This window comes from Jiangella asiatica (assembly GCF_004349065.1).
Lineage (GTDB): Bacteria > Actinomycetota > Actinomycetes > Jiangellales > Jiangellaceae > Jiangella > Jiangella asiatica.
This window is the reverse complement of record NZ_SMKZ01000042.1, coordinates 1-57,671: the sequence shown is the minus strand read 5'-3', so window position 1 is coordinate 57,671 and position 57,671 is coordinate 1. Positions and strand designations below refer to the sequence as shown.

Genomic DNA, 57,671 nt, shown 5'->3' with positions numbered 1-57,671 from the left:
GTGGTGTCGATCTTCAGCTGGCCGCCCTCGACGCGGAACCGGTTGAGGTCCGGCCGCACGACCTGGTCCCAGCGGCAGCCGTCCAGCCGGTCGCCGTCGAACTCGTCGTCCGGCGGCGGGTCGCTGCCCGGGTCGGCGCACTCGATCGGCGGCGACGGCTCCGGGATCGCCTCGACCCGGACGAAGTCCTCCGCGGCCGCGCCGGACCCGTCGGTGACCGTGACCGTCGGCGTGTACACCCCGGACAGCTCGTAGGTGTGCGTGACCTGCGCGCCGGTAGCCGTGCTGCCGTCGCCGAGGTCCCAGGTGTAGGTGAGCTCCTGACCCTCCGGGTCGCTGGCCTCGGCGGTCAGCGTCACCTGCAGCGGCAGCTCGCCGGACTCCGGCGTCGCCGTCACCGACAGCATCTCCGGACGGGCGTCCAACGACACGCCCTTGCCCCGGAACTTCAGGTAGTTGAGGTTGAACAGCCCGGTGGCGCCCGGCTCGTGCCGGAACACGAAGAACAGCTCGTGGGTGCCGCCGGGGTCCTCGACCGGGACGGTGACGTCGGCCCATCGCTGCCAGCCGCCGGTGGGCTCGAGGAAGCCGCTCTCGGCGACGAGCGGCCCGTCGGGCGCGCCGGTGCGGATCTCGATGCGACCACCCTGGCCGCCACTGGCGTAGCGGAAGGTGATCGCGTCGATGTTCGCCAGGTTCATCGTCTCGTAGGAGATGTAGTCGCCGTCGTCGATGAACCCGATGTTCTGGCGGCCGCCCTTCGGGTCACTGGTGGCCTCCAGCTGGATGCCGCTCTGCGTCGAGAAGTGTTCGGCCTCTTTCAGCTTCGGGTGCAGGACGTGCACGTCGCGGCCGGTGAGTGCGCCGACGCCGTCGCCGCCCTGGTCGGTGTAGCGCCCTTCCAGCACCCAGAACAGGTCCTCGCCCGCCGGGTGGCCGTCGTCGGTCCTGGTCTGGACGACGCCCTCGCAGCCGGGCAGCACCTCGACGGGGTGCGCGTGGCCGGCGTGACCGAACAGCACGCCGAGCTCGACACCGTCGCAGGAGATCGACCCGGATCCGGCCGAGGCACTCTCCTCCGGTGAGGCCGCGGTCGACGTCGTGGTGCCGTCCTCGACGTCGGTGACGCCGATCTCGTACGCGACCTCGTCGCCGAAGTCGAAGAACCCGCCCTCGGCCGGTGGGTCGAGCCTCACCTCCGGCGCGGTGTTGCCGGCGGTGATCTGGACCGTCCGCGACCGGGTGCTGCCGTCCTCCGCGGTCACCGTCAGCCGTGCCGAGTACTGGCCGGCGACGGTGTACGTGTGCGCCGGGTTCGCCTCGGTCGACTCCACGCCGTCGCCGAACGCCCAGTGGAACGTGACCGGGAGCCCGGCGGGATGGCCGGAACCCTCGCTGCTGAACTGGACGGTGAGCGGCAGCGCACCGGATGTCGGGTCCGCGCCGGCCTCCGCGGTCGGCCGGCTGCCGCCGCCGGTGTACTCGATGCGGTACACGCCGGAGTCGGCGTTCTCGCCGCCGAAGCCGGTGCCCCACTCGATGAGGTACAGCGCACCGTCAGGCCCGAACGTCATGTCCATCGGGCGCAGGAAGTCCATCGTCGACAGCAGCGGGTTGATGTCGTGGACGGCGCCGTCGTCGAGCCGGAACTCCCACACGTCGTTGTCGAAGGGCCGGAGGTACCCGTCGTCGGTGTTGGTCCACTCGTAGAACAGGGCGGCGCCGTCGTAGTAGACCGGCCACTTGACGTCGGAGTCCAGCGTCTCGTCGTATCGGTAGACGGGACCGGCCATGGCGCCGCCGCCGGTGCCGAGCTCCGGCGCGTTCGTGCCGGTCTCGGAGCGGCCGTAGTAGATGTCCGGTGCTTGTACCGGCGGCAGCTCGGTGAGGCCGGTGTTGTTCGGCGAGTCGTTGACGGGGTGGGCGCAGTCGAAGGGTGGGCCAGACGTCTGGGTCGCGAAGTCCCAGTCGCGGAACGGGCCCGCGCCGTGGCAGTACGGCCAGCCGTAGTTGCCCGCCGAGGTGATGCGGTTCCACTCCACCTGGCCCTCGGTGCCCCGCTCCGGGTCGGCCTGCGGCGCGTCCGGGCCGTAGTCGCCGACCACCAGCGCGCCGGTCGCGGCGTCCACCTCGATCCGAAACGGGTTGCGGAACCCCATCGCGTAGATCTCCGGCAGGGTCTGGGCCGTGCCGGGCGCGAACAGGTTGCCGTCGGGCACGGTGTAGGAGCCGTCGGGCTCGGGGCGGATGCGCAGCACCTTGCCACGCAGGTCGTTCGTGTTGGACGAACTGCGCTGCGCGTCGAACGAGGTGCGGCCGGGCCGCTCGTCGATCGGGGCGTAGCCGTCGGACTCGAATGGGTTGGTGTCGTCGCCGGTGGCCAGGAACAGGTTGCCGGCCGCGTCGAACGCCAGCGACCCGCCCGCGTGCCCGGACTCCTCGCGGTCGACCGGGACCTCGAGCAGCTGCACCTCGGTGGCCGGGTCGAGGTTGGTGCCCTCGAGGGTGAACCTCGACAGTCGCTGCTCCGCCTCGGTTCCGTCCGGCGAGTAGTAGAGGTAGATCCAGCCGTTGGTGACGAAGTCCGGGTCCAGCGCGATGCCGAGCAGGCCGTCCTCGCGCTGCGTGTAGACATCCAGGGCGCCGACGACGGTGGTCTGGCTCGTCACCGGGTCGATCATCCGGACCTCTCCGGCCCGCTCGATGTAGAACACCCGGCCGTCGGCGGCCACGTCCAGCTCCATCGGGTTGGACGTGCCGGTGTCGAGCGGGACCTTGTCGAAGCTGTCCCACGACGTGCCGCCGCAGTCGGCCGGCGTCACGCCGGCCGCGGTCTCGATGCCGCCCAGCAGGTGCTGCAAGAACGCCGGCTCGGCGTAGCTTTCCACGGTGTGGCCGCCGGCGGTGTACCAGGAGCGGCCACCGTCGTACAGCTGGCACCACGCGATCGGGTGGTCCAGCCCCATCGGGTTCGCCTCGGGGTCGTACGTGCTCTCGTCCAGGCTGGCGAGCACATGGACATTGCCGCGCGGGTTGGTGCGGAAGCTGTACCACTCGTCGAACCGCGCCCACTCCGGGTCCAGATGCTGGGTTGACGCGTGAGTGCGGTCGGCGACGTGGATCGTGGCGTCCTGGTTGCGCGGGTGGCCCTGGAAGTAGGCGCCGACCAGCTCGCCGTACCACGGCCAGTCGTACTCGGTGTCCGACGCCGAGTGCACGCCGGCATAGCCGCCGCCGGCCTGGATGTAGCGCTCGAACGCCGCCTGCTGCTCGTCGTTCAGCACGTCGCCGGTGGTCATCAGCCAGATGACGACGTCGTACTGTGCCAGGTTCTCGTCGGTGAACGCGGCGGCGTCCTCGGTGACGTCGACGGTGAAGTCGTGCTCGGTGGCCAGCTGCTGGACGGCGGCTGTCGCGGCTGGGATGGAGTCGTGCCGGAAGGCGGCGGTCTTGGAGAAGACGAGGGCGCTGAACCGGCCCGGCTCCTGCTGAGCCTGTGCGGGTGCGGCGACGACGGCCGCCAGCAGGCCGGCGATCAGGCCGACGACGGCCAGCAGCACGGCCGCGGACCGGGGCCGCCCCGGCATGGGACGGTGCCAAGGCCGGTGCGTCCGATGTCGGCGCGATCCGGGATGAGCAGCCATGAGCGGTTCCTCTCCAGTGAGCCCCCGTCTGTTCCCCGTGATCGCGCTCTGCCGTACGTGATTTGTTGGGCCTCCAGCGAAATGTAACCGGTATCAGTAACCGGTTACGTAGAGGTTACGCACCAAATGTCCGCTGTCAAGAGGTCGCCCCGGCCGCCACGCGAGGCGCACCGAGCGCAAGACAGCTTCCGGGAAGGGTCAGCCGCCGGAGATGCCGATCTCGGCGTCGGCGAGGTCGTGGGGGGCGCCGTTGGCGTCGTCGAGCCAGCCGGCTGGTAGTGCCACCGCGCGCGGGCTGCCCTGGCGGCCCCGCGGCGTGCCCAGCTCGGCTACCGGGTAGGGCTGATCCGGGTCGAGCTCGGCGAGCAGCCGGTCCAGCTCGCTCAGCGTGGAGACCATGCCCAGCGACGCCCGTACCTGCTGCCCGGCGACGAAGCCCTTGAGGTACCACGCCATGTGCTTGCGCATGTCGCGCAGGCCGCGTTCCTCGCCCATGAGCTCGGCCAGCAACTCGGCGTGCCGGCGCATCATCGCTGTGACCTCGCCGAGGGTGGGCAGCGGCGGTGGTGTGCGCCCGGCGAAGACCGCCGCGAGGTCGCGGAAGAGCCACGGCCGGCCCAGGCAGCCGCGGCCGATGACGACGCCGTCGGCGCCGGTGTGCTCGAGCATGCGCGCGGCGTCGGCGGCCTCCCAGATGTCGCCGTTGCCGAGCACGGGGATGCCGACGTGTTCCTTGAGCCGGGCGATGGAACCCCAGTCGGCGGAGCCGGAGTAGTGCTGGGCGGCGGTGCGCCCGTGCAGGGCGATGGCCGCGCAGCCGGCGTCCTCGGCGATGCGCCCGGCATCGAGGTACGTGAGCACGTGGTCGTCGATGCCCTTGCGGGTCTTCATGGTGACCGGGATGCCGAACGGCTCGGCGGCGGTGACGGCCGAGCGCAGGATGCGCTCGAGCAGCCCTCGCTTGTACGGCAGTGCGGCCCCGCCGCCCTTGCGCGTCACCTTCGGGACCGGGCAGCCGAAGTTGAGGTCGACATGGGCGACGCCGTAGTCGCCGGCCAGGACCTTCACGGCCTCGCCGACGTAATAGGGGTCGACGCCGTAGAGCTGGACCGACCGGACCGCCTCGACGTCGGCAAAGACCAGCATGGCCAGCGTCTTCTCGTCGCGCTCGACCACACCGCGGGAGGTGATCATCTCGCAGACGTAGAGGCCGGCGCCCTGCTCGGCGCAGAGCTGGCGGAACGCCGCGTTGGTGACGCCGGCCATCGGGGCCAACACCACTGGCGGGTCGACCTGGAGCGGCCCGAGCCGCAGGGGGGTGACAGTGAGGGTCGCAGTCATGGCACGCCCATTGTCCCCCAACCGGTGAACGTCTACCGGACGGAGAGATCCCATCGCCCACCGAACCCGGTGTCGTGGCTGCCGATCAGGGTCACCAGCGCCGCGGCGACCCGCGGGTCGAACCAGTCCGCGAGGACGTGCAGGCCCTCGGTGTGACCACCGGTGCTGGTCCGGTAGTCCAGGACCGTGCGGTCGTCGATGCGCCAGCGGGTGCGCAGGGGCGCCCGGACCGGGCCGACGCCGTCGAGGCTGAGCAGCGAGACCAGGACGACGACGGGCTGAAACGGCAGCGTGAGGCACCACACCAGCCAGGACACCGGGTGACCCTTGACCCCCACGGCGGTCCCGCGCCCGGCCTGCTGGACGGTCCAGCGTGTCCGGCGTAGCAGGAGGAACCGGCCCGCCCGGCGGGTCACCGTCGCCAGCGTGGTGTCGTCCGGGCCGACGATCTCGTACTCGGCCGTTCCGCGGCGCCGCGCCGACACCGTGCGCACCCGGGCGTACACGTCACGCCGACCGCCGTCGGTCCACAGCACGAGGGCCCTGGTGCCGTCCTTGCTGGCGTCGCGGTAGTCGACTGGCGTGGCGCCGAGCGTGGGCTCGACCTCGACGCCGGCGACGGTGCCGGTGGCCCGCCGGTCGGCCGGCTTGACGGCGTCCGCGCCGCGTATCTGCCACCCGGCGACCTCGGCGGCCTCGGCATCGCCAGCGGCGCGGGACTCGTCGGCCACCGGTGCCGGAACGCGCTGCAGCCAAAGGAAGGTGAGCGGTCCACCGGCCTCCGGCGGGGCGGCGACGACCGGCGATCCCGAGGGTACGGCGGTCCGGCGGCGGAGCCCGCCGTACACGACGGCGGCGGCAGTACCCGCCAGCAGCGCGGCGGAGATGGCCACCTCGGCCGTCGCGTCGGAGTCGTCGGGCGCGTTCTCCAGCCGCGGCGGGAGGAACCCGAGCGGGTCCTCGAAGATCGACACCGCCTGACCCGCGTCGATGTGATCGAAGCAGTTCTGCCGCTGGTCCATCTCGTGCAGCCCGCCGTCCTCCTCGACGACGAAGCACAGCCGGCTCTCCCCCTCCGGCTCGTCGATCTCGAGCACCACCGCGGGGGACGGCTCTCCCAGGGCGCGCATGTACACCTCGTACAGGGCGGGCCCGGTGAACAGGATCGCGGCGAAGCCGAGGACGCAGGCCAGGGTGGCGGGCAGGGCACGCTTCCAGCCGAATCCCACGAGGATTCCCATGCCGGCGATGGTCGTCAGTCCGACGAGGACGCCCAGGATCAGGCCCCACGTCGCGATCTGGCTCAGCATCGCCGCGAGCAGGAGCGCCACGATGATCGCGAGCGTCCACAGCAAGGTGCCGGCCACTCGACCGGCGCGCCCCGCGCGCCGTTCCAGAGCCCCGTCGACCTCCGGCATCACCGCTCCCTCACCGCCCTGGCCGTCGCATGGTCAGACGGTTCGCGGCGCCGATTCGTTTCCGCCGCGGCGGGGTGGTACGCCGGCGGCACGGTCACCAGGGCAGGTGTTCGGCGAGGTACGCCTCGATGCGGTCCAGGCCGATGCGCTCCTGGTGCATGGTGTCGCGGTCGCGGACGGTGACCTCGTCGTCGTCGAGGGTGGCGAAGTCGACGGTGACGCAGTACGGCGTGCCGATCTCGTCCTGCCGGCGGTATCGGCGACCGATGGCGCCGGCGTCGTCGAAGTCCACGTTCCACCGTGCCCGCAGCCTGGTCGCCAGGTCGCGCGCCTTGGGCGACAGCTCGGCATTGCGCGACAGGGGCAGCACGGCGACCTTCACCGGAGCCAGCCGCGGGTCGAACCGCAGCACGGTGCGGGTGTCGACGCCGCCCTTGGTGTTGGGTGCCTCGTCGACGTCGTACGCGTCGAGCAGGAACGCCAGCACCGAGCGGGTGAGCCCGGCGGCCGGCTCGATAACGTACGGGGTCCAGCGCTCGCCCTTCTCCTGCTCGAAGTAGCTGAGGTCGACGCCGGAGTGCTTGGCGTGTGTGGTGAGGTCGAAGTCGGTGCGGTTGGCGACGCCCTCGAGCTCAGCGAAGTCCGAGCTGCCGAAGCCGAAACGGTACTCGATGTCGACGGTGCGCTTGGCGTAGTGGGAGAGCTTCTCCGTCGGGTGCTCGTAGAGCCGCAGGTTGTCCGGGGACAGACCCAGCTCGACATACCAGTCCCAGCGGGCCTGCAGCCAGTACTCGTGCCACTCCTCGTCGGTGCCGGGCTCGACGAAGAACTCCATCTCCATCTGCTCGAACTCGCGGGTGCGGAAGATGAAGTTGCCCGGCGTGATCTCGTTGCGGAACGACTTGCCCACCTGGGCGATGCCGAACGGCGGTTTCTTCCGCGACGAGTTCATGACGTTGAGGACGTTGGCGAAGATGCCCTGCGCGGTCTCCGGGCGCAGGTAGTGCAGGCCGTCCTCGGATTCGACCGGGCCGAGGTGGGTCTTGAGCAGGCCGTTGAACATCCGCGGCTCGGTCCAGGAGTCTTTCGCGCCGCAGGTGGGGCAGGGCACCTCGGCCAGTCCGCCGTCGGCCGGGCTGCCCTTGCGCGCGGCGAACTCCTCCTCGAGCTGGTCGGCGCGGAAGCGGTGGTGGCATGCCTGGCACTCGACCAGCGGGTCGACGAACTCGTCGACGTGGCCGGAGGCGACCCACACCTCGCGCGGCAGGATGACCGCGGAGTCCAGCCCGACGACGTCGTCGCGCTGCTGCACCATGGCCCGCCACCACTGCCGCCGGATGTTCTCCTTCAGCTCCACGCCGAGCGGACCGTAGTCCCACGCCGAGCGCGTACCGCCGTAGATCTCACCCGTCGGGTAGACGAACCCGCGGCGCTTGGCGAGGGACACGATGGCATCGACGGGCGCTGGCACGGGCGATCACTCCTTCGGCGTCTCGGCGGCAGGTCAAGGTTCGAGCCTAGACGACACCGGCGGCGCGCGCGGGCCGCGTGCGGGTCTCGCGTCAGGTCTTCCGGCGGCGACGGGGTCAGCGCGGCGAGGCCGCCCGGGCGGCGCGGCGGCCGGCCGGACGATGTGGACGACCGCGCACCGCGACCACCGCGAGAGCGGTCGTGACCGGCACCGCGGCGATGATCCCCAGCCCGCCGACCAGCGCCCGGACGATCTCCTGCGCGACCGCCTCGGTGGTGATGATGTCGGTGACGCCCTGCCCGGCGACGGAGAACAGCATCAGCAGCGGCAGCGACGCACCGACGTATGCGAGCACCAGCGTGTTCACGGTCGCGGCGACGTGCTCGCGGCCGATGCGCAGTCCAGCGGCCAGCAACGAGCGACGGGACGCCGCCGGGTCCGCGGCCGCCAGCTCCCACACGGCGGCGCTCTGCGTGACCGTGACGTCGTCGAGCACTCCGAGCGCGCCGATGACCAGTCCGGCCAGCAGCAGCCCGCGCACGTCGATCTCGGCGTTGACCGTGCCGAGGTACGCGGCGGCGTCGCCGGACAGCCCGGTGAAGTGCGCCAGCGACGTGAACAGCGCACCCAGCAGCCCGGTCAGCGCCAGGCTGACCAGGGTGCCGATGAGCGCGACCGACGTGCGGATGGACGCACCGTGCGCCAGGTACAGCGTCACGATCATGATCACCGAGGCGCCGACGATCGCCACCAGCAGCGGCGGCCCACCGGTCAGCAGCGCCGGCAGCACGAACACCAGCAGCACCAGCATCGACACGCCCAGCCCGGCGAGGGCGGCCAGACCCTTCCACCCGGACAGGACGACGACGGCGACCGCGAACACGGCGGTGAGCCAAATCAGCGGGAGGTCGCGCTGGAAGTCCAGGACCTCGTAGCGGCTGTCCAACGGCGCGTCCGGGATGGCGCCCAGGACGACCGCGTCGCCGGCCTCGAACTCCGGCGCGCCGACCCCGAACGGCAGCGGCACGACGGTCTCGACGCCCTCGTCGGGTCCGGAGTCGACCCGGACGTCGGCCTCGCGGCACTCGCCTGCGTCCTGCTCGCCGCCGGGCTCGCCCTCCGGTGGAGCCGGAGTCTCGACGACGTCGGCGCACGGGCGGGTCTCGACGATGGTGGCGTCGGTGCGCACGCCCGCCTCGATGCTCGGGGTCTCTCCGGACGGCCACAGCGCGATGAGCCCGACGATGGTCGCCAGCACCAGCGGGATGAGCACGCCGAGCACGAGGTTGCGCACGTGCGGCCCGACCGGCTGTGCTTCGGAGCTGTCGTGGAGGTGGAGGTGGGCGCCCGTCACGGCTCGGGGTTCCTGCCGGCCGAGGTACGTTTTTCCGCCAAGGACGCATCGGAACCGCCGGCCGGCGGGTGGTCGAAGTCGGTGGGGACGATCGGCCCGGCGGCCGAACCGAGCCCGACGGCGTCGGCGTCGGCGGCCCGAACCGCCCCGACGGCACCGCCAGCACCGCCGGCCGGGCCGGGGACCGTCGCGACCAGCTCGAAGGCGGTCGGCTCGTCGATGGCGAGCGACAGGAGCGGCACGGCCTCGAGCTTGGACTCGTACGAGGAGAGTGCGCGCCGGTAGGAGCCGACGTTCTCCCACTCGCTCGTGACCACCCACAGGCCGGGGTCGTCGGCCGCGCGGCCGACGTGGCCGCCGCGCCAGCCGGGCTTCTCGGCCAGCACCTCCAACGCGCGGCGGGCCCGGTCGCGGAACGGCGCCGCGTCCTCGGGCGGTACCCGGTACCGGGTGACGACCAGCATCATGATCCTTTCACGGCGTGCGCTCGGGCTCGACTCTGTGAGAGCCATGGAGCAGTATGTCGGCCATCCACCGTACGATGCTCGGTGACACAGCCCGCCTCGAAGGATCTCCAGTGCCGCAGAACCGCCAGCCGCGCCGCACCCCGAACCGCCGGCCCGCCGCGCCGGGTGCGGGCTCGCGCTCGCCGCGTCCCGGCGCCGGTCGCCGCCCCGGTCCGGCCGGCCCGCCGCAGAAGGCCACCCTGCGCGGGCGCATCGAGGCGGTCAGCTACCCGATTTTGGTGCGCCTCACCGCCGCGCCGAAGTGGGCGCTCGGTCTGGTCACCGGCGGCATCCTGCTGGGCGGCCTGCTGGCGCCGTCGCCCGTCGGCCCGCCGCTGCTGGGCCTGGTCGTGCTGTTCCTGGCGTGGTTGCTCATGCTGGCCTGGCCGCGGCTCACGCCGGGTTCGCGGCTGCTCCGGACGCTGGTGATCCTCGGGCTCGCAGCCCTGGTGGTGTCGCGGGCCACCGGCTGGCTGCCCTAGCGCTGCCGGCTGGCACCGGCTCAGCGCGAGCATGCCGTCACCCGTCGCCGGCCTCGGGCATGGCGACGGTGACCTGACCGGTGACGTCGAGCGTGATGGCGTCGGCGTCCGTCTGGCCGCGAGCTCCCACAGCTCCTACGCCTGCGCGCAGCGTGGACAGGTGCCGAAGATCTCCAGCGTGTGCGAGACGTCGACGAACCCGTGCTTCTCGGCGACCGACGACGCCCACCGCTCGACCGTCGGGCCGGCGATCTCGACCGTCGCGCCACACGAGCGGCACACCAGGTGATGGTGGTGCTCCTCGCGGACGCATCGGCGGTACACGGCCTCGCCGCCGTCGGAGCGCAGGACGTCGACCTTGCCGTCGTCGGCGAGCGTCTGCAGCGTCCGGTACACCGTGGCCAGACCGACGCCGGCGCCGCGGGCACGCAGCGCGGCGTGGAGGTCCTGGGCACTGATGAAGTCAGTGGTGTCGTCGAGCACCTCGTCGACCGCGGCGCGCTGGCGCGTGCGGCGGTGCTCCTTGACCGGCTGATCGCGTACCGACACGTGAGTGGCCCGCCTCCCTGATCGCTCGATGCTGCCAGCCTCCCCGCCCGCGCTCCAGCCTAGTGGAGGGCCCAGGAACCCGGCGGCCAGTCGATTCTCATTACCATCTCAGTGTAGCTGGCGCGACCACTCCGACCACCCTCCCGAACCCCGCCCCGTTGATCTTGGAGTTATGGGCGAATCAGGGCCCGGAATGCCCGATTGATTCCCTCATGGCTCCAAGATCAACGGGGCGGAGCGAGTGGCGCGACGACTCGGGTGTTTTGACAATGGTTGTCACTCTTGATGAGAATGTCTCCCATGAAGACCCGTCGTGCCGCAGTGTCCGCACTGACCACTATCGCCCTGGGCGGCCTGGCCCTCACCGGCTGCGGCTCCGACGACGCCAGCGCGGGCGCCGACGGCCCGACGGTGCTCGCCTCGTTCTACCCGTTGGCCTTCGTCGCCGAGCGCGTGGCCGGTGACGCCGCCAGCGTCGGCAACCTCACCCAGGCCGGCGGCGAGCCGCACGACCTCGAGCTGTCCGCCCGCCAGGTCGGCGAGGTGTCCGACGCCGACCTCATCGTCTACCTGGCCGGGTTCCAGCCCTCCGTCGACGAGGCCGTCGAGCAGAACGCCGACGACCGCGGGCTCGACACCGCCGAGCTCGTCCCGCTGTTGGAGGAAACCGGCGACGAGCACTCCGAGGACGAGCACTCCGGCGAGCACTCCGAGGACGAGCACTCCGACGAGCACTCCGACGAGCACGAGGGCCACGACCACGGCGACCTCGCCGGCGACCCCCACATCTGGCTCGACCCCACCAACCTGGAGCCCATCGCCGAGGCCGTCGCCGACCGGCTGGCCGACCTCGACCCGGACAACGCCGACGTCTTCCACGCCAATGCCGACGACCTCATCGCCGACCTCACAGCCCTCGATGAGGAGTTCGCCGCCGGGCTGGCCCAGTGCGAACGGGCGGTGTTCGTCGTCGCGCACGAGGCGTTCGGCTACCTGGCCGACCGCTACGGGCTCGAGCAGGTCGGCATCTCGGGCATCGACCCGGACGCCGAGCCGTCCCCGGAGCGGCTGGCCGAGGTCCACGACGCCGTCGAGGCCGAAGGCGTCACCACCATCTTCTACGAGCGGCTGGTCAGCCCAGACGTAGCCGAGACCCTCGCAGACGACCTCGGCGTCGAGGCCGCGGTGCTGGACCCGATCGAGGGCCTGACCGACGACACCGCCGACGAGGACTACCTCACCCTGATGCGGGCGAACCTGGCGGCACTGCGGACGGCCAACGGGTGTTCCTGAGTACGGTGGCGTCATGAGATCACCGGTCGTCGACGTGCGCGGCCTGCGTGTGGAGCTCGACGAGCGCCCCGTGCTGCGCGGCATCGACCTGCGCGTGGTCGAGGGCGAGGTCGTGACGCTGCTGGGCGCCAACGGTTCGGGCAAATCAACACTGGTGCGGGCCATCGTCGGTCTGGTCAAGCCAGCGGCGGGCGAGGTCGCGCTCTTCGGCGCGCCGCTGGCGTCCTTCCGAGCGTGGCGGCGCATCGGCTACGTACCCCAACGCGCCACCGCCGCGGCCGGCGTACCGGCCACCGTCCGTGAGGTCGTCGCCGCCGGCCGGCTGGCGCACCGCGGCCTGTTCCGCCCCGCGCGCCGGGCCGATCGCGACGCCGTCGACCACGCCATCGAGCTGGTCGGGCTGTCCGACCACGCCGGGCACAGTGTCGCCACGCTCTCCGGCGGCCAGCAGCAGCGCGTGCTCATCGCGCGAGCCGCGGCCGCCGAGCCGGACCTCCTGGTGCTCGACGAGCCCAACGCCGGCGTCGACCAGCGCAGCCAGGAGGCTTTCGCCCGCGCGCTTCGGACCTTCGTCGCCTCCGGGCGCACGGTGCTGCTGGTGCTGCACGAGATGGGCCCGCTGGCGCCGCTGGTCGACCGCGGCGTCGTCCTCGACAGCGGGCAGGTGGTGCACGACGGGCCACTGCCGGCGCCAGCCATGTCGCTGACCGGCCCCGTCGACCACCACGACCACCACGGCGACGACGAGGCTGGGCTGTTCGGATGAGCTTTCTCGACTACGACTTCATGCAGCGCGCGCTCATCGCCGCCGTGCTGACCGGCCTCGCGGCGCCGGCGGTCGGCACCTACCTGGTGCAGCGGCGGCTGGCGCTGATGGGCGACGGCATCGGGCACGTCGCGCTGACCGGTGTCGCCGTCGGGCTGCTCACCGGCTGGGCGCCGGCCTGGACGTCCGTCGTCGTCGCGGTCGCCGGTGCACTGGCCATCGACGTCGTGCGGGCCCGCGGCAAGGCCTCCGCCGACGTCGCGCTGGCCATGTTGTTCTACGGCGGCATCGCCGGTGGCGTGCTGCTCACCGGGCTCGCCGGCAGTACCGCCGCCACGCTCAACACGTACCTGTTCGGCTCGATCACGACGGTGTCCGGCGGCGACCTGTGGGTGGTCGCGGGCCTGGCCATCGTCGTCCTCGCGCTGGCGGTCGGGCTGGCGCCGCAGCTGTTCGCCGTCTGCCAGGACGAGGAGTTCGCCAAGGTCACCGGGCTGCCGGTCCGCCTGTACAGCGTCCTCATCGCGGTGATGGCGGCGGTGACGGTCTCGGTCGCCATGCGCACGGTCGGGTTGCTCCTGGTCAGTGCGCTCATGGTGGTGCCGGTCGCGACCGCGCAACAGCTCACCCGCAGCTTCCGCACGACGTTCGCCCTCGCGCTGGCGCTGGGCCTGGTGCCGTCGGTGGCCGGCGTGATCTTCTCCTACTACGTCGACGTCGCGCCCGGTGCGAGCATCGTCGTCGCCGCCCTGGCCGGGTTCGTGCTGGCCTGGCCGGCCGGGACGGCACTGCGCAGACGCCGCGGCGCAGCGCCGGCCGACGTCGAGGACCCTCGCGTCACCGGCGCCCACGTGCCCGCCGGCACCCACCCGCACCGGCACGACCCCGAGTGCGGCCACCCCACCGTCGAGCACGGCGACCACACCGACTACCTACACGACGGCCACCTCCACGCCGCGCACGGCCGTCACTACGACGAGCACTGACACCCACCCACCGCCTCCTCGTCGCCCCCCGTTGATCATGGAGTAGACCGTGATCCTTTTTCTGTTGATCACGATCTGCTCCTTGATCAAGGGGGCGGAGAGCTATCGATCGGAGGTGAGAGGTGCCGATGGCGCAGAATGGGTCACCGTGGACGGCATCGAACAACAACTGCGCGAACAGGCACCGCGCGTGCTTGGCGCGCTGGTGCGCCGGTACGGCCACTTCGACGCCGCCGAAGACGCCGTCCAGGACGCCCTGCTTGCCGCCGCGGTCCAGTGGCCGGACCAAGGCGTGCCGAGCAACCCGCGGGCGTGGCTCATCACGGTCGCGTCGAGGCGGCTCACCGACCAGTTGCGCAGCGAGTCCGCGCGGCGCCGGCGGGAGGAGACGGCCGCGGCCCTGACGCCGTCGGACGTGCTCTTCGCCGCGCCGCCGGCCGACGAGGCGCCACCATCGCAGGACGACACGCTGACGCTGCTGTTCATGTGCTGCCATCCCGCGTTGTCGGCGCCGTCACAGGTCTCGCTGACCCTGCGCGCCGTCGGCGGCCTGACGACGGCGCAGATCGCACGCGCGTTCATGGTGCCCGAGGCCACAATGGCGCAGCGCATCAGCCGGGCCAAGCAGAGCATCAAGACCAGCGGGGTCGCGTTCCAGCTGCCGCCGGCAGACGAGCGCGAGAGCCGGCTGCGCGCCGTCCTCCACGTGCTCTACCTGATCTTCAACGAGGGCTACACCGCGACGTCGGGTGCCGACCTGCAGCGGGCGGAGCTCACCGCGGAGGCCATCCGCCTCACCCGGCAGGTCCACAAGCTCCTGGCCGACGACGGCGAGGTCAGCGGCCTCCTGGCGCTGATGCTGCTCACCGACGCGCGCCGGCCGGCCCGCAGCCGCGAGGACGGCACCCTCGTCCCGCTGGCCGAGCAGGACCGCCGCCTGTGGAACGCCGACGCCATCGACGAGGGCGTCGCGCTGATCACCGACGCGCTCACGCACGGCCGGGTCGGCCCCTACCAGTTGCAGGCCGCCATCGCCGCCGTCCACGACGAGGCGAAGCGGGCCGACGACACCGACTGGCCGCAGATCGTCGCGCTGTACGAGCTGCTCGAACGGATCGCGCCCAACCCGATGGTCACCCTGAACCACGCGGTCGCGGTGGCAATGGTGCACGGGCCGCGGGCCGGGCTCGACCTCCTCGTGACGCTGGAGTCCGACAGCCGGCTGGCCGAGCACCACCGGCTGGAGGCGGTGCGGGCGCATCTGCTCGAGATGGCCGGCGACGACGACGCCGCCCGCGCCGCGTACGAGCTGGCCGCCACGCGCACCACGAGCCTGCCCGAGCAGCGCTACCTCCAGGACCGCGCCGCCCGGCTCACCTCGGCGGGCTGACGAGGGCACGTGCACGATTCGCTCGATGGAAGCCCCGATCGGGGGTTGAAATGCGATGATAAGGACGCATTGCACAGTGGCGGTGGGTCGTTCTCAGGTGCGCCGGCGTTCCGGCCGGTAATTTGTGCGTTCAACATGACAGGTTTGCATAGGAGAGCTCGATGAACGCGTCCAGGGCGTCGGAGGAGCGCCACCCGATCGGGTACTGGCTGAAGCTGGTCGACCGCCTGATCGACCAGGGCTTCGACGCCGTCCTGGGCAGCGCCGCCGTCACGCCGCGGCACTGGCAGATCCTCAACCTGCTTGAATCCGGCCCCGCCACCTACGCGCACATCGACGACGAAGCCGCCCTATACCTGGCGCCGCATATGCCGACCGTCCGCCCGGTCGTCGACGACCTCGTCAACCGCGGCTGGGCCACCACCGTCGGCACCGACCGGGTCGCGCTTACCGACACCGGGCTCAAGGCGCTCACCGACATCCAGGCCGCCGTGTCCGCCGACCGCGACCGGGTCACCGAAGGCATCAGCGAGGACGAGTACCGCGTCGCCGTCGACGTCCTCATGCGCATGGCCACCAACCTCGGCTGGCGCGAAGAGCGCGACATGGGCCCCGTGTAAGCCAGTCCCACGCAGCGAGGCCAGCGCCCTCGACGGCCCTCGGCTCCGCCTGGGCAAGCACCGGGGGTGGATGACGGGATAGGTGTGACCAGATCCCAGCCGAGAGCAAGCCCTCGGACCCCAACTTCGGTGGTGAGGTAACGACCGCCCGTCCCGGGGCGCACCCCACGGACCCCCGGACGACGCGACCGCGTCACACCGTCGGGGCTTGCGGGTCCGCTCCCCCGTACCGCCGGTCGCGCCGGGCGTAGATCTCGACCGCGTCCCACAACCGCCGCCGATCGAAGTCCGGCCACAACGTGTCCAGGAAGACCATCTCGGCGTAGGCGGACTGCCACAGCATGAAGTTCGACGTGCGCTGCTCTCCCGACGGCCGGACGAACAGGTCGACGTCCGGCAGGTCAGGGTTGTAGAGGTAGCGCGCGAGAGTTCGCTCGTTCACCCGGTCCGCCCGCAGCCGTCCGGCCGCGACGTCGGCCGCCAGCGCCGCCGCGGCATCGCCCAGCTCGGCCCGTCCGCCGTAGTTGACGCAGAACTGCAGCGTGATGGCGTCGTTGCCGCGGGTGCGCCGCTCGGCATCCTCGAGCTCGGAGATGACGCTCTTCCACAGCCGCGGCCGCCGACCCGCCCAGCGGATGCGCACACCCAGCGCGTCGAGCTCGTCGCGGCGGCGGCGGATGACCGTGCGGTTGAAGCCCATGAGGAAGCGGACCTCCTCCGGCGACCGGCGCCAGTTCTCGGTGGAGAAGGCGTACACCGACAGGTGCCGGATTCCGATCTCGATGGCGCCGTGGATGACGTCGAGCAGCACCGCCTCGCCGGCCTCGTGGCCCTTGGTGCGCGGCAACCCGCGGGCATTGGCCCAGCGCCCGTTGCCGTCCATCACCAGCGCCACGTGCGCCGGCACCAGGTCGCGTGGCACGGGCGGCGGGGTCGCCCCCGACGGATGCGGCGTCGGGGGCGTGTACGTACGCCTCACCGCTCCAGCCTCCCGGTCGCCCGACGTGCCCGACGGCTCACCGCTCCACCAGGCCCAACGACCGCAGCCCTCGCTCCAGGTGCCACTGCAGGAACGCCGCGGTGATGCCGCTGGCCTCGCGCCGGGTGCGCGGCTCGCTGGAGTCGGCGACCGCCCAATCACCGGTGAGCAGCGCCGCCAGCAGCGCGATGGTGTCCGGCGATGGTGCGACCGTCCCGGACGGCCGGCACGACCGGCACACCACGCCGCCGGCCTGCACTGAGAACAGCCGGTGTGGTCCCTCGGCGTCGCAGCGGGCGCAGTCGGCGAAGCTGGGTGCGAACCCGGCGACGGACAGCCCGCGCAACAGGTATGCGTCGAGGACCAGGCCGGGGTCGTGCTCGGCGCCGGCGAGCGTCCGCAGCGCGCCCACCAGCAGCAGGTAGTGCTGGACGGCCGGCTCGCGCTCCTCTGCGGTGAGCCGCTCGGCGGTCTCCAGGATGGCGGTGCCGGTGGTGTAACGGCCGTAGTCGTCGGTGATGCTCATGCCGTACGGCGCGATGGTCTCGGCCTGGGTGACGATGTCGAGCGTGCGGCCGGTGGCGAACTGGGCGTCGACGTGCATGAACGGCTCGAGCCGCGCGCCGAACCGGCTGGTGGTGCGCCGCACCCCCTTGCCGACCGCGCGGATGCGCCCGTTGGCCCTGGTCAGCAGCGTGACGATGCGGTCGGCCTCACCCAGCTTCTGGGTGCGCAGGACCACCCCTTCGTCACGATAGAGAGCCACACAACCTCCACCTGCACCCACGTCGCATCCACCCTAGCCCGTTCCGTCCCTGTTCCGTCGGAGGCCGACCCGGACCGTAACGCGGCGTCGACCACCGTCTCCATGAGCAGCATCAGGGCATTCGGGCAGTGGTTCACGTGCCGCGTTGCCCAGCGTCGACGAGTTCTTCGAGCACGTCTTCGAGGAAGGCGACTCCGACCACTCGGCAGTCGGGCGCGTCCACCACGCGCACCAGGTGTGCGCCCTTGACCCGCATGGCCGCGGGAGAGCCCCGGAGAGACGGCTCGGAGCGGGATCGCGGTGGATGCGGCGCCCGCCCTCAGGCGGCGGCGAGCACCCGGACGTGGCCCTGCGCCCCGTACTCGAGCAGGGCACGGTCAGCCGTGACCAGGGTCGCGTTCACCGTGCACGCGGTCGCGACGATCATGCGGTCGGCCGGGTCGCGGTGCAGCTCACCAGGCAGCCGAGTGCTGGCCACCGCGATCTCGGGGGCCAACGGGACGATGTTCAGTGCCGGATGCGTGGCCACCAGATCGACCCAGGTCCCGACGTCGCGGAACAGCGGCAGGCGGCCCATCTCAGCCAGCATGGACACCTCCCACAGGCTGATGGCGCAGACGTCGGCGCCGTCCTCGTATGACGCGTTCTCGATCACCTGCCGTACTCCGCGGGACAACCGTTCGTCGCCGGCCAGCATCCAGACCAGCACGTGCGTGTCGAGCAGCACGTGCGTACGGCCTTCCGCGATCACCGCAACGCGTCCCACTCGTCGTCGACGGGTGCGACCAGATCGCCGTACTCGCCGACCGTGCCGGCGAGCGCGCCGAACGGCGGCGCCGGCGGATCGACGGGCACCAACCGCGCCACCGGCCGGCCCCGTTTGGTGATGGTGACCGGCCGGCGGGTGGCCGCGACCTCGTCGAGCACCTGTAGGCACACGGCCTTGAACCGACCGGCGCCGATCTCGGCGCCGTCGGGGGCCGGCCCTACCTGCGAGGCAGGCACAATCGTCACGCCACCATGGTCACCGACCATGGTCATATCGTCAAACGCCGGCCCGGCCGGGCTGTCAGCAGGCCTTGGCCCAGGAGCACTCCACATCGTCGGGCAGCTCGACCGCAGGGATCTCCACCTCGACGGTGCGGGCCGCGGCCGCGACGTCCTCGGTGTGCTGGGCCAGCCGGACCGCGATCGCGTCCTCCAGGTCACTGGGTTTGCCGCTGACGTAGTCGTTCAGCATGATCGAGAAGACCAGCCGCCGGCCGTCCGCGTCGTCGACGTAGCCCGACAGCGACGACGCGCCAGTGAGCGAGCCGGTCTTGGCGTGCACGTTGCCGGAGGCCGGAGTGCCCACCATCCGCGAGCGCAGCGTGCCGCCGGTCATCCGGTCCGAGACGCCGGCGATCGGCAGCGCCTCGTACCAGGTGTCGAACCACGGCCGATCCTGGACGGCGACCAGCAGGTCGGCGATCTCCGCGGACGAGATGAGGTTGCGCCGCGACAGCCCGGAGCCGTCCCGGTTGGCGACGGTGGCGGTGTCGACGCCGTAGCCGGGCAGCTGCGAGCGGAGCACGGCGAGCCCGGCCGCCCAGGTGCCGGCGCCGGCCGCCTCGCGACCCATCGCCTTGATCAGGACCTCGGCGTGGCCGTTGTTGCTGAGCTTCATGAACGGCACGAGCAGCTCGCTGAGCGGCATGGATGTGTGCTCGGCGAGCACCCGCGCGTCGTCCGGGGTGGTGCCGCGGACCGGCGCGCCGGTGACGCGCACGCCGTTGGCGGCGAGGGCCTTGGTGAACACGTCGGCGGCGTAGTCGGTGGGTTCCCAGACGCTCGCCCACTCGCCGGTACCGCTGCCCTCTGCGGCGACCGAGCCGCGGACCACGATCCGGTTGCTGCCGTGTTCGCGCTCGACGCTGACGTCGTTGCCGCTGCCGGCCGCGCCGGTGGTGGCCTCGTTGACGATCGTGACGACGTCGGTGTCCGGAGTGACGGTGACGGTGGCCGGTTGACCCGGCGCGGTCCCGGGGTCGACGTTGACGATGACGGTGCCTGCGTCGTAGTCGGTGTCGGGTGCCACGGTCAGCGCGGACACCGGTGCCGCGTAGTAGTACGGCTCGTCGTCCCACGCCCAGTCGTTGCCGAGGCGGACGTCGTCGAACCAGGTGTCGTCGGCGACCACCCGCCCGGAGATGACGCGAACCCCGTCGTCGGCGATCCGGGCCGCGAGCTCGGCGTAGTCGGCGGCGAGCATGGTCGGGTCGCCGGTGCCGCGCAGATGGACGTCGCCGCGCAGGATCGGCCCCGTCTGCCGGCCGGTCGTTGCGACCGTCGTCGTGAAGGTGTAGCCGGGCCCCAGCACGTCCATCGCGACCGCGGAGGTCAGCAGCTTCTCATTCGAGGCCGGCATCAGCCGCTGGTCCGGATCGTGCTCGTACAGCGTCTCGCCGCTCGCCGCGTCCCGGACGACGACGGAGGCCTGCCCCCCGTCCAGCCGTGGGTCGTCCAGGATGCTGTCGAGGTCTGCGGCAAGGTCGCTGACCTCGGCCTCGGGTATGAGCGGAGCGGTCGCGTCCGGTTCCGCGTGCAGCAACGCCGGCGCCCCGGCCAGCAGGGCGCCCGCGGCGAACGGGATGACGAGGTTACGGGTGCGCAGGGCCATGGTCGCTCCTCGGCGTCACACGCGATCGACGATCGACAGTGCGACGACGATGGTCTATACCTCTGCCCCTGTCAAGAGACGTCCGGTTGTGTCACATCCGTTGTCATATCGTCCTGTCGCCTCGCCCCCGCGGCCGCGTCGGACCTAGGAATGATCACGTTCAGCAGGATCACCCGTGCATCACGAGGCTTGCGAGCATGGTGCGACACGAGATCTCGTGCCGAACGTGATCATTTCGATGCCAGCTCGCGCCGGTCGTCGGGCCGTTCTCGCCAGACCGTCGCCGCCGTCAGGCCGAGGACGACGCGGCCGCGGCGCGGTTCACCGCGCTCACGATCGCCTTGAGCGACGCGGTGACGATGTTCGCGTCGATGCCGACGCCCCAGTACACGTCGCCGCCGACCGTGCATTCGAGGTACGCCGCGGCCTTGGCGTCGGCGCCGGAGCTGAGTGCGTGTTCGGCGTAGTCGAGGACGCGGACGTCGTAGCCGATGCCGGACAGGGCGTCGATGAACGCGTCGATCGGCCCGTCGCCGGTGCCGGTGAGCACCTTCCGGGCGCCGTCGACGTAGACGGCGACCTCGAGGGCGTCCCGCTCCCCCGCGGCCGACGACGTGTGCACCGAGTTCAGCGCCAGGGGCTTCTGCCGGTCGAGGTACTCCGCACGGAAGACCTGCCCCATCCGCTCCGGCTCGACCTCGCCGCCCTCGCCGTCGGTGAGCCCTTGGACGACGCCGGAGAACTCGATCTGGAGCCGGCGCGGCAGGTCGAGCTGATGCTCGCTCTTCATGATGTAGGCGACGCCGCCCTTGCCGGACTGGGAGTTCACCCGGATGACCGCCTCGTACGTGCGGCCGACGTCCTTGGGGTCGACCGGCAGGTACGGGACCTCCCAGGTGTGGTCCTCGATGGCGGCTCCGGCCTCCTTGGCGTCGCGCTCGAGCGCCTCGAAGCCCTTCTTGATGGCGTCCTGGTGGCTGCCGGAGAACGCCGTGTAGACCAGGTCGCCGCCCCACGGGTGCCGCTCGGGGACCGGCAGCTGGTTGCAGTACTCGACCGTGCGGCGGATCTCGTCGATGTCGCCGAAGTCGATCCGCGGGTCGATGCCTTGGGTGAACAGGTTCATGCCCAACGTGACCAGGCAGACGTTGCCGGTGCGCTCGCCGTTGCCGAACAGGCAGCCCTCCACGCGGTCGGCGCCGGCCAGCAGCCCCAGCTCGGCCGCGGCGACCGCCGTCCCGCGGTCGTTGTGCGGGTGCAGGGAGAGGATCATCGATTCCCGGTGCGGCAGGTTGCGGTGCATCCACTCGATGGAGTCGGCGTACACGTTCGGCGTCGCCATCTCCACCGTCGCCGGCAGGTTGACGATCATCTTCCGGTCCGGCGTCGGTTCGAGCACATCGGCGACGGCGCCGCAGATCTCCGCGGCGTACTCCAGCTCGGTGCCGGTGTAGGACTCCGGGGAGTACTCCCAGTAGATCTCGGTGCCCGGGGTGATCGACTCGGCGTACTTCTGCGCGGTGCGCGCGCCGGTGGTGGCGATGTCGGTGATCCCGTCGCGGTCCAGCCCGAACACCACGCGGCGCTGCAGGATGGACGTCGAGTTGTACAGGTGGACGATGGCCTGGCGGGCACCGACGAGTGACTGGAACGTCCGCTCGATGAGCTGGTCGCGGCACTGGGTCAGCACCTGGATGACGACGCCGTCGGGGATGTGGTCGCCCTCGATGAGCTGCCGGACGAAGTCGAAGTCGGTCTGGCTCGCGGCCGGGAACCCGACCTCGATCTCCTTGTAACCCATGGCGACCAGGAGCTTGAACATGCGCATCTTGCGCTCGGCGTTCATCGGGTCGATGAGCGCCTGGTTGCCGTCACGCAGGTCGACGGCGCACCATTGCGGCGCGGCTTGGACCCGCTTGGTTGGCCAGGTGCGGTCGGGCAGGTCGACGGCGATCTGCTCGTGGAAGGGCCGGTACCGGTGGACGGGCAGCGTCGAGGCTTGTTGCGCCGGCGGCCAGGACGGCGCGGTGTCAGAGTGGGTCATTGCGAGGGCTCCTGCGGGTGGTCGGGCAAGCGCGACCGGCAGCGCGAACTCACCGCGATGAGGGAGCCGGTCTAGCGGACCCCACCGCGGCAGCTAAGCAGGAGGCTGAAGCGCCGCACGGCACAGACTGTAGCACCGTCCCCTGGCGACCCGCCCGCGCGCCAGTACCGTGTGCGGGTGACGAACCTGCGAACCGTCGACGGCGTGGACCTGGCGTACCGGCAGTGGGGCGATGCGGACGGGGTGCCCGTCGTGCTGTTGCACGGCGTCGGCGGCGACGCTTCCACCTGGGACGACATGGGGCCGCCGCTGGCCGACGGCCGGACCGTGTACGCGTACGACGCGCGTGGACACGGCGACAGCGCGCGGACGCCGTCGTACTCCTTCGAGCTGATGCGCGACGACCTTCTCGGTCTCCTCGACGCGCTCGGCTTCGAGCGAGCCGACGTCGTCGGTCACTCCATGGGCGGGGTCGTCGGCTACCAGTTCGCGGCAGCGCACCCCGACCGCGTCCGCCGGCTGGTCCTGGAGGAAACACCTCCGCCGTGGCCGCGCGACGACGTCACCGTCGGGCCGCGCCCGGACGGCGATCTGCCCTACGACTGGGCGGTGCTCACGACGGTCAAGTCACAGGTCCGCACCCCTGACCCCTCCTGGCCGTCCCTGCTGCCCGGGCTCACGACGCCGACGTTGGTCATCGCCGGCGGTCCGCGAAGCCAGATCCCCCAGGACAAGATCGCCCGGATGGCGGCGCTGATGCCTGCCGCGACCCTCGTGACCATCGACGCCGGTCACCAGGTGCACACCACCCGGCCAGCGGACTTCCTGGCAGCCGTCGTCCCCTTTCTCACCTGGAACAACGGGGCCGCGGCGACCACAGCGGGCCCAAGGGCCGGGTGATGCCGGCCAGGGTTCGGTCGGGCATCGGGGGTGAGGAACGAGCCCCCGCGGGCGGGGCCGGCATCACCCGGCCCTGCGGCCCATCAGAAGCCCAGGCGACCAAGTTGCTTCGGATCCCGCTGCCAGTCCTTGGCGATTTTGACGTGCAGGTCGAGGTAGACCGGCGTCCCGAGCAGCCGCTCGATCTGGGTGCGCGCCCGGGTGCCGACGTCGCGTAGCCGAGCGCCCTTGCGTCCGATGACGATGGCCTTCTGGCTGTCGCGCTCCACATAGAGGTTGACGTGGACGTCCAGCAGCGGGCGGTCGGCCGGCCGGTCCTCGCGCGGGATCATCTCCTCGACGACGACGGCGATGGAGTGCGGCAGCTCGTCGCGCACGCCCTCCAGCGCCGCCTCGCGCACCAGCTCCGCGACCAGCGTCTCCTCCGGCTCGTCGGTCAGCTCCCCGTCTGGATACAGCGGCGGGCCCTCCGGTAGCTGGTCGAGCAGGAGGCCGGTCAGCAGCTCGACGCGGTCAGCCCCGGCCGAGGCACTTTTCTTCGCCAAGGCCGCTAGTCGATCGGTCGCCGAGACGGGAACGACCTCGGCCCACTCGGTGCCGGTCTCCTCCCCCAGCTGAGCGACGGCGGCAAGCTGCTGGGCCAGGCGGTCGCCGCCGACGAGGTCGGACTTGGTGACGACGGCGACCTTCGGCGTTCGGCCGATGGCGGCAACCTCGCGGGCGATGAAGCGGTCACCGGGACCGATGGTCTCGTTGGCCGGGATGCAGACGCCGATGACATCGACCTCGGCCCAGGTGGAGCGGACGAGGTCGTTGAGCCGTTGGCCGAGCAGGGTGCGCGGCCGGTGCAGGCCCGGGGTGTCGACGACGACCAGCTGGCCGTGCTCGCGGTGGACGATGCCGCGGATGGCGTGCCGGGTGGTTTGTGGGCGGTTCGACGTGATGGCGATCTTCTCGCCGACCACCGCGTTGGTCAGCGTGGACTTGCCCGCGTTGGGCCGTCCGACGAAGCAGGCGAAGCCGGAGCGGAAGGGCCGGGCGGACTGGTCGCCGTTGTCACCGATCACGGGTCGAGTCTCCCATCCCCCGGCGCCGACTGTCGCCGCCTTGGACGACCGTACAGGTTTTCTTGTACGCTCGTACAAGACAGTCGAACTGGAGGATGCACCATGGCATGGCTGTACGTGATCGTCGGCGGGCTGTTCGAGACCGCGTTCGCCGTCTCGCTGAAGGAGTCGCAGGGATTCTCCCGGCTCTGGTGGACGCTGAGCTTCGCGATCTCCGTGATCATCAGCATGGTGCTGCTCGGAATCGGGCTGCGCGACCTGCCCGTCGGCACCGCCTACGCCGTCTGGACCGGCATCGGCGCCGCCGGCACCGCCATCGTCGGCATGCTGTTCATGAACGACCCCGCGTCGATGCTGCGCATCAGCGCCATCGGGCTGATCGTTGGCGGGGTGGTCCTCCTCAACCTCGCCGGCGGGACGGCGCATTGATGACCACCGCCAAAGGCGAACAGCGCCGCGCCGACCTCATCCGCGCGGCCACAGAGATCCTGCTGACCAGCGGCCTGGAGGCGGTCAGCCACCGCGCCGTCGCCGCCCGCGCCGGGGTCGCCCTCGGCGCGACGACCTACTACTTCGCCGACCTCGCCGACCTGCGCCGCGCCGCCGTCGACGCTCTCGCCGACGCCGACGCGGCCCGCATGCGCTCCGCCGTCGAGGCGCTTCCCGCCCGGCGACGCACCGGCCCGGCCGTCGCCCGCATCATCGCCTCGCTGCTCACCCCGGGCGAGTACGACGCCCTGGTCGCCTGGTACGAGCGCTACATCCACGCTGCCCGCGAGCCCGTGCTCGCCGACGCCGCGCGACGCACCAACGCCGCCGCGCTCCAGCACGTCGAGACCGTCCTGGAGCGGTCCGGCCTGGACGCCGGCGTGCCGGCACAGGTGGTCCTGGCCGTGGTCGACGGCGCCGTCATCGCCGCGCTCGTCGACGGCGCCGACCTCGGCGGAGTCCGCCGCGCAGCCGCCGACGCCCTCACCGCCATCCTCCAGCGCCCCTGACCACCGCCCGACGGGGTCACCCGCCCGGCTTCACTCGCCGTCGACACCGCCCTTGCTCTGTTGATCATGGCCTGACACGCCTTCGGATCGTCCCGGAAGGCGCTTGGGCCGTGATCCACAGGGGGCGGGAGAGCGGGACGGCGGCGCGCCTGGACGCGGCGACGCCGGCTGGGCGGTGGCCCAGCCGGCGTCGGCGGTGGTGCTCAGAGGCCGCGGCGGCGCAGTGCCTCGTCGACCTCGGGGTCGCCCAGCTGGCCGAGCCAGGTGAGCAGCTCCGGGTACGTCGACGGGTTGGCGGCGACGTACTTGCGCAGGCTCGGCTCCTGGGCGGCGATGTCGGCCAGCGTCTGTAGCGGCGTGTTCGGGTCCAGCGCGGTGCGGGCGTCGAAGCCGGACTCGGTGACGGCCGGCTGGTCGACCTTGGTCGGCGGCTCGACGCTCGGCTGAACACGCGTCTCGGCGTCGTCGGCCTCCGGCTCGCCGACGGCCAGGCCGCTGACCGGACCGGGGCTCTCGGCCCCGCCGAGGCGTTCGGCGTCGCGCGAGCGGCCCTTGTCCTCGGCCGGAGCCTCGTCGGGAGCGTCGAGGCCGCCGCGGACCTGCTCTTCGCTCGGCCCCGGCGCGACCGCACCAGCACCCGCGGCGCCGGCGGCACCCTCCGGCGTCTTCTCGGTCTCGCCGGCCGGAGCCGTCGGCTCCTCGGTTGCGGGGACGTCCTTCGCGCCGTCGGCCCTGGCCGCGGACTCCTCCGCGGACTCGGCGGGCCTCTCCGTGGCGTCCTCAGCGGCCTTCTCAGCGGCCGGCTTCTCGGCTGGCCGGTCGACTGGAACCGAAGGGCTGGCGGGAACATCGGCGCTGGGCCGTTCCCGCCCGGCGGTCGCCGCCGCGGCACCAGCAGCAGCTCCAGCGCCCCCAGCGGCACCCGTGTCGGCCTTCGACTTCGCCGCATCGGGGCCGTTCCCGGGCAGGACGCTGCTGAGGTTGAGCTGGCTCGCGCCGACCGGGCCGAACTCGCGCCGGACCGAGCCGGGCGCCGTCAGCACCACGATCACCGCGACCCCGAACCACCACAGGACGCTGAGGATGACGGCGTCGGACTCGCCGACGAAGCCCTCGTCGGACCCGCCGAGCACGGAGGCGATGACGATGCCGAGCAGGATGAGCACGCTGGCGGCGACGACGGCCACGGCCCGGCCCTGGTTCGGCGCGCGGACCAGCGCGTTGCGGCCGACCAGCGCGGCCAGCGCCGAGATCAGCAGCAGCACCAAGACCACGATGGCGACACCGCGGCCGTCATCGATGCCGACCATGTAGAGGACGTACAGCACGACACCGACGGCCGCGGCGAACATCGCCAGCAGGAACAGCCGAGTGGCGACGGCGACCCAGTGCGCGGCGCCGGCGTTCGACGGGAACCGCGAGGCCAGCCCCGGCGCGGCGATGGCGGCGCCCAGCGCCGGAACCAGGACGAGCATTGGGCCGATGTGGCTGAGGCTCCACGCGTCGCGCATGGTCTCGTCGGCGCCCTGCTGCCACACGTTGACGAACAGCGCCACCAGGCCCAGCACGATCAGCACGTCGCGCCATCCCGCGTCGCCGCGTACCGCACCCCACAGCGGCAGGGCGGCCAGCGCCAGCATCCCCAGCATGACCACCACGAAGAAGGTGACCTGCTCCCAGTCGAACGCCTCGGCGTCGTCGGTCAGGAAGATGATCAAGCTGATGACGGTTACCAGCGCGAACACGGCGCCGATGCCGAGCGCGATCCAGCGCCAGAGCACGCCGTCGCCGCCGTCGGCGGGCGTCTGCTCGGCCCGTCGGCCCTGTGCCGCGAGCAGCGCGCCGGCCAGGCCGAACGCGACGCCGACGCCGATGCCGTCACCGTCGTTCTCGCCGACATAGCCCAGCACCAAGGTGATGAGGACGACGACGACGTACGGCGCGTTGGCCGCGAGCCGGGCCAGCCGCAGCTCCGCGGTCCCCCAGGACAACGGCAACACGCCGCCGCGCTTCAGGTACGGCAGCGACAGCGACACGATCGACAGCAGCGTCACGAGGACGACGTAGATCTTGTCGGTCGTGGAGTCGGAGAGGTCCCACGGCATGCCGAAGGAGACGAGCAGGAGGATGAGCGCGACCACGTCGCGGACGTAGTCGAGCACCGGGATGTCGGCGAACGGGTTGGCGCGCGCCGGCTCGGCGGCGACGGACTGCGTTCCTGGCTGCGGGCCACCGGGCTGACCGGCGGTGGGACCGGCTGTGCCGGTACCGGTGGCGGCCGCGCCGGCTGCCCCCGCGCCGGTCGCCGCGGTCGTCTCCGCCGTCAACGGTTTGCCGCAGTTGCCGCAGTAGGCCGTGCCGGTGGCCGGCGCCCCGCAGTTGCTGCAGAAGTTCATTATTCGTCTCTCCGTCTCGATCGATCGCCTCGGCCGGTCGCGCCGGGTGGTTCGCCTGGTTCCGCCGGGCGGAAGTGCAGGACATCGCCGGACTCGGACGGCCGCACGTTAGCGCACTCGGGAGCCGATATCTACGTCCGGAGGGTCGTGATCGGCGTGCCGTCGGGACCGGCCACGAACACCGGGACCCCAGGCCCGCCCAGATCGGCGGCCGCGGCCACGTCGACAGGGTCGGCGACGGCCTCGGTGACGACGGCCGCCGCCTCCAGTCCGGTGGCGCCGCTGGAGACGGCGCTGGCGACCGCTACCTGCAATGCGGTCAAACGCAGCGACGGCAGCCCGACGTCGGCCGCGGCGTACGTGCGGCCGTCCAGATCGCGCACCGCGGCGCCGCCCGGCGCTCCGGCGCGGGCCCGGGCGGACCGGGCAAGCGTCAGGATCTTCGCGTCCTCCGGGTCCAGTGCGTCGCTCACGCGTGCTCCTCGTGCGGCTGGGTTTCGGTGACGTGAACGCGCCGGCTGGCCCGTACGGTTCCGATGCGGTTGCGCCGGCCGGCCGGACCCTCGGCGACCAGGTGCAGCCCGGCGACATCGACCTCGGCGCCGGGGATGGGAACCCGGCCGAGGTACTTGGCCATGAGGCCGCCCACGGTGTCTACGTCGTCGTCGGACAGCTCGATGCCGAACAACTCGCCGAGATCGTCGACGTGGAGCCGGGAGCTGACCCGTACGACGCCGTCTTCGAGCGTCTGGACGCCGACCTCGTCGACGTCGTACTCGTCGGTGATCTCGCCGACGATCTCCTCGAGGATGTCCTCGATGGTGACCAGGCCGGCGGTGCCGCCGTACTCGTCGACGACGACGGCGACGTGCGTGCGCTGCGCCTGCATCTCGCGCAGGAGGTCGTCGGCCGGTTTGGAGTCGGGCACGAAGAAGGCCGGCCGCACCACCGACTCGACTCGCTCGACGGACTCGGCGTCGCGGTTGTCGTAGAGCCGGCGAGCGACGTCCTTGAGGTAGACGATGCCGATGATGTCGTCCAGGCCACCCGGGCCGACGGCGGGGATGCGGCTGAACCCGCTGCGCAGCGCCAGCGACTGGAACTGCCGCAGCGTCTTGCCCGCCTCGATGTACACGACGTCGGTACGCGGCACCATGACCTCGCGCACGAGGGTGTCGCCCAGCTCGAACACCGAGTGGATCATCTGCCGCTCACCGGACTCGATGATGCGACCGGCCTCGGCGAGGTCGACGAGCTCGCGCAGCTCGGCCTCGGTGGCGAACGGTCCCTCACGGAAGCCCTTGCCCGGGGTGAGGGCGTTGCCCAGCAGGATCAGGAGTCGCGCGATGGGCCCGAGGACGCGGGTGAGGCTCAGCAGCGGGCCGCAGACGGCGAGCGCGACGCCGTCGGCGTGCTGCCGGCCGATGGTGCGCGGCGCGACGCCGATGACGACGAACGACACGACCACCATGGCGCCCGCCGCGACCAGCAGCGTCTGCCACCACGGGTCGAAGTACTCCTCGCAGACGACAGCCACCAGGACGACCGCGGAGATCTCGGTGGCCATCCGCAGCAACAACGCGGTGTTGAGGGCGGGAACGGGGTCGGCGGTGACCCGGGAGAGCGCGGCGGACCCGCGCCGGCCCTCACGCCGCAGCTCCTCCGCGCGGGCGCGGGAGAACGACGACAGCGCCGCTTCGGCCATCGCGATCAGGCCGGCGACGACCACCAGCACGGCGGCAGATCCGAGCAGCCAGGCGATGGACGTACCGCTGGCAGATCCGTGGACGTCCGCCGCTCCCACGAGGCCGGCGGCACCGACCACGTCAGGCAGACCTGAGGCGACCATCAGCGGTCGCTCCGCGCCTTGCGCCAGTCGGTGAGCAGCTGCTTCTGCAGACCGAACATCTCTTTCTCCTCCTCCGGCTCGGCGTGGTCGTAGCCGAGCAGGTGCAGGATGCCGTGCGCCGTCAGCAGCTCCAGCTCGTCGGCGGTGCTGTGGCCGGCGGCCTTGGCTTGAGTGGCGGCGACGTCGGGGCAGAGCACGACGTCGCCGAGCAGGCCCGGCTCCGGCTCGCCGTCCTCGGGCGTGGGCCGCAGCTCGTCCATGGGGAAGGAGAGCACGTCGGTGGGGCCGGGCTCGTCCATCCACTGCACGTGCAGCTGTTCCATCGTGGCGGTGTCGACGAGCAGGATGGCCAGCTCGGCGGCCGGATGGATGCGTTGGTGGTCGAGAACGAACCGGGCGAGGTCGGACAGAGTCTTCTCGTCGACCTCGGCCCCGGACTCGTTGTTGACCTCGATGGTCACGGCCGCCGACCGGGAACCCGGGACCGCCCGTTCCCCTGTGCCGCCTCCTGCGCGGCGTCGTAGCGGCTGTACGCCTCGACGATCTCGCCCACCAGCCGGTGGCGGACGACGTCGTGACTGGTGAGCCGGCAGAAGTCGACGTCGTCGATGCCGTCGAGGATGTCCTGGACGACGCGCAGCCCGCTGGTGGTGCCGGCCGGCAGGTCGACCTGGGTGACGTCGCCGGTGACCACGACCTTCGAGCCGAAGCCCAGGCGGGTGAGGAACATCTTCATCTGCTCGGCCGAGGTGTTCTGCGCCTCGTCGAGGATGACGAACGCGTCGTTGAGCGTGCGACCGCGCATGTACGCCAGCGGCGCGACCTCGATGGTGCCCTCGGTCATGAGCCGCGGGATCGAGGCGGGGTCCATCATGTCGTGCAGCGCGTCGTACAGCGGGCGCAGATACGGGTCGATCTTCTCCGACAGAGTGCCTGGCAGGAAGCCCAGCCGCTCGCCGGCCTCGATGGCCGGGCGGGTCAGCAGGATGCGGCTGACCTGCTTGGCCTGCAGCGCCTGCACCGCCTTCGCGACGGCGAGATACGTCTTGCCGGTGCCGGCCGGCCCGATGCCGAAGATGACGGTGTGCCGGTCGATGGCGTCGACGTAGCGCTTCTGGTTCAGCGTCTTGGGGCGGATGGTACGCCCGCGGTTGGACAGGATGTTCGCGGTCAGGACGTCGGCGGGACGCTCACTGACGCGGGAGCGCAGCATGGACACCGTCCGCTCGACCGCTTCGGGTGTCAGGCCCTGACCGGTGCGCAGCACGGCCACCATCTCGTCGATAGCGGCCTCGGCCTCGGCCATGTCGCCCGGCAGGCCGGTCATGGTGATCTGGTTGCCGCGCACGTGGATGTCGACGTCGGGGAACGACGCCTCGACGACCCTGATCAGTTCGTCACCGGAGCCGAGCAGACTCACCATGGAGATGCTCGCCGGGATGACGATGGTGTGCTGGGCGGCCTGCTGTTCGGCCTGTTCTGTCTTCGTCATGGGTCGGCCACGCCGGGCCTGTTCACGCCTACCTTCGGTCTCGGTGTCCTGCTGCTGATGGTTCTTGTCATGCTACCCGGGCCCGCCGACACCGCTGCCCTGTTTCACGGCTGGACTCAGCCGGGCGGCCAGGTCATGCGTCGACCGCCGAGCACATGTCCGTGCACGTGGAAGACCGACTGACCGGCCTCGGCCCCAGTGTTGAACACCAGCCGGTGGGCCTCGATTCCCTCGTCGTCGGCCACCGCCTTCGCGGTACTTACCAGTTCGGCCAGCGTCTCCGGCGCGGCCTCGGCCAGCTCGGCGACGTCGCGATGATGATCGCGAGGTACGACCAGGACGTGCGTGGGCGCCTGCGGCGAGACGTCGCGGAAGGCCAGCGTCCGCTCCGACTCACGCACGACGTTCGTCGGGATCTCCCCGGCGACGATCTTGCAGAACAGGCAGTCGGGATCTGGGCTCACGGTGCCTCCGGGTCGGGTGTGTCGAGTACGTGGATGGTACGGGCTGCGGCCGACAGCGCGCTCGACGCAACCCCGACGGCCGCTCGTGCGTCATCCGAAGGGAGGTGCCCGCGAGCTGGGGTGTCCTCCGCTCTCGTCCCAGCCGCGAACCGTACCCTCTGGAGCCATGTCGAACCCGACCGCCGATCACGAGCCAGGTGACGCCGCCACGTCCGGTGCCGCGACGCCCGCGCGCGACCGACCGCGCCGCCGTCGCAACCGTCGCATCCTCATCATCGTGCTCGTCACCCTGTTGGTGCTCGTCCTGGCCGCGGCGGGAGGCGCGTTCTGGTTCGTCAACCGCCTGTCGTCGAACATCGAACGCATCCCGGACGCCTTCGACATCCCCGAGGAGGAACGGCCGGCCGAGCTGCCCGGCGACAGCATCACGTTCCTGCTGGGCGGACTGGACGGCGAGAACAAGGTGGACGTGTACGAGCCCGGCGCCGCCCGCACCGACACCATCATGCTGGCGCACTTCCCGCAGGGCCGGGACCGCGGCTACCTCGTCTCAATCCCCCGTGACACCTTCATCGAGATCCCCGGGCAGGGCGAGAACAAGATCAATGCCGCGTACTCGCTCGGCGGCCCGGCCCTGTTCGTGCAGACCGTCGAGCAGCTCACGGGCATCCGCATCGATCACCTCGCGCTGATCGACTGGAACGGCTTCGAAGCGCTCACCGACGAGCTCGGCGGCGTCACCATGACGTTCGACGAGGACACGGTGCTGGCCGATGACACCGTCCTGCCCGCCGGCACGCACACGCTCGACGGCGCCACGGCGCTGCAGTACGTCCGCGACCGCAAGGACCTGCCCGGCGGCGACTTCGACCGCGTCAAACGCCAGCAGAACTACCTGCGCGCGCTCATGAACGAGCTGATCTCGTCCGGGACGCTCACCGACCCGGGCAAGGTGAACGGCATCGCCGGCGCCATCGGCCAGGCCGCTCGCGTCGACGACGAGCTGTCCGCCTTCGGCATGGTCGAGCTCGCGCTGTCCATGAACAGCCTGCGCGCCGACGACATGACGTTCCTGACGGTGCCCACCGACGGCACCGGCTGGGCCGGGTCGCAGAGCATCGTCGTCTACGACGAGGCGCGCGCCGACGAGCTGTGGGCGGCCCTCACCGCCGACGACATGGACACCTTCCTCGCTGCCAACCCCGACCTCGTGACCGGCACCGACGTCCGCTGACCACGCCGCCGGACCTCGCCTCCGCGGCACATGAGGCTCACCTGCTGCATCGGTGGGCGCGCGGGACCCCCGAAATGATCACGTTCAGCACGAAATGTCGTGTCACACCATGCTCGCAATCATGGTGACGCTCGGGGGATCCTGCTGAACGTGATCATTTCCGGATTACGTTCACCACGAAATCTCGTGTCGCACGGACGACACAGGTGACTCGTGGCGCGCGCACAATCCTCGTGATGGCAGCCGTTCGGCTGAAGATCGTCTCCGAGATCGCCTACGGTTAGGGCCCGCATCGGGAACCGGCGCCGGCCGGTAAACCAGCACGGCCGGCAACGCGTCAGTAGGGGTATGTGGTGGAGGACAGGATCGAGTCCGGTGCCGACGAAGCGATCACCGAGCTCTATGCGGCTCACTACGTCCGCCTCGTCCGCCTGGCGACCCTGCTGCAGGGCGACCATGCGGTCGCCGAGGAGGTCGTCCAGGACGCGTTCGTGGCGCTGCACCGACGCTGGCGACGGCTGCGTGACCCCGCGGCGGCCGTCTCGTATCTGCGCACATCGGTCGTGCACGGGTGCCGCTCGGTCCAACGACGGCGCGGGGTCGCCGCCCGGCATCCGGCCGAGCCGCCGGGCCACGAGCCCAGCGCGGAGCACCTCGCCGTCCTCGACGCCGCCACGTCCGCCGTCGTCGACGCCCTGCGCGGGCTTCCCTCCCGCCAGCGCGAGGCGCTGGTCCTGCGCTACTACGGTGGCCTGTCCGAATCGGAGATCGCGAGTGCGATGAAGATCAGCAACGGAGCCGTGAAGAGCCATGCCTCGCGCGGCATGGCCGGGCTGCGCGCGGCGCTGGCCGAGTGGTCGTGAGGAGGCAGCCGTGAACACCCCCGACGACCTCACCCCGGAGGAGCGCCGCCTCCACGACGCGCTGCACCGCGCTGCCGAGCAGGTCGAGCCGGGCCCGGACGGGCTGGCGCGCATCCGGCGGCGGACGGCGGTGGTGCCGCTGTGGCGCCGGCCCGTCGTGCTCGGCTTGGCCGGGGCGACGGCGCTGGCGGTGGCGGTCCTGATCGGCGGCGTGGTGGCCCTCAACGGCTCCGACGACGACCCCATCGCCACCACGACGTCCACGCCGTCGCGAACCCCGGCCGAGACCCCGTCGACGCCGCCCAGCCCGTCCGGCGGCGAGACCACGCCCGGGCCGGACCCGACACCGTCGGCGACCGGGCCGGTCGAGACGATCACCGTTCCGGTCTATTTCGTCGCCGACTCCGGCGCCGGGTCCCGGCTGGCGCGCGAGTTCCAGACCATCGAGTCCGCCGACCCGCCGGTGCTCGCGGCGCTGCGCCAGGTCGCCAGCCCGACCGACCCCGACTACACCAGCCTCTGGCAGTCCGGCCTGATCCGCTCGGCAGAGGTCGGCGACGACGCCATCACCGTCGACCTCACCGCCCTGCCGGAGATCACCCGCGACTCCGGCGAGCCATCGGCGGCGGAGCTGGCCGTGCAGCAGGTCGTCTACACGGCGACGGCGGCGGCCGCGACGTTCGACCTGGACGGCTCGCTGCCGGTGCGCATCACCGTCGAGGGCGAGGCGGTCGACGCGCTGGGCGAGGTGCCGCTCACCGAGCCGGTGCCGCGGGCCGAGCCGCTGGACGTGCGCCAGGTGATGCAGCTCAACGAGCCGACCGAGGGCGCGACGGTGACCAGCCCGGTCACGGTGCGCGGCGAGGCGGCGACGTTCGAGGCCAACGTCCCGTGGGAGATCCGGCGCGACGGCGAGGTGGTCGACGAGGGTGCGGCGACGGCCACCGAGTGCTGCACGTTCGCGGAGTTCGAGTTCCAGGTCGACCTGGAGCCGGGCACGTACGAGGTCGTGATCACCGAGGACGACCCGTCCGGCGGGGAGGGCCGCCCTCCGATGAGCGATTCGCGCACGTTCACCGTCGAGTAGCCCGTGGTCAAGCCCAGCGACGGGTGCGGGCCAGCAGAATGCCGGCGGCGACCGTCCCGGCGGTGGAGGTGCGCAGCACGGTCGGCCCCATCCGGGCAGTCACGGCGCCGGCGGCCTCCAGCGCCGCGATCTCCTCCGGCGCGACCCCGCCTTCCGGACCCACCACCAGCAAGATGTCGCCGTCGTAGGGAGCCTCGACGGACGCCAGCGGCCCCGGCGCCTCCTCGTGCAGGACCACCGCCAGCGCGGCGGCGCGGGCGCGTGCGGCCAGCACGGAGGTGGTCGTCAGCCCGCCGATCGACGGCAACCACGCCCGCCGCGCCTGCTTGGCCGCCTCGCGCGCCGTCGACCGCCACCGCCGCAGCGCCTTGTCGCCGCGCTCGCCGCTCCAGCGGACCATGCAGCGCTGCGCCGACCAGGGCAGGATCTCGTCGACGCCGACCTCGGTGAGGGTCTCGACGGCTGTCTCGCCGCGGTCGCCCTTGGGGACGGCCTGGGCGACGACGACGCGCGGCCGCGGCTCCGGCACGTCGACCCGCTCGTGCACCGCGCAGGTGATGCCCTGCTTGGAGGCGCCGACGACGACGCAGCGGGCCAGGTGCCCCGCCCCGTCGGTGAGCTCGACGGTCTCGCCGACGGTGATGCGGCGGACGACGGCGGCATGCCGGCCCTCGTCCCCGCCGAGCAGCACCTCGTCCGACGCCCGCAGCGCGTCGCCGTCGGCGATGAACACCGGAGCACTCATGGACGGCCCATCACCAAGACTTCTCGCGCGTCACGAGTCACCAGTGTCGTCGAGTCGGACAGGTTCCGGCCAATGTCATCCACAGCTGCCTCATCCACCGGCGATGAGAGGAGGCCTCGGGCTCCCGTCTCATCACCAGTCCCGCCCGACCCTCGTGGGGCTCGCAGGCATAATGCACCACGAGATCTCGCGCTGAACGTGATCATTCCGGGCACTCCTGCTGCATCCGTGGGGGCACCGGGTGTGGCATCGCTGTCCCCCACCGCCTGCTCAATTGCACCAATTTCACACCGGGACCTCGAAATGATCACGTTCAGCAGGATCCCCCGAGCCTCACCATGATTGCGAGCGCGGTGTGACACGAGATCTCGTGCTGAACGTGATCATTTCCAGGTCAGGCGGGCGGCGGCGGGTTAGCGGGCGGCGGCGGGTCAGGCGAGGCCTTCCTTGAAGGCGTCGCGGATGCGGGTGAACAGGTTGCCCTGCTGCGCCGCCGCCCCGGGCCCGGGGACGGACTCCTCGTTGCGCAGCGCCGCGAGCTCGCGCAGCAGCTCTTCCTGCCGGGCGTCGAGCTTGGTGGGCGTCTGCACGTCGAGGTGGATCAGCAGGTCGCCGCGGCCGGTGCCACGAAGCTTGGGCACGCCGCGCGCGCCGAGCTTGAGCTGCTCACCGTGCTGCGCTCCGGGCCGGATCTCCACCGTCGCCGTGCCGTCGAACGTCTCGATCTCGACGCTCGTGCCCAGCGCGGCCGCCGTCATGGGCAGCGGGAGCGTGCAGTGGAGGTTGTCGCCGTTGCGGGTGAAGACCGGGTGCGGGATGACCGCCAGCTCGACGTAGAGGTCGCCGGCCGGTCCGCCGCCGGGGCCAACCTCGCCCTGGCCGGACAGCTGGATGCGGGTGCCGTTGTCGACGCCGGCCGGGATCTTGATGGTCAGGCTGCGCCGGGTGCGCACCCGGCCGTCGCCGGCGCACTCCACGCACGGGTTGGGGTTGATGGTGCCGAAGCCCTGGCAGGCCGGGCACGGCCGGGTGGTCATGACCTGGCCGAGGAACGACCGCTGGACCTGGCTGACCTCGCCCTGGCCCTGGCAGGTGGGGCAGGTGACCCGCTGCGCGCCCTTGGCCGTGCCGGCGCCCTCGCAGACACCGCAGACGACGGCGGTGTCGACCTGGAGCTCCCGGGTGGCACCGAAGACGGTGTCGGCCAGCTCGATCTTCAGCTGGACCAGGGCGTCCTGGCCGCGCCGGACCCGGCTGCGCGGGCCGCGGCTCGTGCCGCCGCCACCGAAGAACGCGTCCATGATGTCGGTGAACGAGAACGCTCCACCGAAGTTGCCGCCGGCGCCCCCGCCACTGGCAAGTGGGTCGGCCCCGAGGTCGTACATCTCACGCTTGCGGGGGTCGTTCAGCACCTCATAGGCGGTGACGACCTCCTTGAAGCGCTCCTGCGTCTCGGGGTCGGGGTTGACGTCGGGGTGCAGCTGCCGCGCCAACCGTCGATAGGCCTTCTTGATCTGCTCACTGGAAGCGTCCTTCGGCACGCCGAGAACTTCGTAGTAGTCCGTGCTGGGCACCCTTGTCATCCCTAGTGAGCCGAGAGGATCTTGCTGACATATCGAGCAACAGCGCCAACCGCCGCGATCGTCCCGGGATAGTCCATTCGGGTCGGCCCGACCACACCCATGCTAGCCAGCGCCAGTTCGCCCGGCCCGTAGCCGGTGGTGACGACGGAGGTGGCGGACAGCCCGGACGGCGCGTTCTCGCTGCCGATACGCACCCGGAACGTGGCCGGACTGGTGGCCTCGCCGAGCAGCCGCAGCAGCACGACCTGCTCCTCCAGCGCGGACAGCAGCGGCTCCAGCTCGTGGTCGAACTCCTGCCCGTAGCGGGCCAGGTTGGCCGTGCCGGCGACGGCGACCCGCTCCTCGTGCCGCTCGATCAGCGTGGCCAGCAGCGTTGCGGTGACGGCGGCGACGGTGGCGCGGTCCTCGGGCCCGAACCGATCGGGCAGCTCCGTGACGCGGCTCTCGACGTTGGCGAAGTCCTGCCCGACGACCAGCGCGTTGATGCGCGCGCGAAGCTCGCCGACCAGGACGTCGTCGGCGTCGGTGGGCAGCTCGACGACGCGCTGCTCGACCCGGCCGGTGTCGGTGATGAGGACCACGAGGACGCGCGCGGGCGCCAGCATGACCAGCTCGACATGGCGCACCGTCGAGCGGCTCAGCGAGGGGTACTGCACGACGGCGGCCTGGCGCGTGAGCTGCGCCAGCAGCCGCACCGTGCGGGACACGACGTCGTCGAGGTCGACGGCGCCGTCGAGGAAGGTCTGGATGGCACGGCGCTCCGGCGGCGACAGCGGCTTGACCGTGGACAGCCTGTCCACGAACAGGCGGTAGCCCTTGTCGGTGGGCACCCGGCCGGCGCTGGTGTGCGGCTGGGCGATGTAGCCGTCGTCCTCCAGCGCGGCCATGTCGTTGCGGATGGTGGCCGGCGACACCCCCAGCTGGTGACGGTCGGCCAAGGCCTTCGAGCCGACCGGCTCCTGGGTGGCGACGTAGTCCTCGACGATCGCCCGCAGGACGTCGAGCTTCCGGTCATCGACGGACAACCGAGCACACCTCCTGTCGCGATCGCACTGGCACTCGACCCTTCGAAGTGCCAATTCTACGTAATCGGACGGCACCGCGTCGCGTCCCGATCCGCCGGCGGGCGCTGCGGATCGGGAATGGCATCATCGAACCATCCCGGAGAACAGATCGTGACAGCACGCGCCGAAGGAGCACGAGTGTCGACGAACACCGAGACCGTCCAGCGCTACCTTGACGGATTCCGCACCGGCGATCATGAGCGGATCCTGTCCTGCCTGACCGACGACATCGAGTGGACGGTCGTCGGCGCCTTCCACCTCGTCGGCAAGCAGGCCTACGACCAGGCCATCGACGGCGGACCGGAGTTCGACGGCCCGCCCGAGCTCGAGGTCGTCCGGATGGTCGAGCAGGACGACGTCGTGATGGCCGAGCTCACCGGAGCGGCCCGGCGCGTCGACGGCACGGTAATGCTGATGTCGATGGCCGAGGTGTTCGTCATGCGCGACGGCCTGATCGCCGAGCGCCGCGCCTGGGTGGTCGACGTGAGCGAAGGGAACGCTCCGCCGTCACGCTGAACACCGCCTGACCGCTCCGCAGACTTTGTCGGACCCTCCGCGTAGGTTCGTGCTCAGCCATTGACCTGGGGGGAGGATCGACATGACCGGAAATTCGGTTGCACCCGACTGCGCCGCGCTGCGACGGTGGTCAATCGGGCGCGACGTCGCCACGACATCCATGTGACACAGGTCACATCCATCGGCAGAAATATCCGGGGAACCGATCCCCGTTTCAGCTCGTGTCCGTCGAATCGGGGGCGCTTTCCCCGGTTCGTGAATCGGGGAAAATCTCTCCGGTTCTTGTGTGATCTCGAAGGGGGGACCAGATGGGCGCGACAGCGACGGCCGATCGCAAGGCCGCCTCGACCCGAACCGACGCCACCCGCAACCGCGAGCGCATCATCGCCGCGGCCCGTGAGGCGTTCGTCGAACACGGGCCGGGTGTGCCGCTCGACGCCATCGCACATCGCGCCGGGGTGGGCAACGCCACGCTCTACCGTCACTTCGCCGACCGCCGCGAGCTCGTCCACGTCGTGGCGTCGTACTCGATGGCCCGCGTCACCGAACAGGCCGAGGCCGCCTTCGCCGAGGAACCCGACCCGTTCGAGGCGCTGCGGCGCTTCGTCCATCGAGCCGCCGACGAACGCGTCGGTGCGCTCTGTTCCCTGCTCCACGACGGGTTCGACAAGAACGATCCCCACGTCGTGGAGGCCCGCGAACGCTTGGAGGCGTCGGTCGAACGCCTCATGGACAACGCGCGCCGGTCCGGTCAGCTGCGGACCGACGTCGCGATCGGTGATCTCATGGTCGCGATCACCCAGCTCACCCGACCGGTGCCCGGAACCGTGTGTGCACTCGTGGAGCGGTTCATGCACCGGCACCTGCAGCTCTTCCTGGACGGCCTGCGTACGCCCGCCCGCTCCGAGCTGTGTGGATCGGCGGTGACTTTCGAGGACCTCGACCCGGCCACGGCCTGAGCCCTCGTCACATCTCCCCGGCTTACTACGTCATATCCGTAGACGCACCCTGTCTGGATGCACGCAAAGATCGTGATTGGACTTCCTGATGCCTGACGCAACACAACCTGATCCGCGCCGCTGGCGGGCGCTGGCGTTCATCGCCGTGGCCCAGCTGATGGTCGTGCTCGACGCCACCATCGTCAACATCGCGCTCCCATCAGCGCAGGCCGACCTCGGCATCTCCGACGCCAACCGGCAGTGGGTCATCACCGCCTACGCGCTGGCGTTCGGCGGCCTGCTGCTGCTCGGCGGCCGCGTCGCCGACATGTGGGGGCGCAAGAACACCTTCCTAACCGGCCTGATCGGCTTCGCCGGGGCGTCGGCCCTCGGTGGCGCGGCGGCGAACGAGCTCATGATGTTCGCCTCGCGCGCCCTGCAGGGTGCGTTCGGCGCCCTGCTCGCACCGGCGGCATTGTCGCTGCTGGCGGTCATGTTCACCGACACCAAGGAGCGCGCCAAGGCGTTCGGCATCTTCGGTGCCATCGCCGGTGGCGGCGCTGCCATCGGCCTGATCCTCGGCGGCATTCTCACCGAGTACCTCGACTGGCGCTGGGTGTTCTTCGTCAACATCCCGATCGCGGCCATCGCGTTCGTCGGCGCCCAGACCCAGGTGTTCGAGCCGAAGGGCGCGCGCAACCGTTCGCCTCTGGACATCCCGGGCACCCTGCTCGGCACGCTGGGCCTGGTCGCCCTGGTCTACGGCTTCACCCGAGCCGAGTCCGAGGGCTGGAGCGAAGCCGGCACCATCTCCATGTTCGTGCTGACGGTGCTCCTGCTGGGCGCATTCGTCCTGGTGGAGCAGCGCGTCAAGGCGCCGCTGCTACCGCTGCGCGTCGTGGTCGACCGCAACCGAGGCGGTGTCTACCTGTCGCTGGGCCTGGCCGTCATCGCGATGTTCGGTCTGTTCCTGTTCCTCACCTACTACCTGCAGATCGTGAAGGGCTACAGCCCGATCCGCAGCGGAGTCGCGTTCCTCCCGATGGTCGCCGGCATGATCGTCGGCTCCACGCAGATCGGCACCCGGCTGATGACGCGGGTTCCGGCCCGCTACATCATGACGCCGGGCCTGCTGGTGGGCGCACTGGGCATGCTCATCCTGACCCAGATGGAGGTCGACAGTTCCTACGCGGGCGTCCTGCTGCCGGCGCAGTTGCTGCTCGGCGTCGGCCTGGGCGCGACGTTCATGCCCGCCATGAGCCTGGCCACCTACGGCGTCGAGCCGCGCGACTCCGGTATCGCCTCGGCGATGATCAACACGTCGCAGCAGGTCGGCGGCGCGATCGGAACGGCGCTGCTCAACACCATCGCCGCCAGCGCGACGACGTCGTACATCAGCGCGCACCTGGCCGGCGCCTCGTCGCCGGAGCTGGTGCAGCTGCAGGGCATGGTGAACGGCTACACCACGGCCATCTGGTGGGCCGTCGGCATCCTGGTCGTCGCCGCGGCCATCGCGTTCGTGTTCGTGAACGCGACCCCGGAGAGCGAGGAGGCCGCGTTCGAAGGCGAGGGCGAAGGCGCACCCGCCATGATCCACTGACCCGTCCAGCGACCCCGCGAAGGCCCCGCCGCACCCACGACGGGGCCTTCGCATTGTCGGTCCACCTTCCCCGACGCTCGCCTTCCCCGATGATCTTGGAGTTTCGCAGAGTCACGGGGGAAATGTCCGATAGATGCCGCGGTAGCTCCAAGATCAACGGGATTGAGGTGGTGCGCATGTCGCTGCCGGGCGGCGCCGCGCCGAGCCAGTACCGTCACGAATCGTGAGCAGCTACTCCGACCGCTATGGCCGAGACGTCCTGGCGCAATCCCCGCATCCCAAGCGTCCGGTCAGCACCGAGCAGCCGGCCGAGCCCGGCCTCGTCGTCGAGGACGTGCAGACCGGCTTCTGCGGCGCCGTCGTCGAGGTCGACAAGCACGGCGTCATCCTCGAGGACCGCCACGGCAAGCGCCGCGCCTTCCCACTCGGCCCGGGCTTCTGGATCGACGGCAAGCCGGTCGCGCTGGTCCGCCCGACGGCACCCCGTCAGGCCGGCCGTATGGTGTCCGCGTCCGGCTCCGTGGCCGTCGTGAACCACCGGGCCCGCACTGCCCGCGAGAGCCGGATCTACGTCGAGGGCAAGCACGACGCCGAGCTGGTCGAGAAGGTCTGGGGCCACGACCTGCGCGTCGAGGGCGTGGTCGTCGAGGAGCTGGGCGGTGCCGACGACCTGCTCGCCGCCGTCGACGACTTCGGGCCCGGCCCCGGCCGGCGGCTGGGCGTCATGCTGGACCACCTGGTCGCCGGCACCAAGGAGAGCCGGATCGCCGACGGCGTCCGCTCCGGCCCGCACGCCGAGAGCGTCCTCATCGTCGGCCACCCCTACGTCGACGTCTGGCAGGCGGTCCGGCCTTCGGTCCTCGGGCTGCCGGCCTGGCCGGACGTGCCGAAGGGCGTGCCGTGGAAGGAGGGCGTGATCGCACGCCTGCGCTGGGGCATCGAGCCGTGGGAGGCGTGGGAGCGCATCCTGGGCGCGGTACGCACCTACACCGACCTCGAGCCGGCCCTCCTCGGCCGCGTCGAGGAGCTGATCGACTTCGTCACCGACCCGTCGCCAGACCATCCGTGATCATCAACGGTTGGCGACGCTATGACGTCGCCGACCGTTGATGATCATTGGACGAGGTCGCGAACGACGGCGTCGGCGAGTAGGCGGCCGGTCCGGGTGAGCACCAGGCGTCCGTCGTCGACGGCGCTGGGGTCGGCGAGGCCGTCGGCGGCCACCCGGGCGGCCGTACGCCGTCCGTCGTCGTCGAGGACGTCCAGCGACAGGCCCGCGGCCAGCCGCACCTCGAGCAGCACCCGCTCCACCCGGCGGGTCTCGGCGTCCAGGATCTCGCGGGCGTGCGCGGGGCTGGAACCGGCCGCCAGCCGCGCCGCCCAGGCCGCCGGGTGCTTGACGTTCCACCAGCGGGTGCCGCCGATGTGACTGTGCGCGCCTGGGCCGACGCCCCACCAGTCGGCGCCGGTCCAGTACAGCTCGTTGTGCCGGCACCGCGCCGCCGGCGAGGACGCCCAGTTGGACAGCTCGTACCAGGTGAACCCCGCCGCCGTGAGCAGCGAGTCGGCCAGCAGGTACTTGTCGGCCTGGTCGTCGTCGTCCGGGAGCGGGAGCTCACCGCGGGCCATCCGCCCGGCCAGCCGGGTGCCTTCCTCGACGATGAGCGCGTAGGCGCTGACGTGGTCGGGCCCGGCCGTTAGCGCGGCCTCGACGCTGGCCCGCCAGTCGTCGACCGTCTCCCCCGGCGTGCCGTAGATGAGGTCGAGGCTCACGTGCTCGAACCCGGCCCGCCGCGCCTCGGCCACCGCCTGCGCTGGCCGGCCCGGCGTGTGTACGCGGTCCAGGACGGCGAGGACGTGCGGGCGGGCGCTCTGCATGCCGATCGAGACGCGGGTGAAGCCGTGGCCGCGCAACTCTGCCAGCGACGCCTCGGTGACTGACTCCGGGTTGGCCTCTGTCGTCAGCTCCGCGCAGGGAACCAGCCCGAACTCATCGTCGACGAAGCGCAGCACTTTGCCCAGCTCGGCCGGCGGCAGCAGCGTGGGTGTGCCGCCGCCGACGAACACCGTGGAGACCGGCACGTCGGCGTCGCCGAGCGCGCGCCGGGCCAGGCGCAGCTCGGCGATGGCGCCGTCGGCCCACGACGCCCGCGACGCACCGGGCGCCGAGCCCAGCTCGTCGGCGGTGTAGGTGTTGAAGTCGCAGTAGCCGCAGCGGGTGGTGCAGAACGGCACATGCAGGTAGACGCCGAACGGACGGCTGCCGATGCCGGCCAGCGCCGCCGCGGGCAGCGAGCCGTCGGCGGGCGCGGGCGATCCGTCAGGCAGGGTGGAGGGCACGATCCATTGTCCCCGGCCGGGCGGCCGCGGGCCAACGAGCGACCGGGGAATCGACGCGGCGTCAGGTGTACATGCCGTCCAGGACGTCCATGTACTTCTTCTCGACGGCCTTGCGCTTGACCTTGAGGCTGGGGGTGAGGTCGCCGTTCTCGACCGTGAGGTCGTGCGTGAGGATCTCGAACTTCTTGATGGTCTCCCACCGCTCCAGCCGGCCGTTGAGCTCGTCGATGTGGCCCTGGATGAGCTCGCGCACCGCCGCCGTGCGCGTGAGCTCCTCGTACGGCCGGCCGGAGAGCTCGTGGTGCTCGGCCCACTCGGTGATGGCGTCCGGGTCCAGCGTGATCAACGCTGTGCAGTAGTTGCGGGTGTCGCCGTGTACGACGATCTGGCTCGCGTACGGGCTGACCGCCTTGAAGATGATCTCGATCTTCTGCGGCGCGACGTACTTGCCGCCGGAGGTCTTGATCAGGTCTTTCTTCCGGTCGGTGACCCGCAGGTAGCCGTCGGCCACCTCGCCGACGTCGCCGGTGTGGAACCAGCCGTCGGAGTCGAGCACCTCGGCAGTGACGTCGGACAGCTTGTGGTAGCCGCGCATGACGCCAGGGCCGCGCAGCAGGATCTCACCGTCGTCGGCGATCTTCACCTCGGTGCCGGGTGCCGGCGGGCCGACGGTGCCGAACCGGCAGTCGTAGGGCATGTTGACGCACGACGCCGCGCTGGTCTCGGTCAGGCCGTAGCCCTCGAGGATCAGCATGCCCGCGGCGTGGAACCACTCGGCGACGTCGCGGGACAGGGCGGCCGCGCCGCTGACGAAGAAGCGGATGTTGCCGCCCAGCCGGGCCTTGATCTTGCTGAAGACGAGCTTGTCGGCCAGCCGGTACTGGAACGCCAGCAGCCCGCTCGGCTCGCGGCCAGCCTGGCGCAGCTTCGAGACCTTCGCGCCGACGCCGAACGCCCAGGCGAAGATCTTCGCCTTCGGGCCGCCCTCGTTCTCGACCCCGGTGATGACCTTGGCCCGGACCTTCTCGAAGATGCGCGGCGCGCCGGCCATGAACGTCGGCTTCACCACGCCGAGGTTCTCCACGATGCGGTCGAGGTCACCGTCGACCGCGGTGGCGAAGCCGATGCGCAGCTGGATGGCCTCCAGCGCCTTGCCGAACGAGTGCGACAGCGGCAGCCACAGGTACTGGACGTCGTCGATGGTCAGGATGTCGAAGACGTCGACGGCGACGCCTTCGTAGACCCAGTTGTCGTTGACCAGCCGGACGCCCTTGGGCCGGCCGGTGGTGCCGGAGGTGTAGATGAGGGTGGCGAGCGTCTCCGGGCCGACGGCGGCCAGGGCATCGTCGACGGCGCTGGCGCGCTCGGCCAGCAGCGCCCGGCCGCGCTCCTCCAGCTCGGAGAGCGTCAGGACGAAGTCAGGGTCGCCCTGGGTGCCGTCGCCGTCGAAGACGACGATGCGGGTGAGCTGGGACAGGTCGGCGCGGTGCTCGAGGACCTTGCGCAACTGCTCGTCGTTCTCGGCGAACACGACGCGCGTGTCGGAGTCGCTGAGGATGTACGACACGTCCTCGGGAGTAGTGGTCGGGTACACCGTCGTGGTGGCGGCACCGATGACGTTGATCGCTAGGTCGGCGAGGATCCACTCGATCCGGGTGGACGACGCCAGCGCCACGCGCTGCTCGTGCTCGACCCCGAGATCGAGCAGCCCTGCCGCGAGCGCCCACACGCGGTCCTTCGTCTGCGCCCACGTCAGCGACGACCAGCCGGCACCGTCGGGGTAGCGGTATGCCTCGCGGTCCGGCGTGGCCTCCACCCGCTCCAGGAACATCCGCCCGACCGACGGCGGACGGTCGGCGACGAGATCCGCTCTGTCAGTGGTGCCGAGGCCCATTGCTTCCTCCCATTCACCGTTCCGATGCCGACCGGATGCGGCCAGGTGGGGGAAGGTTACGACCTGGTAGCTTCCAGCGACACCCTTCGCGGCCCACGTGTTTCCAAACCGTGCACCGCAAGCATCCCTGTAACCGTATCCGACCAGGAGAAGTCCTGGGCCCGACGACGAGCGGCGTGCCTGGCCGCGGGCCCGGCGGAGACCACGTCGACGACCGCCCGTGCCATGGCGGCGGGGTCCGGGGGCGCGGTTCGCCCGGCGCCGTCGACCACCAGTTCCGGGAGCGCCCCGGACGAGCTGGCGACGACGGGGGTGCCGCTGGCCATCGCCTCCAGGGCGGCCAGCCCGAACGTCTCGTACGGACCGGGAGCGACGACGACGTCGGCGCTGGCCAGCAGCGCGGCCAGCCGGCCGCGATCGGAGACGAAGCCGGCCATGGTGACCGGGTTCCCCTCGGCCTGCTCGGCGACGAGGTCTCGCACCGAGCCGTCGCCGCAGACGACCAGGCGCGCGTCGACGCCGAGCCGGCTCAGCTCCCGCACCATCGGAACCAGGAGATCCGGCCGCTTCTCCGGCGACAGCCGGACCGCGGTGACGATCAGCATTTCGGCGCCGCGCGCGAGCTCCGCGCGAAGGGCGGGGTCGCGGTGGCGCGGGTGGAAGGTGTCGAGGTCGATGCCCAGCGGAACGTGCGCCAGGTTCTCCGCGCCCAGCCGGACGAACTCCTCTGCCGCCCACCGGGTCGTGCACACGACGGTGTCGAACGCGCCGGCCAGCCGACGGTTCCAGCGGTCGGCGACCCGCCGGGTCGGCAGCGTCCGGCCCAGGTGGAACCGCAGCAGCGCGTCGAGCCGCTCGTGGGAGAACACCACCGACGGGATGCCGCGACGCGCGGCCCATGGGCCGATGCGGGCCAGCGTGAGCCGGTCGGACACCTCGACCCGGTCCGGTGCCACGACGGCCAGCAGGTCCTCGACGGTGCGCCAGCGGGTGATCATGCGGTAGCCGCCGGTGGCCGGGATGACGGGGGCGGCGATCTCGATCACGCGTCCGCTCGGCGTGGCGTGGGTGGCGCTGCGCTCGCCGGGCACCACCGCCACGACCTCGTGTCCGGCGGCCGCGTAGCCGTCGGCCAGGTGTCGCATCATGGTCCGGATCCCGCCGGAGTGCGGCGCGACGAAGTTGGCGGCCTGCAGGATGCGCACGGCCGTCATGCTGTCGGCCGGGAACTTCCCTGGAGCGACCACGACGTGACGTCCCGGTGAATTCGAGGGCCCGCTTTCGGGGGCACTTCACGATTCGTCACGGCCGGGTTCACGAATTCTCCGCTCTGGCGAACGCGGATGAGTCATATCCGACGCGACCGGGAGAACCTCTGGCAGCGACCGTCGATGAGCTGAGAATTTCACTTAAATCAAGATCAAAAACGCCCCGATCTCTGCTGATTTCCACCACTATGTATTTGATCAACCATTTATGCCAAAATGCCCACTGGATTGAAGGGGGGCTCCTTTGCCGCGACAACGAAAACGCCAGCGATCCAGCATTGGCCGGTTCGCCGTCGGAGCAGTTGTTGTCATCACTTTGCCGCTGGTCGCGTGGGGCGCTGCCAGGGCATTCACCAGTTCAGACGCCGATTCCGGCGACGGGGCGTCAGCGTCGACGGAGTCAGATCGCGGCGCCAGCGAGGCGGCCGACAGCGGGTCGGACGGTGCGTCCGACGACCCGACCACGGACGCGAACTCCTACGAGATCGCCGCGCTGGCACAGGACGCCATCGATGCCTGCGCCGCCCGACTCGCCGCGGGTGAGCAGCTCGTCGCCGTCGCCGAAGTCGGCATCGGCCACTGGAACGAGCACGTCCAGGCACGCACGGACATGCTGGCCGGCACGATCGGCCAGGAGGAGATGCGGGCCATCTGGAAGCGGACCCGCCTGGCCGGCGCCGACGACGTCAGCCGCGCCAACGCCGCCCTCGACGCGTACCGGGCCCATCCCGACTGCGCCGGTTTGGCCGACCTCGAGGCCTCCGACGGCATGGTCGAGCAGGCACAGGAGTGCATGGAACGGTCGGCGAGCGTGGACGCCGCCGTCACCGCCGCCACCGCCGCGATGGGCGACTGGGCCAACCACCTCAACGCGATGGTCGCTCACGCCAACGGCGACATGAACGGCCTCGAGGCACAGGATGCGTGGGTGGCGGCCTGGACCGCGGCCCCGACGAACATCGGCGGTTTCAACAATGCCCGTGACCAGCTCGCCCTGGCTCCCAGCTGCGGCTGACCGCCAGACTCCCCTCACCGACTCCCCCGGCCACCCGCCCGCCGACGTCGACGACGTCGACGACGTCGACGCGGCTGCGTCCAGGGCAGGGACCAACCCGAGGCCGACGCCTGCATCGATGGCGGCGCTCCTGTCCACCGGGAAGCCGCCGGTGACCGGACGCGCCCGCCCGGTCACCGGCGCGGGCCGGACGCCGACGAGTTCCCGTGCGGCGGCGCCGGTTGGGAACGCGGGCCCGCCAGCCGACACCGCCGTGACCGCGAGCGCGGCGACCCCGGACGCGACGACGGTGACCGCGGCCGGCTCGGCGACAGCCGCCGCGAAGGCGCCGGTGGAAGCCGGGCCGGAGGAAGGCGCGACGAGAACGCCTGTGGAGGCAGCACCTGCGAAGGCAGCACCCACAGGCGCGGCATCCACAGCCGCGGCCGTCCCTTCGGCCAAGGCGCCGATCCCTGCCGCCCGCAGTGGCGGCATCGCCGAGGCCGGCGGCACCACCGCGCTGACCGGTGGCGCGGCCGAGGCAAGCTCGCCGACCGCGCCGCACGGTCGCGCAGCGAAGTCGGCCACCAACACCCACGCGGCCTCGGTCACGAACCCGACCGGCACCACGGCCACACCGGCAACCGGGATCGAGCCCAGCACGTCCGCGAAGTCGCGGACGCCGTCCAAGGTCGTCGCGACCGCTGCCTTCGCGGAGCCGATTGCGCCGATCGCACCTGGTCCGGCCGCGGCGAGCGAGCCCGCCACCATCACGCCCACACCGCCCGCCGACACCGCGAGGCCCGCCACGCGGGCGCCGCTGATCACGGCGGCCGAATACGCACTCGCCGGTGCGACCGTGCTCGTGCTGGCTGGAGTGGTCCTGGTCAGCCAGCTGATCGACCCGTCGCCGCTCGTGCACACCGTCGCGCAGTTCGTGCACCTGGTGTGCGTGGTGGTCGGGCTCGGCAGCGTGCTCGCGGTGGACTGGTTCGGGCTGCGCTGGCGGCTGGGCCGCGGGAGTGTCGAGTCGGTGGTCGCGACGGCCGGGGCGCTGGCGGTGCCGATCTGGCTGGGCCTGGGCGGGCTTCTTGTCTCCGGGATGCTCCTGGAGCCGGACTTGTCGACGCCACTGACCGTGGTCAAGGTGGTCATGGTGGCGGCGACGGGGGTGGCCGGCGTGCTGGCGCTCGCGATCAGCCGCCGGCTGGCGATCAGGACGGCGCCGTCGGCGCGACTGCTGCGGGCCGGGCTGGGCATCGCGGTGCTCTCTCAGGTGGGGTGGTGGACCGCGACGGTGATCGGCTTCCTGAACCGCTCCTGACGGCGGTGTGACGCCTTCGACATGCCGGATGTCGATCACGTGCTGCCCGAACCGGCGGCGGCCAGATAGAACTGACACATGAACCAGACGGCCGTCGACTCCAACGAGAGTTGGCTCACTCCGGACGACCTCGCCTACGCACGCCGGCGCCTGCCGATCCTGTACGTCAACGCGGTACCCGTTCGAGTCGACGACACCGGCGCCGCGACGTCGGTCGGCCTGCTGCTGCGGTCGACCCCCGAGGGCGAGATCCGGCGCGAGTTGGTCGCCGGTCGGGTGCTGTTCCACGAGCGCATCCGCGACGCGCTGCTGCGGCACATCGAGAAGGATCTCGGGCCGCTGGCACTGCCGCGCATCCCGGTATCGCCGTCGCCGTTCACGGTGGCGGAGTACCTGCCGACGCCGGGGGTGACGCCGTACCACGATCCGCGGCAGCACGCCGTCGCCCTGGCGTTCGTCATCCCCGTCGCCGGCGACTGCGCACCGCGGCAGGACGCCCTCGACCTCACCTGGCTCTCGCCGGCCGACGCCGCGGACGACGCCGTCCAGAAGGAGATGCTCGGCGGCCACGGCATACTGCTGCGCCAGGCGCTGGCGCATCTGGGCTTCCCGCCCGCCCCCGCCGTCCCCTGATCGCCGGCGGGCGGGCACCAACCCGCCGGCTCACACCGGCTCGTACTGGGATTTCCGACGAACCCGGCCCGATCCGGCCAGTCATTCGTCGGGTACGCCGGTATGCGCCGGACGCAGCGGTGAGGACCCCGACGCCGCAGCGTTCACCGTCGTCGGCGGCCGGCTACTTGGAGTCGGACGAGAGGGCGGCGATGAAGGCCTCCTGGGGCACCTCGACCCGGCCGACCATCTTCATCCGCTTCTTGCCTTCCTTCTGCTTCTCCAGCAGCTTCCGCTTGCGGGTGATGTCACCGCCGTAGCACTTGGCGAGGACGTCCTTGCGGATGGCGCGGATGTTCTCGCGGGCGATGACCCGCGCGCCGATGGCGGCCTGGATGGGTACCTCGAACTGCTGCCGCGGGATGAGCTCCTTGAGCTTGCCGGCCATCGCGACGCCGTAGGCGTAGGCCTTGTCGCGGTGGACGATCGCGCTGAACGCGTCGACGGGGTCGCCGTGCAGGAGGATGTCGACCTTGACGAGGTCGGCCTCCTGGTCGCCGGTGGGCTCGTAGTCGAGGCTGGCGTAGCCGCGGGTGCGCGACTTCAGCGCGTCGAAGAAGTCGAACACGATCTCGGCGAGCGGGATGGTGTAGCGCAGCTCGACGCGGTCCTCGGACAGGTAATCCATCCCGAGCATGGTCCCGCGGCGGGCCTGGCACAGCTCCATGATGGTGCCGACGAACTCGCTCGGCGCCAGGATGGTCGCCCGGACGACGGGCTCCTGGACGGAGGCGATCTTGCCGGTCGGGAACTCGCTCGGGTTGGTGACGGTGTGCTCGGCGCCGTCTTCCATGACGACCTTGTAGACGACGTTGGGCGCGGTCGAGATGAGGTCGAGGTTGAACTCGCGCTCGAGCCGCTCCCGGACGATCTCCAGGTGCAGCAGGCCGAGGAAGCCGCACCGGAACCCGAAGCCGAGCGCCCCGGACGTCTCCGGCTCGTACACCAGTGCGGCATCGTTCAGCTTGAGCTTGTCCAGCGCCTCACGCAGGTCCGGATAGTCCGAGCCGTCCAGTGGATAGAGGCCGGAGAACACCATGGGCTTGGGCTCGCGGTAGCCGGCCAGCGCTGTGTCGGCCGGCTTGTGTGCGTCGGTGATGGTGTCGCCGACCTTGGACTGGCGGACGTCCTTCACCCCGGTGATGAGGTATCCGACCTCGCCGACGCCGAGGCCGGCGCCCGGGTTCATCTCCGGGGAGATGACGCCGATCTCGAGCAGCTCGTGAGTGGCCTTGGTGGAGAGCATGAGGATGCGCTCGCGCGGGGTGAGCTTGCCGTCGATGACGCGCACGTAGGTGACGACGCCGCGGTAGGAGTCGTAGACGCTGTCGAAGATCATGGCGCGGGCTGGCGCGTCAGCGTCGCCGACCGGGGGCGGCACCTCGGCGACCACGCGTTCGAGCAGTTCGAGCACGCCCTCACCGGTCTTGCCGCTCACCCGCAGGACGTCGTCGGGGTCGCCGCCGATGAGGTGAGCGAGCTCCGCGGCGTACTTCTCCGGCTGCGCCGCGGGCAGGTCGATCTTGTTGAGCACCGGGATGATCGTGAGGTCGTTCTCCAGCGCCAGGTAGAGGTTGGCCAAGGTCTGCGCCTCGATGCCCTGCGCGGCGTCGACCAGGAGCACCGCACCCTCGCAGGCCGCCAGGCTCCGGCTGACCTCGTAGGTGAAGTCGACGTGCCCGGGGGTGTCGATGAGGTTGAGCGCGTATGTGGTGTCCGGGTGGCCCTGCGTCCGCGACGTGAACGGCAGGCGCACCGCCTGGCTCTTGATGGTGATGCCGCGTTCGCGCTCGATGTCCATGCGGTCGAGGTACTGCGCCCGCATCGACCGTCCCTCGACGACGCCGGTGAGCTGCAGCATCCGGTCGGCCAGCGTCGACTTGCCATGGTCGATGTGGGCGATGATGCAGAAGTTGCGGATCAGCTCCGGCGGGGTGGCCGACGGAACCGGCGCGTTCTCACTGACAGGCACGCAGCTTCCTCAGGACGTTTTCGGTGACGGGCGGTCGGGCGGGCACGCTCCGGCCCGTACGAACATCATCCCATGCCCGGCGCCCCGGACCCACGCGCGCCGATCCGCGCTGGTCGGACGACGCGCCGGAGGCGAGGTGGAAATCGACGCGGCGAACCGGCCATAGTGTGCCTGGGTGGGTCGCTGACGCCTGCCCGCTCGTCCGCCGGTTCGCACGTCGTCTCCAGGAGTCACGATGCACCGCCCGCCCGTCGTGGGGTCCGCCGTCGGGTACGCCGTCGTCGTCGCCGGGTTCGCCGCATTGCTGGTCGCGGCACTGCCGGCACTCCCCGTCCAGGCGTCGGAGGTCCTGACGACGCCCGACGAGCGCATCGCGCTCACCCGCTGGACCACCACGGCCGACTGGGCCACTGGCGACGCCGACGGGTTGTGGCCACTGCCCGGTTCTCAGGCCGGCGTCGTCATGACCGCACCGGTCGGGAGGCGCGACTACACCGACCCGCACACAGGCCGCACCGCAACCTGGGAGTACTCCACCTGGACCTCTCCCGTCGTGGAGGCGGGCTTCGGGGCCACCGAGCTGATCGCCTCGTGGAACGCGACCACACCGCACGGCACCTGGATCTTCGTCGAGCTGCAGGGCCGGTACGACGACGGCGGGACCACGCCCTGGTACACCATGGGAGTCTGGTCCAGCGACGACACCACCATCCAGCGCACCAGCGTCGAGGACCAGTCCGATGGTCGCAGCAGCGTGCTGACCGACACCGTGGCCGTCGCCGACGACGCGGGGGTTCGCCTGACCGGCTACCAGCTTCGGCTCACGCTCCATCGGACGCTGGGGTCGCTGGCCACGCCTCGAGTGTGGGGTCTGAGCGTCATGGCGTCGGACGTGCCGGACCGCTCCACCGTCGAGCCCAGCGCCGGCGGCATCGCGTGGGGCACCGAGCTGGACGTGCCCCGTCGTTCGCAGAACATCCACGCCGGTTCGTACCCGGAGTACGGCGGGGGCGGCGAGGTCTGGTGCAGCCCGACCTCGACGACCATGGTCATGGAGTTCTACGGCGTCCACCCCTCCGATGACGACCTGGACTGGATCGAGCCTGGTTACACCGACCCGCAGGTCGCGCACGCCGCACGCAGCACGTGGGACTACGCGTACGAGGGCGGCGGCAACTGGCCGTTCAACACCGCCTACGCCACCTCGTTCGGCGGCCTCGACGGGTTCGTCACGCGACTGCGCTCGCTGGACGACCTCGAGCGGCTGATCGCCGCCGGCATCCCGGTGGTCACGTCGCAGTCGTTCGTGCGGGGCGAGCTCGAGGGCGCCGGCTACGACACCTCCGGCCACCTGTTCGTCGTGGTCGGGTTCACCGACGACGGCGACGTCATCGTCAACGATCCTGCCGCGCCGTCGAACGACGCGGTCCGGCGCGTCTATCCGCGCGAGCAGTTCGAGCAGGTCTGGCTGCGCACTCGGCGGCAGCTCCCCGACGGCGGCACGGCCGGTGGCTCCGGCGGGATCGCCTACGTCATCCGGCCGGTCGACGCCGACCTGCCCGACGGCATCGTGACGCGATGACCTCGACGAACCGCGTGGTGAGGGTGGCGCGCCGGCGGTAGGGTGCGGGCGTGCCCCGACTCCGGAACATCCTGCGGCAGCTGATCAGCCCGTCCGGACGAGCAGCACGGGTCTCGTCGCGGCAAGGGTCGCGACAGGGCCCGCGACGAGACTCGCGCCGGGGTTCCGCCGATCGGCGGGTCCCCGGTGACGACGGGCCGGCAGAGGAGGAGGCCCTCGGCCGGTACGGGCCGAACGCCACCACGCAGGCGCACTCGGTCGGTGCCGTCCGCACGTCGTACAACCCGAGCACCGACGGCGACCCCGACCCGGGCGAAATCGTGTGGACCTGGGTGCCGTACGAGGAGAACGACGGCCGGGGCAAGGACCGCCCGGTGCTGATCGTCGCGCTGGAGCCGGCCGGCACGCTGCTCGCCGTCCAGCTGACCAGCAAGAACCACGACGGCGAAGACGACTGGGTGGCGGTGGGCGCCGGACGCTGGGACGGCGAGCACCGGCCGTCGTGGGTCGACGTCAGCCGGGTGCTCCGCGTCCACCCGAGCGGGATGCGCCGCGAGGCCGCCGCCCTCGACCGGGAGCCGTTCGACCGCGTCATCGCGGAACTGCGCGGCCGCTACGGCTGGCGGTGACCCGGCTCATCGGGCCGAATTGGCTGGTGGGTCGCGCCGCTGGTATCGTTGTGCGTCGCGCGCCTGCCTAGGTCGCGGACGCGCCCGGACGACCTCTCGCCGCTGCGATGGCCCCACTGTCGCGTGTCCGAGGAAGCCCGACGCCCTCACGACCCATCCGAACCCGACCCGAAGGCACACGTTTCGTGGCGAACATCAAGTCCCAGAAGAAGCGCATTCTCACCAACGAGAAGGCGCGGCTGCGCAACAAGGCGGTCAAGTCGTCGCTGAAGACCGCGATCCGCCGATTCCACGAGGCCGCCGACGCCGGCGAGACCCAGCAGGCCGTCACCTTGGCCCGCGACGCCTCGCGGAAGCTGGACAAGGCCGCGTCGAAGGGCGTCATCCACAAGAACCAGGCGGCCAACCGCAAGTCCTCGATCGCCAAGCGGGCCGAGTCCCTCTGAGGCGTCGGGCCTCCTCGGCTCACTGACGGCGGTCTAGCTCCGCGACAGCGCGGATGCTGTTGGCGGCGGCAGGGCGAATCAGGCGGCGCGGGCGCTGCCGATCTGGACCAACGCAGTGGTCAGGGCGAGCGTCGGGTCGTTCCCGGCACCCTTGACCGCCAGGTCGGCATCGGCGACCGCGCGGATGGCGCTCGCCAGCCCTGCCGGCGTCCAGCCGCGCAGCTGCGACCGGAGGATGCGCACCTTCCACGGCGGGATCCCGAGATCGCGAGCGACGTCGGCGTCACGCAGGCCGCGCGGAGCGCCCGCCAACCGCGCCAGCGACCGCAGAGACGTCGCGAGCGCACCGGTGATGAGCACCGGGTCGGTGCCGGTCTCCAGCGCCCAGCGCAACTGCTCGACCGCCTCGCCCGTCTTGCCCTCGACGGCGCGGTCGGCGACGACCCATCCCTTCACCTCGGCGCGGCCCTCGAAGTACATCGCCACGACCTGACCGGAGACCACACCGTCCGGGGCGTCGGCGGCCAGCTGGCCGGCCGCTGACGCCAGGCCGCGCAGGTCGCCACCAACCGCCTCGACCAGCTGACGTGCGGCCCTTTCGTCGATGCGGCCGCCGGCGTGCCGGACCTCGGCGCGGACGAAGCTCACTTGGTCGTCCGGGCGGGTCAGGCGCTCGGCCGCGACCTCGTGCACGCCGGCCCTGCGCAGCGCGGTCAGCAGCTTCTTGCCCTTCACGCCGCCGGGGTGGACGAGCACGACGTGGATGTCCTCGACCGGCGTGCCCACGTACCCCACCAGGGCTTCTCCGACCGACTCGGCGACGTCCTGGACGTCGTTGACCACGAGCACACGGCGGGTGGCGAACAGCGACGGGCTCACGTGCTCGGCGAGGACGCCGGCGTTGAGCTCGGAGCCAGCGACCTGGGATACGTCGGACTCGGCGTCGGCTGCGCGCGCGGCGCGTACCACCGCCGCGACGGCGCGTTCGGCCAGCAGGGTCTCCGGGCCGACGACGAGCGTGACCGGAACGAGGGGATCAGTGGATAGCGCAGCCATGTCGCGTCACAGCATGACACGTGCTTCCGACAGAGTCGGCGGGCGTCTCACGATCACTCACGGGCGCTCCTGGGCGGACGGCCCACGTCGCGAACCGCACCCCCGACACGCACTCCTCACAGACCCGGCCGGTCTCTCAGGACCTCCGACCGACGCGGCCCGAGCCGACCGCCCGCGTCTCGGGCCAGCTCGCGGACCGCCGGTCACGACGCTGAGACCGCCGCGCTCGGTCGGGACGACGGCGATGCTGCCGTGTTCGTCGGTCCGGTAGACGCGCACCCCGTCGGCCCGCAAGGTGTCGAGCACCCGCGGCGCCGGATGTCCGTAGTCGTTCTCACCGACGCTGACCAGCGCGAGCCGGGCGTCGACGCTGGTGAGGAGGTCGTGGTCCTGGTGCGGTGATCCGTGGTGGGCGACCTTGAGCACGTCGGCGGTCAGTCCCGGCGCGGACCCCAGCAGAGCGCGCTGGGCGGTCGGTTCCAGGTCGCCGGTGAGCAGGACGTCGACGCCGTCGACGTCGGCGGCGATGACCACGCTGCTGTTGTTGGACTCAGACTCCGCAGACTCGATGAGACGACGCGGCCAGAGCACGTCCAGCTCGACGGAGTCCACCTGCCGCCGCTCCCCCGCGCGGGCAACCGTCACCGGCACGCCGGCCTCGCTCAGCAACTCCCGCACCACCGCGGCGTTGGCCGGTGGATCGTCCAAGGGAGAGACCAGCACCTCGGCGACCTCGCGACCAGCCAGCACCCCGGAAACACCGGACACGTGATCGGCGTGGAAGTGGGTGAGCACGAGCAGCGGCACGCTCCGAACGCCGAGCGAGTCCAGGCAGCGCCGCACCAGCCGCGGCTCCGGCCCGGCGTCGACCACCACCGCCGCGTTCTCGCCCGCACGCAGGACGAGCGCATCCCCCTGCCCCACGTCGCAGGCGACGACGAGCCAGCCGGGCGGCGGCCAGCCCGGGACGGGCACCGTCTTCAGCAGGCCGACCACCAGGACCGTGCCGGCCACCGCGGTCACGACCGGCCGGCGCAGCACCAGCGGCACGGCGAGCAGTGCGACGGCCACGAGAACAACCGCCACGACGACCCCACCAGCACCCGGCGGCCACGGCACGACCGCTCCGGGCTGCTCGGCGAACCACCGCGCCACGGCCGCGATCCACCACGCCGGCAGCGCCGCCAGCCAGCCGAGCACGGCGGCGACCGGCATCGCGACCGGGCTCACCGCCGCGGCCGCCACACCGAGCACCGTCGCCGGCGCCACGGCCGGCGCGGCGAGCATGTTGGCAGGCAGCGCGGCCAGGCTCAGCTGGCCCGACACCGCGAGCAGGACGGGGGTGCAGGCCACCTGAGCGGCCAGCGGCACCGCCACGGCGAGCGCCAGTGGCCGCGGCAACCAGCCCAGCGCGCGACGCCACGCCGGCACCAGGACGAGGATTCCCGCCGTCGCCAGCACGGACAGCGCGAAACCCACGCTGCGGGCCAGCCACGGGTCGACCAGCACCAAAACGCACACGGCGGCGGCCAGCGCGGACAGCCCACGTCGCCGTCCGGATACCGCGACCCCGACGACGGCGACCACGCCCATCGCGGCGGCGCGAAGCACGCTGGGTTCGGGCCGGGCCAGCAGGACGAACCCGGCCACACACACCGCGCCGACCACCGGCACGGCGTAGCCGCGCATCCCGCTCCACCGGGCCAGCCCGAGGACCACGATCAACAAGATCGAGATGTTCGTGCCCGAAACGGCGGTCAAATGGGACAGCCCGGCGACCGTCATGGCGTCGCGCAGGTCGTCCGTCAACAGCGACTCGTCGCCGACCACCAGCCCCGGAATCAGCCCGCGCGCGTCGGGATACACGCTCGCGACGCTCTCGCGCAAGCCGTCGCGAAACGGCTCGGTGGCCCGGCTCGCCCGGCTCGGCGGCCCGGTCGCGCCTGGTCCGGCGTAGGGCCGGAACACGGCAGCGACCTCGGGTCTGGCCTCGTCGGTGGGCTCCAGCCGCCCTTCGGCTCGAACGCGCTGACCCGGCAGCAACCGCGCCCAGCCGAGGTCGCCGCTGACGAGCAGCACCGGCACCCGGACCTCGTGTGTCCGGCCGCGACCGGTGACCTCGTCGACCCGCAGCCGTCCGACGGCGTACTCGGCGGCGCCGCGCTCGTCGCCGGCCGTGCCGCTCTGCCGCACCGACGGGTCGCGTGCGACGACGGCGTCGATCTCGACGTGGGCGCCCGCCCGCGCCAGGTCGGTGACCGGGCCGTCCCACACCGGCGCCGACCTCGCGGTGCCGACGGCGAAGCCGGCCACCAGGCACAGCGCGGCCACAGCGATCGCTCGCCGCCCGGCGGCCGGGACGAGACGTGCGGGCGAGTCGGCCTGGGCGGGCAGGTCGGCATGGGCGGGCAGGTCGGCATGGGCGGGCAG

Annotated in this window: 52 protein-coding genes (1 of these 52 running past the window's edge); 22 read left to right on the top strand and 30 right to left on the bottom strand. The window is 71.4% G+C overall.

The annotated features are described in order from the left end of the window. The 6 genes from E1269_RS23520 to E1269_RS23495 form a co-directional block, all read right to left on the bottom strand. A protein-coding gene (locus tag E1269_RS23520) for a ThuA domain-containing protein (RefSeq protein WP_131899140.1) crosses the window boundary here: on the bottom strand, window positions 1-3,587 show its 5' portion. The gene continues 757 nt to the left of window position 1, outside the view; 3,587 of the gene's 4,344 nt are visible here — the first part of the coding sequence; the start codon lies at window positions 3,585-3,587; its stop codon lies beyond the left edge, outside the window. Between the two features lie 255 nt (window positions 3,588-3,842). Further along, on the bottom strand, window positions 3,843-4,985 hold the full coding sequence (gene dusB, locus E1269_RS23515; protein ID WP_131899138.1) for a tRNA dihydrouridine synthase DusB: 1,143 nt from the start codon (window positions 4,983-4,985) through the stop codon (window positions 3,843-3,845). A gap of 32 nt (window positions 4,986-5,017) precedes the next feature. Further along, a complete protein-coding gene (locus E1269_RS23510) occupies window positions 5,018-6,403 on the bottom strand; it encodes a hypothetical protein (protein ID WP_131899136.1) in 1,386 nt (461 codons plus the stop codon). 94 nt (window positions 6,404-6,497) lie between these two features. Beyond that, entirely contained in the window at window positions 6,498-7,874 is a 1,377-nt protein-coding gene (locus E1269_RS23505) for a glycine--tRNA ligase (protein WP_131899134.1), read from the bottom strand. 115 nt (window positions 7,875-7,989) lie between these two features. Further along, window positions 7,990-9,228, bottom strand: coding sequence for a YibE/F family protein (locus E1269_RS23500; RefSeq protein WP_131899132.1), 1,239 nt, complete (start codon window positions 9,226-9,228; stop codon window positions 7,990-7,992). Then, complete coding sequence (locus E1269_RS23495; protein WP_203434007.1) at window positions 9,225-9,695, bottom strand: antibiotic biosynthesis monooxygenase family protein; 471 nt, start codon at window positions 9,693-9,695, stop codon at window positions 9,225-9,227. The genes E1269_RS23500 and E1269_RS23495 overlap by 4 nt, the downstream gene beginning before the upstream one ends. Before the next feature lie 110 nt (window positions 9,696-9,805). Here E1269_RS23495 and E1269_RS23490 point away from each other — a divergent pair, with 110 nt between their 5' ends. Next, entirely contained in the window at window positions 9,806-10,216 is a 411-nt protein-coding gene (locus E1269_RS23490; protein WP_162606592.1) for a DUF6703 family protein, read from the top strand. A 135-nt stretch (window positions 10,217-10,351) separates the two neighbouring features. On the opposite strand, the gene E1269_RS23485 is transcribed toward E1269_RS23490, so the two are convergent. Beyond that, window positions 10,352-10,765, bottom strand: coding sequence for a Fur family transcriptional regulator (locus E1269_RS23485; RefSeq protein ID WP_131899126.1), 414 nt, complete (start codon window positions 10,763-10,765; stop codon window positions 10,352-10,354). Between the two features lie 300 nt (window positions 10,766-11,065). Here E1269_RS23485 and E1269_RS23480 point away from each other — a divergent pair, with 300 nt between their 5' ends. From E1269_RS23480 to E1269_RS23460, 5 genes are all read left to right on the top strand, one after another. Then, window positions 11,066-12,058 carry a metal ABC transporter substrate-binding protein gene (locus E1269_RS23480; RefSeq protein WP_131899124.1) on the top strand — a complete coding sequence of 331 codons (993 nt, stop codon included), beginning with the start codon at window positions 11,066-11,068 and terminating at the stop codon, window positions 12,056-12,058. A gap of 13 nt (window positions 12,059-12,071) precedes the next feature. Further along, window positions 12,072-12,824 carry a metal ABC transporter ATP-binding protein gene (locus tag E1269_RS23475; RefSeq protein WP_131899122.1) on the top strand — a complete coding sequence of 251 codons (753 nt, stop codon included), beginning with the start codon at window positions 12,072-12,074 and terminating at the stop codon, window positions 12,822-12,824. Beyond that, entirely contained in the window at window positions 12,821-13,810 is a 990-nt protein-coding gene (locus tag E1269_RS23470; RefSeq protein WP_131899120.1) for a metal ABC transporter permease, read from the top strand. Before E1269_RS23475 ends, E1269_RS23470 begins: the two co-directional genes overlap by 4 nt. Window positions 13,811-13,958: 148 nt before the next feature. Next, window positions 13,959-15,200, top strand: a complete 1,242-nt coding sequence (locus E1269_RS23465; protein WP_131899118.1) for an RNA polymerase sigma factor — start codon at window positions 13,959-13,961, stop codon at window positions 15,198-15,200. A gap of 161 nt (window positions 15,201-15,361) precedes the next feature. Then, entirely contained in the window at window positions 15,362-15,820 is a 459-nt protein-coding gene (locus E1269_RS23460; RefSeq protein WP_131899116.1) for a MarR family winged helix-turn-helix transcriptional regulator, read from the top strand. Between the two features lie 193 nt (window positions 15,821-16,013). Here the strand turns inward: E1269_RS23460 and E1269_RS23455 are convergent, their stop codons facing one another. The 7 genes from E1269_RS23455 to leuA form a co-directional block, all read right to left on the bottom strand. Beyond that, on the bottom strand, window positions 16,014-16,799 hold the full coding sequence (locus E1269_RS23455; protein WP_131899114.1) for an isoprenyl transferase: 786 nt from the start codon (window positions 16,797-16,799) through the stop codon (window positions 16,014-16,016). A gap of 37 nt (window positions 16,800-16,836) precedes the next feature. Further along, window positions 16,837-17,565 (bottom strand): DNA repair protein RecO, encoded by a 729-nt coding sequence (gene recO, locus E1269_RS23450; RefSeq protein ID WP_131899112.1) that lies wholly within the window; start codon window positions 17,563-17,565, stop codon window positions 16,837-16,839. A gap of 133 nt (window positions 17,566-17,698) precedes the next feature. Beyond that, a complete protein-coding gene (locus E1269_RS33910; protein WP_275264627.1) occupies window positions 17,699-17,821 on the bottom strand; it encodes a hypothetical protein in 123 nt (40 codons plus the stop codon). Between the two features lie 63 nt (window positions 17,822-17,884). Continuing rightward, window positions 17,885-18,316, bottom strand: coding sequence for a type II toxin-antitoxin system VapC family toxin (locus E1269_RS23445; protein WP_203434006.1), 432 nt, complete (start codon window positions 18,314-18,316; stop codon window positions 17,885-17,887). Beyond that, window positions 18,313-18,579 (bottom strand): type II toxin-antitoxin system Phd/YefM family antitoxin, encoded by a 267-nt coding sequence (locus tag E1269_RS23440; RefSeq protein WP_203434005.1) that lies wholly within the window; start codon window positions 18,577-18,579, stop codon window positions 18,313-18,315. The genes E1269_RS23445 and E1269_RS23440 overlap by 4 nt, the downstream gene beginning before the upstream one ends. Before the next feature lie 55 nt (window positions 18,580-18,634). Further along, a complete protein-coding gene (gene dacB, locus E1269_RS23435) occupies window positions 18,635-20,224 on the bottom strand; it encodes a D-alanyl-D-alanine carboxypeptidase/D-alanyl-D-alanine endopeptidase (protein ID WP_131899108.1) in 1,590 nt (529 codons plus the stop codon). A 289-nt stretch (window positions 20,225-20,513) separates the two neighbouring features. Then, on the bottom strand, window positions 20,514-22,268 hold the full coding sequence (leuA, locus tag E1269_RS23430; protein WP_131899106.1) for a 2-isopropylmalate synthase: 1,755 nt from the start codon (window positions 22,266-22,268) through the stop codon (window positions 20,514-20,516). Window positions 22,269-22,445: 177 nt separating this feature from the next. On the opposite strand from leuA, the gene E1269_RS23425 reads away from it, so the two are divergent. Beyond that, window positions 22,446-23,168 (top strand): alpha/beta fold hydrolase, encoded by a 723-nt coding sequence (locus E1269_RS23425; protein WP_203434004.1) that lies wholly within the window; start codon window positions 22,446-22,448, stop codon window positions 23,166-23,168. 83 nt (window positions 23,169-23,251) lie between these two features. Here the strand turns inward: E1269_RS23425 and era are convergent, their stop codons facing one another. Continuing rightward, window positions 23,252-24,235, bottom strand: a complete 984-nt coding sequence (gene era / locus E1269_RS23420; RefSeq protein ID WP_131899102.1) for a GTPase Era — start codon at window positions 24,233-24,235, stop codon at window positions 23,252-23,254. Between the two features lie 102 nt (window positions 24,236-24,337). Between era and E1269_RS23415 the strand changes: the two genes are divergently transcribed. Both E1269_RS23415 and E1269_RS23410 read left to right on the top strand, forming a co-directional pair. Next, a complete protein-coding gene (locus E1269_RS23415) occupies window positions 24,338-24,664 on the top strand; it encodes a DMT family transporter (protein ID WP_131899100.1) in 327 nt (108 codons plus the stop codon). After that, window positions 24,664-25,233, top strand: coding sequence for a TetR/AcrR family transcriptional regulator (locus E1269_RS23410; protein WP_131899098.1), 570 nt, complete (start codon window positions 24,664-24,666; stop codon window positions 25,231-25,233). The genes E1269_RS23415 and E1269_RS23410 overlap by 1 nt, the downstream gene beginning before the upstream one ends. Before the next feature lie 203 nt (window positions 25,234-25,436). On the opposite strand, the gene E1269_RS23405 is transcribed toward E1269_RS23410, so the two are convergent. From E1269_RS23405 to E1269_RS23380, 6 genes are all read right to left on the bottom strand, one after another. Next, window positions 25,437-27,629 carry a zinc ribbon domain-containing protein gene (locus E1269_RS23405; protein ID WP_131899096.1) on the bottom strand — a complete coding sequence of 731 codons (2,193 nt, stop codon included), beginning with the start codon at window positions 27,627-27,629 and terminating at the stop codon, window positions 25,437-25,439. A 131-nt stretch (window positions 27,630-27,760) separates the two neighbouring features. Then, window positions 27,761-28,102 (bottom strand): cytidine deaminase, encoded by a 342-nt coding sequence (locus E1269_RS23400; RefSeq protein ID WP_131899094.1) that lies wholly within the window; start codon window positions 28,100-28,102, stop codon window positions 27,761-27,763. After that, on the bottom strand, window positions 28,099-29,478 hold the full coding sequence (locus E1269_RS23395) for a hemolysin family protein (protein ID WP_131899092.1): 1,380 nt from the start codon (window positions 29,476-29,478) through the stop codon (window positions 28,099-28,101). Before E1269_RS23395 ends, E1269_RS23400 begins: the two co-directional genes overlap by 4 nt. After that, window positions 29,478-29,939, bottom strand: coding sequence for an rRNA maturation RNase YbeY (gene ybeY / locus E1269_RS23390; protein ID WP_131899090.1), 462 nt, complete (start codon window positions 29,937-29,939; stop codon window positions 29,478-29,480). The genes E1269_RS23395 and ybeY overlap by 1 nt, the downstream gene beginning before the upstream one ends. Next, a complete protein-coding gene (locus E1269_RS23385; RefSeq protein ID WP_131899088.1) occupies window positions 29,936-30,970 on the bottom strand; it encodes a PhoH family protein in 1,035 nt (344 codons plus the stop codon). The genes ybeY and E1269_RS23385 overlap by 4 nt, the downstream gene beginning before the upstream one ends. Before the next feature lie 116 nt (window positions 30,971-31,086). After that, window positions 31,087-31,434 (bottom strand): histidine triad nucleotide-binding protein, encoded by a 348-nt coding sequence (locus E1269_RS23380; RefSeq protein ID WP_131899086.1) that lies wholly within the window; start codon window positions 31,432-31,434, stop codon window positions 31,087-31,089. 166 nt (window positions 31,435-31,600) lie between these two features. On the opposite strand from E1269_RS23380, the gene E1269_RS23375 reads away from it, so the two are divergent. The 3 genes from E1269_RS23375 to E1269_RS23365 all read left to right on the top strand — a co-directional run bounded on the left by E1269_RS23375 (window position 31,601) and on the right by E1269_RS23365 (window position 34,618). Next, window positions 31,601-32,668, top strand: a complete 1,068-nt coding sequence (locus E1269_RS23375; protein WP_131899084.1) for an LCP family protein — start codon at window positions 31,601-31,603, stop codon at window positions 32,666-32,668. Between the two features lie 353 nt (window positions 32,669-33,021). Continuing rightward, a complete protein-coding gene (locus E1269_RS23370) occupies window positions 33,022-33,531 on the top strand; it encodes a SigE family RNA polymerase sigma factor (protein WP_203434003.1) in 510 nt (169 codons plus the stop codon). Between the two features lie 10 nt (window positions 33,532-33,541). Beyond that, window positions 33,542-34,618 carry a Gmad2 immunoglobulin-like domain-containing protein gene (locus E1269_RS23365; protein ID WP_131899080.1) on the top strand — a complete coding sequence of 359 codons (1,077 nt, stop codon included), beginning with the start codon at window positions 33,542-33,544 and terminating at the stop codon, window positions 34,616-34,618. Between the two features lie 7 nt (window positions 34,619-34,625). On the opposite strand, the gene E1269_RS23360 is transcribed toward E1269_RS23365, so the two are convergent. The 3 genes from E1269_RS23360 to hrcA all read right to left on the bottom strand — a co-directional run bounded on the left by E1269_RS23360 (window position 34,626) and on the right by hrcA (window position 37,971). Continuing rightward, the gene (locus E1269_RS23360; protein ID WP_131899078.1) at window positions 34,626-35,363 is read right to left on the bottom strand and encodes a 16S rRNA (uracil(1498)-N(3))-methyltransferase; all 738 of its coding nucleotides are present in this window, start codon (window positions 35,361-35,363) and stop codon (window positions 34,626-34,628) included. A 431-nt stretch (window positions 35,364-35,794) separates the two neighbouring features. Then, on the bottom strand, window positions 35,795-36,937 hold the full coding sequence (gene dnaJ / locus E1269_RS23355; protein ID WP_239001007.1) for a molecular chaperone DnaJ: 1,143 nt from the start codon (window positions 36,935-36,937) through the stop codon (window positions 35,795-35,797). Between the two features lie 11 nt (window positions 36,938-36,948). Next, window positions 36,949-37,971, bottom strand: coding sequence for a heat-inducible transcriptional repressor HrcA (hrcA, locus tag E1269_RS23350; RefSeq protein WP_131899074.1), 1,023 nt, complete (start codon window positions 37,969-37,971; stop codon window positions 36,949-36,951). 177 nt (window positions 37,972-38,148) lie between these two features. Here hrcA and E1269_RS23345 point away from each other — a divergent pair, with 177 nt between their 5' ends. The 4 genes from E1269_RS23345 (at window position 38,149) to E1269_RS23330 (ending at window position 42,133) form a co-directional block, all read left to right on the top strand. Continuing rightward, a complete protein-coding gene (locus E1269_RS23345; RefSeq protein WP_203434002.1) occupies window positions 38,149-38,526 on the top strand; it encodes a nuclear transport factor 2 family protein in 378 nt (125 codons plus the stop codon). A gap of 308 nt (window positions 38,527-38,834) precedes the next feature. Next, entirely contained in the window at window positions 38,835-39,485 is a 651-nt protein-coding gene (locus tag E1269_RS23340; protein WP_131899070.1) for a TetR/AcrR family transcriptional regulator, read from the top strand. A gap of 88 nt (window positions 39,486-39,573) precedes the next feature. Then, on the top strand, window positions 39,574-41,064 hold the full coding sequence (locus tag E1269_RS23335; protein ID WP_131899068.1) for an MFS transporter: 1,491 nt from the start codon (window positions 39,574-39,576) through the stop codon (window positions 41,062-41,064). A 220-nt stretch (window positions 41,065-41,284) separates the two neighbouring features. After that, on the top strand, window positions 41,285-42,133 hold the full coding sequence (locus tag E1269_RS23330) for a DUF3097 domain-containing protein (protein WP_131899066.1): 849 nt from the start codon (window positions 41,285-41,287) through the stop codon (window positions 42,131-42,133). Between the two features lie 44 nt (window positions 42,134-42,177). Here the strand turns inward: E1269_RS23330 and hemW are convergent, their stop codons facing one another. From hemW to E1269_RS23315, 3 genes are all read right to left on the bottom strand, one after another. Next, on the bottom strand, window positions 42,178-43,404 hold the full coding sequence (gene hemW, locus E1269_RS23325) for a radical SAM family heme chaperone HemW (protein WP_131899064.1): 1,227 nt from the start codon (window positions 43,402-43,404) through the stop codon (window positions 42,178-42,180). A gap of 61 nt (window positions 43,405-43,465) precedes the next feature. Then, a complete protein-coding gene (locus E1269_RS23320; protein ID WP_131899062.1) occupies window positions 43,466-45,298 on the bottom strand; it encodes an AMP-dependent synthetase/ligase in 1,833 nt (610 codons plus the stop codon). A 56-nt stretch (window positions 45,299-45,354) separates the two neighbouring features. After that, window positions 45,355-46,512 carry a glycosyltransferase gene (locus E1269_RS23315; protein ID WP_420810664.1) on the bottom strand — a complete coding sequence of 386 codons (1,158 nt, stop codon included), beginning with the start codon at window positions 46,510-46,512 and terminating at the stop codon, window positions 45,355-45,357. Window positions 46,513-46,882: 370 nt separating this feature from the next. On the opposite strand from E1269_RS23315, the gene E1269_RS23310 reads away from it, so the two are divergent. From E1269_RS23310 to E1269_RS23300, 3 genes are all read left to right on the top strand, one after another. Beyond that, the gene (locus E1269_RS23310) at window positions 46,883-47,581 is read left to right on the top strand and encodes a hypothetical protein (RefSeq protein WP_131899058.1); all 699 of its coding nucleotides are present in this window, start codon (window positions 46,883-46,885) and stop codon (window positions 47,579-47,581) included. Beyond that, window positions 47,547-48,884 carry a hypothetical protein gene (locus tag E1269_RS23305; RefSeq protein WP_131899056.1) on the top strand — a complete coding sequence of 446 codons (1,338 nt, stop codon included), beginning with the start codon at window positions 47,547-47,549 and terminating at the stop codon, window positions 48,882-48,884. Before E1269_RS23310 ends, E1269_RS23305 begins: the two co-directional genes overlap by 35 nt. A 78-nt stretch (window positions 48,885-48,962) precedes the next feature. Next, the gene (locus E1269_RS23300; RefSeq protein ID WP_131899054.1) at window positions 48,963-49,517 is read left to right on the top strand and encodes an NUDIX hydrolase family protein; all 555 of its coding nucleotides are present in this window, start codon (window positions 48,963-48,965) and stop codon (window positions 49,515-49,517) included. Window positions 49,518-49,680: 163 nt separating this feature from the next. Here the strand turns inward: E1269_RS23300 and lepA are convergent, their stop codons facing one another. Beyond that, the gene (gene lepA, locus E1269_RS23295; protein WP_131899052.1) at window positions 49,681-51,528 is read right to left on the bottom strand and encodes a translation elongation factor 4; all 1,848 of its coding nucleotides are present in this window, start codon (window positions 51,526-51,528) and stop codon (window positions 49,681-49,683) included. 235 nt (window positions 51,529-51,763) lie between these two features. Here lepA and E1269_RS23290 point away from each other — a divergent pair, with 235 nt between their 5' ends. The 3 genes from E1269_RS23290 (at window position 51,764) to rpsT (ending at window position 54,185) form a co-directional block, all read left to right on the top strand. Further along, window positions 51,764-53,110, top strand: a complete 1,347-nt coding sequence (locus E1269_RS23290; protein WP_131899050.1) for a peptidase C39 family protein — start codon at window positions 51,764-51,766, stop codon at window positions 53,108-53,110. 50 nt (window positions 53,111-53,160) lie between these two features. After that, window positions 53,161-53,739: a type II toxin-antitoxin system PemK/MazF family toxin gene (locus E1269_RS23285; RefSeq protein WP_239001006.1), complete on the top strand. Its 579-nt coding sequence runs from the start codon at window positions 53,161-53,163 to the stop codon at window positions 53,737-53,739. 185 nt (window positions 53,740-53,924) lie between these two features. After that, a complete protein-coding gene (gene rpsT, locus E1269_RS23280) occupies window positions 53,925-54,185 on the top strand; it encodes a 30S ribosomal protein S20 (RefSeq protein ID WP_131899048.1) in 261 nt (86 codons plus the stop codon). Window positions 54,186-54,263: 78 nt separating this feature from the next. Here rpsT and holA read toward each other — a convergent pair whose 3' ends face one another. Together holA and E1269_RS23270 are read right to left on the bottom strand one after the other, a co-directional pair. Then, a complete protein-coding gene (holA, locus tag E1269_RS23275) occupies window positions 54,264-55,241 on the bottom strand; it encodes a DNA polymerase III subunit delta (RefSeq protein ID WP_131899046.1) in 978 nt (325 codons plus the stop codon). A 57-nt stretch (window positions 55,242-55,298) separates the two neighbouring features. Next, window positions 55,299-57,671 (bottom strand): DNA internalization-related competence protein ComEC/Rec2 (locus E1269_RS23270; RefSeq protein WP_162606591.1); only part of this gene is annotated, 2,373 nt, incomplete at its 5' end.

Excerpts from the sequence above, each read along its gene's own strand:
- holA (WP_131899046.1), bottom strand. The coding sequence starts at position 55,241 with ATGGCTGCGCTATCCACTGATCCCCTCGTTCCGGTCACGCTCGTCGTC.
- E1269_RS23460 (WP_131899116.1), top strand. The coding sequence starts at position 15,362 with ATGAACGCGTCCAGGGCGTCGGAGGAGCGCCACCCGATCGGGTACTGG.
- E1269_RS23415 (WP_131899100.1), top strand. The coding sequence starts at position 24,338 with ATGGCATGGCTGTACGTGATCGTCGGCGGGCTGTTCGAGACCGCGTTC.
- E1269_RS23395 (WP_131899092.1), bottom strand. The coding sequence starts at position 29,478 with ATGGTCGCCTCAGGTCTGCCTGACGTGGTCGGTGCCGCCGGCCTCGTG.
- E1269_RS23360 (WP_131899078.1), bottom strand. The coding sequence starts at position 35,363 with ATGAGTGCTCCGGTGTTCATCGCCGACGGCGACGCGCTGCGGGCGTCG.
- E1269_RS23320 (WP_131899062.1), bottom strand. The coding sequence starts at position 45,298 with ATGGGCCTCGGCACCACTGACAGAGCGGATCTCGTCGCCGACCGTCCG.
- leuA (WP_131899106.1), bottom strand. The coding sequence starts at position 22,268 with ATGACCCACTCTGACACCGCGCCGTCCTGGCCGCCGGCGCAACAAGCC.
- E1269_RS23300 (WP_131899054.1), top strand. The coding sequence starts at position 48,963 with ATGAACCAGACGGCCGTCGACTCCAACGAGAGTTGGCTCACTCCGGAC.
- E1269_RS23470 (WP_131899120.1), top strand. The coding sequence starts at position 12,821 with ATGAGCTTTCTCGACTACGACTTCATGCAGCGCGCGCTCATCGCCGCC.
- E1269_RS23335 (WP_131899068.1), top strand. The coding sequence starts at position 39,574 with ATGCCTGACGCAACACAACCTGATCCGCGCCGCTGGCGGGCGCTGGCG.
- dacB (WP_131899108.1), bottom strand. The coding sequence starts at position 20,224 with ATGGCCCTGCGCACCCGTAACCTCGTCATCCCGTTCGCCGCGGGCGCC.
- E1269_RS23375 (WP_131899084.1), top strand. The coding sequence starts at position 31,601 with ATGTCGAACCCGACCGCCGATCACGAGCCAGGTGACGCCGCCACGTCC.
- E1269_RS23290 (WP_131899050.1), top strand. The coding sequence starts at position 51,764 with ATGCACCGCCCGCCCGTCGTGGGGTCCGCCGTCGGGTACGCCGTCGTC.
- E1269_RS23410 (WP_131899098.1), top strand. The coding sequence starts at position 24,664 with ATGACCACCGCCAAAGGCGAACAGCGCCGCGCCGACCTCATCCGCGCG.
- E1269_RS23475 (WP_131899122.1), top strand. The coding sequence starts at position 12,072 with ATGAGATCACCGGTCGTCGACGTGCGCGGCCTGCGTGTGGAGCTCGAC.
- E1269_RS23315 (WP_420810664.1), bottom strand. The coding sequence starts at position 46,512 with ATGACGGCCGTGCGCATCCTGCAGGCCGCCAACTTCGTCGCGCCGCAC.
- E1269_RS33910 (WP_275264627.1), bottom strand. The coding sequence starts at position 17,821 with ATGCGGGTCAAGGGCGCACACCTGGTGCGCGTGGTGGACGCGCCCGAC.
- E1269_RS23495 (WP_203434007.1), bottom strand. The coding sequence starts at position 9,695 with ATGATGCTGGTCGTCACCCGGTACCGGGTACCGCCCGAGGACGCGGCG.
- E1269_RS23405 (WP_131899096.1), bottom strand. The coding sequence starts at position 27,629 with ATGAACTTCTGCAGCAACTGCGGGGCGCCGGCCACCGGCACGGCCTAC.
- dusB (WP_131899138.1), bottom strand. The coding sequence starts at position 4,985 with ATGACTGCGACCCTCACTGTCACCCCCCTGCGGCTCGGGCCGCTCCAG.
- E1269_RS23510 (WP_131899136.1), bottom strand. The coding sequence starts at position 6,403 with ATGCCGGAGGTCGACGGGGCTCTGGAACGGCGCGCGGGGCGCGCCGGT.
- E1269_RS23385 (WP_131899088.1), bottom strand. The coding sequence starts at position 30,970 with ATGACGAAGACAGAACAGGCCGAACAGCAGGCCGCCCAGCACACCATC.
- E1269_RS23340 (WP_131899070.1), top strand. The coding sequence starts at position 38,835 with ATGGGCGCGACAGCGACGGCCGATCGCAAGGCCGCCTCGACCCGAACC.
- E1269_RS23480 (WP_131899124.1), top strand. The coding sequence starts at position 11,066 with ATGAAGACCCGTCGTGCCGCAGTGTCCGCACTGACCACTATCGCCCTG.